This window comes from Yersinia sp. 2541 StPb PI, from assembly GCF_052217145.1.
In the GTDB taxonomy this organism is placed as follows: domain Bacteria; phylum Pseudomonadota; class Gammaproteobacteria; order Enterobacterales; family Enterobacteriaceae; genus Yersinia; species Yersinia enterocolitica_E.
Map to the genome: position 1 here is coordinate 1,383,001 of NZ_JAZGQB010000001.1, position 57,671 is coordinate 1,440,671.

Consider the following 57,671-nt stretch of genomic DNA (forward strand, 5'->3'; position numbering starts at 1 on the left):
ATCTTTATGATCTTAAGAAAAGTCTTAATAAAGCAACGGCTGTTTTTACCGCTATTCTTTATCACCATAACGGCAATGGTTGGTGGTATTAACCCTAACTAAATAATGGCTAAAATGACATGCTGATCTATTTATCCAGATAAGAGGAGATCTGCATCACGATTCTTATCTCTTCCAGCTTGCAGTCGTGCATTAACATGGTAGTTTACTGAATAGTTGGATTGTTACCGTCAATGGCGGGCAAAACCTGATTGAGTAGCATGATGAATGCTGCTGAGTCGGGTTTTTTTGTTTTCAGGGCTAAAGCATGCAAATCGCTAAAATACTTAACAACAATGTAGTTATTGTTCTCGATCAGCATGGTCAGGAACAAGTCATTATGGGACGTGGTCTTGGCTTTCAAAAACACCCAGGTGAATCGCTAGATAACACATTGATCGAAAAAGTGTTTGCTCTAAAAGACAATGAATTGGTTTCGCGGCTGAGTGAGTTGCTAAGCTGTATTCCATTAGAAGTAATGATTGCTTGTGACTGTATCATCACGCAGGCAACGGCAAAACTGGGTAAGTTGCAGGATAACCTCTACATTTCGCTGACTGACCACTGTTTCTATGCGATTGAGCGGCATAAACAAGGTTTGGATATAACGAATGGATTGCAGTGGGAGATTCGTCGGTTGTATCCCAAAGAGTTTGCCTTGGGTCGTGAAGCCTTGCAGATTATTAAACAACGCCTTGGGGTGCAATTGCGTGAGGATGAAGCTGGATTTATCGCGCTCCATCTGGTGAATGCTCAGTTGAAGGGTGAAATGCCTGAAGTAATGCAAGTGACGAAGGTAATGCAGGAGATACTGCATATCGTGAAGTACCAATTTAAGCTGGAATATGATGAGGACGGGCTGAGTTATCACCGTTTTGTTACCCATCTGAAATTTTTCTCACAGCGAATGTTGGGCCGTAATGGGGTCACCAGTGATGATGATTCCTTACACGATGCAGTGAAAGATAATTATGCCGAGGCTTACCGCTGTGCGGGTAAGATTCAGCAGCATATGAAATTGCAGTATCAACAAGATTTGAGCAAAGAAGAGCGGATGTTTTTGACTATCCATATTGAACGCGTTCGCCGGGAAAGTTTTAATCTGCCAGATTAAATGATTTAAAAGGGAAGGGTTCTAAGTAGTAAGAGAATTTAGCCAAACTGGATTGTTACTGCTTCGGCAGGCAAAACCTGAATGTACTTGTGTCGCTGGGTCGCGGTGCGGAGTGCGTTTAGGTTTTTTTTTGCCCGAATTTTTACCTGTATAAACAAGAGTGTTACCGAAGGAAAACACGATGCAATACACAACGGTCGCCAGCGAGATCCTCGCCGGAGTAGGGGGGCAGAGTAATATTAATAGCGTAGTACATTGCGCTACCCGTTTACGCTTTAAACTCAAGGATATGGCGCGGGCTGATGCCCAAGCGCTGAAAGATAATCCTGGCGTTATTATGGTAGTGGAAAGTGGTGGCCAGTTTCAGGTGGTTATCGGAAACCATGTTAGTGAGGTCTACCAGGCGTTAGTGAACCAAGCGGGGTTGGCTGATGCTGAAGAGCATGATAACAAGTCAGGTAATCAAAAAGAGAGTTTGTTCAGTCACTGTATCGATATCATTTCGGGTATTTTCACCCCCTTGCTCGGTGTATTGGCCGCCTCCGGTATTCTTAAAGGTTTTTTGGCACTGAGTGTTGTTTGCGGCTGGTTACAACCCGACAGCGGCAGCTATACAATTTTATTTGCTGCCAGTGACTCACTGTTTTATTTCTTCCCACTGGTATTGGGTTATACCGCAGGTAAGAAGTTTGGTGGCAGTCCATTTATTACCATGGCGATTGGTGGTGCATTAGTACACCCCTTGATGCTCGCTGCATTTAACGCAGCCGGGCAACCTGGGGCTTCTGAGGTCTATTTCCTTGGTATTCCGGTCACATTTATCAATTACAGCTCGTCGGTTATCCCTATCATATTAGCGGCTTGGGTTAGTAGTCGGTTAGAAAAAGGGTTTAACCGGGTGTTACACAGCAATATTAAGAACTTTTTCACGCCATTACTGTGTCTGGTAATAACCGTTCCAGCCACCTTTTTACTGATTGGCCCGCTGGCAACCTGGCTTAGCCATTTATTGGCGTCGGGGTTCCAAATTATCTATTCGGCTGCTCCTCCTGTTGCCGGTGGTGTATTGGCCGGGCTATGGCAGATTTGCGTTATCTTTGGGCTGCACTGGGGTTTGGTCCCTTTGATGATAAACAACCTGAGTGTACTGGGCTATGACGCCATGTTGCCGCTGTTGTTACCCGCAGTTATGGGGCAAGTGGGGGCCACGCTCGGTGTCTTTTTACGTACTCGCGATGCAAAAATGAAGGGGCTGGCTGGTTCGGCATTTACTGCGGGGATATTCGGTATTACTGAACCCGCTGTTTATGGGGTGACCTTACCGTCGAAAAAACCGTTTGTTTTTGGCTGCGTAGGCGGGGCGATAGGGGGTGTCATCGTCGGTTTCTGCCAGACCCATGTTTATTCATTCGGCCTTGCCAGTATCTTCTCTTTTGCCCAGATAATTCCCGCTACAGGTGTCGATGCCAGCGTATGGGGCGCCATTATTGGCACCCTGATTGCGTTGATCTTTGCTGCCATCAGCACCTTCTTTTTTGGCCTGCCAGCGCCTGTTGCCACCGCAGAAACAGAGGATTTGTCTCACACCTCATCCATCACCGATAACCACAGTGGTATGGGCGAAGTGATATTCAGCCCGATCAGTGGTGAATTGTTAGCGCTAGCGGATGTCAGTGACAGTATTTTCGCCAGTGGTTTATTGGGGGCGGGAATTGCGATTATTCCACAACAAGGGCGGGTCGTGTCACCGGTTAATGGCGTTGTAGCGTCACTGTTTAAAACCCGCCATGCGATTGGCATTGAATCTGATTCTGGTGCTGAGGTCCTTATCCACGTTGGTATTGATACCGTCAAACTCGATGGCAAATATTTTACCGCTCATGTTAAAGCCGGTGACCGGGTCAGCGCAGGTGATTTACTGCTGGAGTTTGATTGTGCGGCGATTACCGGAGCAGGTTATGACCTGACGACGCCGATAATTATCAGCAACAGTGAAAATTATCAGGATGTCCTGTGTGCTAAAGGCACCTCTATTACTGAGCAAGCCCCGTTATTAACCGTAATTCGTTAATACTGATTTAGGAGAAAACCGATGAAACATGCATTTCCAGATAATTTCCTTTGGGGCGGTGCGATTGCCGCTAATCAGGTAGAAGGGGCTTATCTTGCTGAGGGGAAAGGGCTATCTACCTCTGATTTACAACCCCATGGTATTTTTGGCGATATCATTCCCAGGGTGAGTGGTGACAGTTATGTCAAAGATCTAGCTATCGATTTTTATCATCGCTACCCAGAGGATATCGCACTATTTGCTGAGATGGGGTTTAAATGTTTGCGGATATCCATTGCCTGGACACGTATTTTCCCACAGGGCGATGAGCAGCAGCCTAATGAGGCAGGTCTGGCATTCTATGACCGTGTATTTGATGAAATGGCGAAATATAACATTACGCCATTGGTGACATTATCCCACTATGAGATGCCTTACGGGCTGGTTAAGAATTATGGTGGCTGGGGTAATCGTAAAACAATTGGTTTCTTTGAACATTATGCCCGCACCGTGTTTCAGCGTTATCAGCATAAGGTTAAATTGTGGCTGACATTTAATGAGATCAATATGTCGCTGCATGCGCCATTCACCGGAGTAGGATTAGAGCAAGCAAGCAGTAAGAGTGCCGTGTATCAGGCTATCCATCACCAGTTGGTTGCCAGTGCCAAAGCGGTTGCTGCATTGCATGAAATTATCCCTGATGGCCGAATCGGAAATATGCTGTTGGGTGGGCTGATGTATCCACTAACTTGCAAGCCTGCCGATGTATTGGAAACATTACAGCAGAATCGTGAATGGCTATTCTTTGGCGATGTGCAGGTTCGCGGTTATTACCCCTCTTATATGGCTCGTTATTTTAAACAGCACGGCATTAGTGTTGAAATTACTGCTGAAGATAAACTGGCATTAAAACAGACTGTCGATTTTATCTCCTTCAGTTATTACATGAGCGGCTGCGTGACCGCCGATGAAGAGTTAAACCGTAAAGCCCGAGGTAATATTCTTAGCATGGTGCAGAACCCGCATCTGGCCAGCTCGGAATGGGGGTGGCAGATCGATCCTGACGGGCTGCGTATCTTGCTCAATGAATTATGGGATCGTTATCAAAAACCCCTGTTTATTGTTGAGAATGGGCTGGGAGCGAAAGATAAGCCGGATGTTAATGGCCATATTGAAGATGACTATCGCATTGAATATCTCAATGACCATCTGGTCCAGGTCGGTGAGGCTATCGAAGATGGCGTTGAGGTGATGGGATATACCAGTTGGGGGCCGATTGATTTGGTTAGCGCCTCAAAAGCTGAATTATCCAAACGTTATGGTTTTATTTATGTCGATCGCGATGACAGTGGTAATGGCACATTGGAACGCCGTCGTAAGAAGAGCTTCTATTGGTATCGCGATGTGATTCAGAGTAATGGCGAGGCATTGAAACGCTAATAGCGACGTTTGTATGTTGCAGTGATATAAGCAGCTCTCAACTGTTTTGCCTCACTGCAACACGACTTATTTTTGGGGAAGTACCGAGTATTTATTATTAGATGTGCGGGTTATTCTAAAAATGGAAAATAATGAAACCAACGGGATCTTTATAACGGGGTCTCTGGTGCTCCCGGAGCGACTGATCCAGGTGGCTATCGTTACCATAATAATACTTGGTTCTTTTACAGTGGATTCAATCAGCAGGTAACAAAACATCAGGATGACGCCAACCGTGGTTTAAGTGTGTTTTACAGCATGTCGTTGGCGGACCAACGGACCAATTGCATGCATTACGCTACCTCCGCAGGCATCCGTTATCGCGGCTTATTTGATAGCCGCCCACAAGATTGGTTGGGATTCGGCGTATCAATGGTTAAACTGAGTGATTATTATAAAGATAATCAACGCTATCTGAATCAAATCAATAATGTTTCTGATTATAATAATCCACGTTACTCTCCAATAGCTGGGTATTCGGTTGCTGCCGAACTGTATTATCGTTTCCGTGTCACTTCATGGCTGGAATTACAACCCGATCTACAATATTGGCACTCACCAGCAGGGGTAAGCCAAACGCAAGATGTATGGGGAACCGAATTAAAAACAGTTATTACATTCTAAATTTCGCCTGTATTGCAGATAATACGGCTATGACGTGGTGCTTTAACTGGCACCACGTAAACTGTTACGCTATTCTCCATCGAGTATTATATTGTAGAGAATCAGCGTGATGTTGAATATGAAAAACAGATTCGATGGTAACAACATCTTAGGTGAAAGGAATATTCACGCAGTTTTTGAACTGAGCTTATTACTGAAAGCAATCTTAGCCGTGATGGAGATTATCAGCGGTATTTTAACCTATTTTGTGACGCCGCAGTTTTTGCTAAATATTCTGCATCGCATCACGCAAGTTGAATTTATTGAAGACCGTGGCGATGTGGTAGCCCATTATTTACTGCATGCGGCACAAAATCTCTCAATCAGCAGTCTGCATTTTGCCGCATTTTATCTGCTCATCCACGGCGTGGTTAAGTTGTGGGTCATTATTGGATTATGGCGCAAAAAACTGGGTTATTATCCGGCGGCAATAGTCATATTCAGCTTATTCATTATCTATCAACTCTATCGTTATACCTTCACTCACTCGGTGTTATTGATCGTAATAACTGCGCTGGATGTGGTGGTTATTGTGTTGACGTTGCTGGAGTATCGAAGATTACGCCAGCAGCATAAAACCCCTTAGCCAGATGAAGGCCATACTGAGCAATGCGAACCAAAAACCAAGGTTGTAATGCCCTGTGAGGTTACTCAGTTAGCAAAAATATGCGCTTGGCCAATAATTGTCAGGTCAACCATTAAACCGATACTTATACCTTCGCGGCTGATGGTTTTAACCTCTACCGTTTCATTACTTTCAACCAGATATAGGGTGAGTGTTGAGATAAAACCCGCAAAATCAATATTGATAACCTTAGCCAGACAATGAGTGGTGTAGTGATGATCTGCGGGCAAAGGGGTGATAGTAATCTGTTCTGGCCGTAACATAATCCGGCTCAATCCATGGCGTTGCTCATCATCAACCCTGACGCTGCCCAGTGCACAATCAGCCCATCCGGTATCAATATTGGCGGAAAGAATCAATGTTTCGCCAAGGAAAGTCGCTGTCGGTTCATCAATCGGTCGCAAATAGAGTTCTTGCGGCGGGCCAACATGCGCCAGTTTACCCGCCCGCATTACCGCGACTTGCGAGGCAAATGATAATGCTTCGGTTTGATCATGTGTCACTAAAATGGAGGCAATATTTGCCTGTGCCAACAGTTCAGCCACCGCTTTGCGCGTTGAGGCGCGTAAGGCGGTATCCAGAGCTGAAAAAGGTTCATCCAACAGCATCAGTACCGGCCGCTGTGCTAACGCTCTGGCGAGAGCGACCCGCTGCTGTTGCCCACCCGAAATCTCATGGGGCCAAAGTTGTGATAACCGCCGATCCAGTGCGACCATCTCCATCAGTTCATCAATTCGGCGGGCTTTGTCCTGCTTGGTCCCTGTTAGTCCATAACCAATATTGCCCGCGACGGTAAAGTGGGGGAACAGCGCACCATCTTGCGGTACAAAACCAATCCCTCTTTTGTGCGCTGGCACGTGGGTTGAATTGTCGAATACCGGATGACCTTGCAGAATAACTTTACCGTGATCGGGGGTTTCGAACCCGGCAATAATCCGCAACAACGTGGTTTTGCCTGAGCCGGATGGCCCAACAATTGCGGTGCGACTGCCGGCGGAAACCTGCAAGTCAATTCGGTCTAATACGGTAACAGACTGGAAAGACTTACCGATTTGCTGAAGTTCAAGCGTGCTCATAATCCTGCCGTACGTTGCGATTGAGAATAAAGAAGCCAGGTTAGCGGCAGAGATAGTGCCACCATCAGCAGTGCATAGGGTGATGCCGCGACATAATCAATTTCACTGGTCAACGCCCAAAAACCAGTCGCCAGTGTTCGGGTGCCGTTCGGGGCCAGTAATAGTGTGGCGGTCAGCTCATTGGAGATAGCGAGGAACACCAGTGCCGCCCCGGCAGCGGCGCCAGGAGCAGCAAGGCGCATGGTGGTGCTCCATACGGCTTGAGTGGGTGTTTTGCCCAAGCTGCGGGCCACGTTTTCCAATTCGACCGGGGCGGTCGCAATCCCGGCCCGTAAACTGATTAAAGCGCGTGGGGTAAACATCAATAAATAAGCCAGCAAAATAGTGAATTCTGTTTGATACAGCGGGCGAGCAACACGGATAGTGATGGTCACCAGCGCCAGCGCGACCACGATACCGGGCAGCGAGCTGGTGACATAATTACAGCCTTCCATCACACGGTGCAAGCGCCCCGGATAGCGCACCGATAGCCATGCCATGGGGACGGCACACAATGTAATAATAACCGCACCGCTCAGTGCTAATGCCAGTGTTTGCTTCAAGGCTGGTAGCAGTTCAGGATTCAGCCACACATCAATTCCACCAATATAGAGCCAGCGGGCCAGCGTGATAAAGGGCACGCCCAGCGAGAGTGCAGTGAGTACCAATGGCAATAACAGACACAGTAGTGTGATGGTTGTACCCATTGAATATGCAGTTTGGCGCCTGGCGCTACCGGAGCCGACCCGAGCATAGCGGTTGTAGCCACGGCTGGTGGCTTCGATTAACAATAGCCCCAGGCAACATAACGCCAGAACCCCTGCCAACATATTGGCCGCCGGACCATTAAACGTGGATTGAAATTGGTCAAAAATAGCGGTGGTAAAAGTATCGAAACGGATCATGGCATACAAGCCATATTCCGCTAATAGATGCAGCGCAATCAGTATCGAACCGCCCCATACGGCTAATTTTAGTTGCGGCAGAACCACGCGAAAGAAGACCACTGTTGGGGGACTACCCAATGATGATGCTGCGTCTTCAAGGCTGGGATCAAGGCGGCGTAATACAGCGGATGCGGGCAGATAAATAAAGGGGAAATAGGCAATTACTGAGATAAACACGCCAGCGGCAAGGCCATGCATTGATGGCACCAGACTAATCCATGCATAACTTTGTACAAAAGCCGGTACGGCTAGCGGTGCAATAGCCAATAGTGACCAAATCCGCCTGCCGGGCAGGGCCGTACGCTCGGTCAGCCATGCCAGTGCAACGCCAATAATGGCACAAAGCGGTAAGGTAAAGAGCACCAGGAGCGCGGTGTTAATCAGTAGTTCGCCCACGCGGGGGCGAAAAACCAGGGCTTTGACTGTTGGCCAACCGGTATCAATAGCGATACCAATAACAAACCCTAATGGCAGCAGGGATAGCAGTGACAACAGAATCGCAATAGCCACAATCCCAAACCCCGGGCGATGGTTATACTGCCGTTGGGCTGCCTTATGCAGTGGAACCGATACAATATCGGTGCTTATATTAGCCATAATAGTCAAGGCGCTCGGCTTGTTAAATACCCGTCGCCATAGTGATGTGACGGGCTAAAAATGCATTCTATCAGTCGGTTGTCCTTATTACAGCAGACCGGCTTCAGTCATTAACTCAACCACTTTTTTACTGTTGAGTTTAGACGGCTCAACGTTCGGTGCTTGCAGGTCTTTCAGTGGCACCAATTTAGGGTTTGAAGCGGCATCGACACCAACGACATACTCAAATGCGGTGTTGGTACGCAAGATATCCTGGCCTGATTTGCTGGTGATCCATTTGACGAATTCCTGCGCTTGTTTCTGGTGCTTACTGGATGCCAGAACACCGCCGCCGGAGATACTCACAAATGCGCCAGGGTCTTGATGTTTGAAATAATGCAGTTTGGTTTTACCGCTGTTCTCACCTGTTTTGGCTTGATCGACGAAACGGTAATAGTGATAGATAACTCCGCCATCGATTTGGCCCGCATTCACCGCTTTCATCACGGTGCTATTACCTTTGTAAGCAGTGAAGTTGGTTTTCATGGCTTTTAGCCATTCCAACGTGGCTTTTTCGCCTTTCAATTCCAGCATGGCACTGACAATGGCCTGGAAGTCGGCACCCGATGGTGAGGCAGCCCAACGGCCTTTCCATTCAGGTTTTGCCAAATCCATAATGGATTTAGGTAATTCGGCTTCGCTGATTTTATCCGGGTTATAGACAAACACGGTGCTACGAGCCGCAATACCGGTCCAACGACCATGTTCAGGGCGATACTCTTTCGCAACCTGTGCTTGTGTGGCGGCATCCAGTGGTGCGAACAATTTGGCGTTATCGACCAGCACCATTGCCGGCGAGTTTTCAGTCAGGAAAACGTCGGCGGGAGATGAGTTGCCTTCCTGAACCAGTTGATTACCTAACTCGCTGTCGCCGCCATTACGCAGAGTCACTTTGATGCCGGTATCTTTGGTAAAACCGTCAACCCAGGATTTCACCAGATTTTCGTGTTGAGCATTATAAATCACGATACCTTCATCATTTGATGCGGCATTGACGGAGAACGCCAGCATCATTGAGGAAGCCAGTAGGGCGACAGGGCCGAAAGAGGGGAAACGTAACTTCATAAACTGAGATCCTTTTAAAAGCTCAAAGAAGAAAACGAGATTGTCAGGCAACCGCAAAACAGAGCAATTGTATAGAAAGAAATTAACAATGATAGTGAAAATCATTCGCGTTATTTGCTACCAAATGTTTCATTTTCAGTACTATTTTTTGTATGGGTAACTCGGTTCATAATAAAAAATCCCAGACAAATGCAAGCCGGGATTTTTTTACCTGCCAGTCAACTCATCAAGTCCACTTCCTGCCAGGCGGTTTCTTAGCCAGCATCATCTCAATAAAATCAGTGGACTGCTGCTTACGGTTCGGTAACTTACAGGTTTTGCGCAGTGTCTGTATAATTTCCGCCACTGGTAGTGTGGGCAGCCAACATCTATATGGATGAGGTGCATCCAGGCAAGAAAATCGCTGATTTGTCCGAACCTGATAAGAGAATTATTAGTGCGATTAGTACCTTAACTGCCGGTATCCTGGGTGGCTTAAGTACTGATAGCAGCACCGGCCTTCTCATCGGCGCGCAGGCTGGGAAGAACGCGGTGGAGAATAACTCGCTGAGTGGTGATGCGGCGCGTGAAACAGTTAAACAGGTGACGGCCAACCTGAAAGATCAGGTCAGGGATAAACTTGGTGAAGGGACATTGTCTGCTATTGTTAACAGCATTATCGGTGCGGCGGCAGATAGCGGTGATGCGTTATTAGGTGGAGCGGATTACGGTGCTGATGCGGCGATGGCGCTCACCTCATGCGCCATGGGAGACAGTTACTGCACTCAGGCATTGAACGATCTGGCGGGTAAAAATCAGGCAGCGGCAGATACGCTGAAAGCCCTGATGAAGAGTGAAACCTGGTCAGCGGTTGCAGGACAGGTGAAAGAAGCGGCTCAAGGTAACCAGCTTGCTCTGGAAGCCACAGGTGGAATGCTGGCAGGTATTCTTCTACCAGGCAAGAAACTACCTGATGGTGTTGCTGGTAAGGCCGAGTCTATTGCTGCTGATATAGGCAAAACTGGTACTGTATTTGATTCTATAAAAGGGACCCAGCCTGTTTACCCTGGTTCTGTTATACCGAAATCTTTTGAAATGACACTACCTAACGGTCAAAAAGTGTGGGTACATGGCAATGCTACAGAACACATGGCAGAATATGCGGCATCTAAAGCCGTAACTAATACGCCAGAGGCGGTCAGACTTGCCAGCCAGACAGAACTCAGAAGTTTTCAAGCTGCGTTAGATACCGCGACAAAGAACGGTATGTCATATGGGCGTATAACAGTCGATGGTTGGCAACTGGAAATCAAACCTCCGCGTGCTGCTGGTGAGTTGCCAACAGTCATTCATGCTCGTTATCTAGGGGCAAATTAAATGGATATAGAAATTACAAGTCCGATCAATATCACATTGGACGTAATAGAACTTGATGAACATATTCCATCATTGAAGTTTAATCTGGCGATTCAAGTAGATAAATTTAGTTATAGTTTGAATGTCAGTTCCCAGGTATGGCTTGAATGCCAATGCTTTGATGAATTTATCGACAATATACGGAATGATGATATAGCCCATCTTAAAGATATGAATGGATGTTTTGAGTTGATTGTAAATCCAGTTTTAGGATGGCTTGAATGGTCATGTGCTAAAGAAGATCTGCATGGATATACCACAGTATCAAAAGGCAGAGAAAAGTTAACGGACGATGCGAAATCTGCAATATATGCAGCGTTTAATGATTATCCTAAATGGTGGTGACTGTTAGATCAGGTCTAAGCTACTACAACTAAAAGTAGCAACTCCAGCCTTGGCTGGGGGTTACTACTTCTAAGCCCTAAATCCCCACACTTCCCGCCGCCACAACCGAATAACACCGGGCGCGGCGGTCACCTCCAGTTGTTCCGCGTCAGTGATCCCAGAATCGGTGATCCAATCCCTACCGATAATCACCTCGCCGTTCTCCCGCACCCAATCCGCCCCCAAATCTTGCCGGTCTTGGCTGGCTTCGCACAGCGCGTCCCAGGTGGCGTCGTCGGTGACGACAGTGATCCAGAGCTGGTGATGTTGGAGCGTCAGTTGCAGCGGTAAAACCGAGCTTGGCCAACGTCACGCTTTCGATCGTCAGTTCAGGGATCGGCTCAGGGGTAAAAGTGATGTTCATACATTCCCCTCCGTGGCGGGCGCGGTGCGGATAATCAACTGGCCGTGTTCGGGGGTAACAGTAACGTGCTAGCCGGTAGTAAATCCCAAGGCTTCCTGCCACTTACCGCTTAGGATAAGTTTAGGCTGAGGGTGCTTTTTACCGCCACTAGGTAAATAATACACTGTATAATCATTGGCTTATGTTATTTTTCTTCAGTTGCTGCCTGTTCTGACTTACAATCACGCTTAGCCATAGTACCTGTTGTATGATCAACTGACCCAGTTCTGTGATCACTTCGATCTTCTGCCTGGTGGTAAATCTGAGCGGCTCCAGTCATCTTTCCTTAATCGCCAGTTGTGGCCGTGGGTTCTGATTTATAAATGCATCGTACCTCCTTTATTGTTCGAATTTTCCTGTTTGTTCGTGGCAGACAATGACTTAACATAGCTATCACTTTTTTGTATGGTTTATGGGTATTCGATGCGCTACTTGGCTATTATTGTTCCCTTACTTACGTTGCTCTCTGCCTGTAGTAGCAAACCGACACCTCCTGTTGCTGCCGAGCCATCGGCGGGCCTGATACAGAGCGGTTTCTTGCTTGAGCCGCAACATGTGGGGCATTTGCAAAACGGTGATTTTGCTTATAACGCCGACACAGCCCGATTTGTTGACAAAATGGTGCGTGAACACGGTTTTGAGCCTCAACAACTGCATGATGTATTAGCCCAAACTAAAAAACTGGATTTTGTTATCCGCTTGATGGATAAACAAGCGCCATCGGCAGGCCGTCCTTCCGGCCCTAATGGTGCGTGGAACCGCTATCGCAAACAGTTTATTACCCCGGATAATGTGCAAAACGGTGTTAACTTCTGGAACCAACATCAAGAGGCGTTGCAACGCGCCTATGAGGTTTACGGCGTGCCACCAGAGATTATCGTCGGAATCATTGGGGTTGAGACTCGCTGGGGCCGGGTGATGGGTAAAACGCGCATCATTGATGCCCTGGCAACACTCTCCTTTGCTTATCCACGCCGTGCTGAGTACTTTTCTGGCGAGCTGGAAACCTTCCTGTTGATGGCTCGTGCGGAGGGTAATGATCCGCTCAGCTTGCGGGGGTCTTATGCGGGCGCGATGGGGTACGGCCAATTTATGCCATCGTCATTTAAAAGCTATGCTGTTGATTTTAATGGTAACGGCCACATCAATTTATGGGATCCGGAAGATGCCATCGGCAGTGTCGCTAACTACTTCAAATCCCATGGCTGGACCAAAGGTGCGATGGTCGCGGTGCCCGCTAATGGGCAAGCGCCGTACCTTGATAATGGCTTTAAGACGAAATACCCTATCTCGATGTTATCTGCCGCAGGGCTAAGCCCGTCTGGTTCGCTAGAGGGTTATCAAGAGGCCAGCTTACTGCGTCTGGATGTCGGCACCGGTTATCAGTATTGGTACGGGTTACCCAATTTCTACACGATTACCCGCTACAACCACAGCACCCATTACGCGATGGCGGTATGGCAGCTAGGTGAGGCAGTAGGCAGGGCACGTTCAATACAGTAAATGGTGAGTGAAAGGCGTTGCCGACGGTTAGCGTCGTTATGGCAAGTAGTAAAAGGGCCACATGTTACGATGTGGCCCTTTTCTATTAGTGGTTGGTGCTTCTTACAACAGGTGTGAAATATCATCTGGATTAACGGATGGCGGCGATTTACGCCAGCCGCGAGTCAGCCACAGCAAGTAGATAAAGCCTGCCAATAGCCACAATAAGCCGACTTCAAGCGCCCGTTGCTCAAGGTGAACCCACAGCCACACCGACATGACGAATCCCATCATGGGTAATAGCCCGTACTTAAACATAGCCGCAGTACCGCGGCGTTTCTCATTGATAATAAAATGTTTTATCACACTCAAATTAACAAAGGTGAAGGCACCGAGGGCACCAAAGCTTATCATCGATACCACTAAGTTCAGGTCAAGGAACAGGGCCAGCAGCGAGATGGTGGCAACGAATAAAATGGCCCGCCACGGTGTGTGGAATTTGCGATGCAGATGAAAGAACACTTTGCGTGGCAGTACACCTTCACGCCCCATGGCATAGAAAATACGTGACACACTGGTCTGCGCGGTCATTGCGGAGGCATAAACGCCGGTCAAATAGGTGGCCATAAAGAAGTTATACATCCACTTACCACCGACATGCTCGGAGATAATCAGGCTGGCGGTATCCTGATGTGGAATCAACAATTTCCAATCGGGATAGGCCAAATGGGCAGCATAGGAAACGGCGATAAAAATAGCACCGGCGCTGATCACCGTAAAGAGAATGGCCCGTGGCAGAGTGCGTTTGGCGTCGTGCGCCTCTTCGGCCATAGTCGCGATGGCATCAAAACCGAGGAAGGCCAAACAGAGCACTGCCGCACCAGAGAGTAACCCGGATAGGTCACCGGCATTCACCAGAAGTGGCTTCATTAACGCTTCCGGGCTTAAATCGGCCTGACTGAAAGAGAGCGCAATAAATAATATGATAAAGACCATCTGTGCTGCGATCAGCGAGAAATTAACTGAGGTGAGTAAACGCACACCCAGAATATTAAGCAGACTGACACTGATGATAGACGCAATAATAAATACCGGAGCGGGAATAGCCGGAAATGCCTCATGCAAGAAAATGCCTAAAACTAAATAATTAAGGATTGGCAGGAACAGATAATCCAAAATTTGCGCCCAACCCACCAGAAAACCGGTTTTCCCGCCAAAACTACGCTGAACATAGGAATAGGCGGAGCCAGACAGCGGCATGGCGCTGGTCATCCGGCAATAACTGAGGGCGGTAAACAGAATGGTGGCAACAGTCACCAGATAGGCAACGGGCAAATGCCCCTGACTTAATACGGTCACCTGTCCATAGGTAGTGAATACGCCTAAAGGCACCATATAGGCAAGCCCGAAAGCGACCAGCGCGGGGGTTTTAAGCACTCTGCGCAACTGAATATTTTGTGGCATTACCGTATCATCTCCTGGTGAGAAAAAGCACCGTTACGCTGCATTTTTATGCAGCTATAGAACATAAAGGAGCGGATTTTGACATAAGGGTCGCTGTAACGCCAATGACTTCCTTCTTAGTCTATGTTGTCGTGCTCAACTCTGCTCCTGACAGATTTGCCCCCCGCATCACCGACGTGAATCAATGATGCGGGGCATTCACTAGGCTTGATAAACCACATTACCGCCGATCAGCGTAGAGTCCACCTGTGTCTGGTAAATAGCGTTTGGCGACTGCTCAAACAGGTTATTTTTCAGAATGATAATATCGGCGAACTTCCCTGCTTCCAGTGAGCCGATATATTGCTCTTTGGCAATCATATAAGCGGCATCAATAGTGGCAGAACGTAATGTTTCAATCAGCGTCAGGTCACGATCATTATCCAGCCGTGGGCCAGCCGGATGACCGTCGAGATCCCATGCACGACGGGTCATACCCACTTGCAGGTTGTACCATTCATCTAGCCGGTCAATGGGCCAGTCACTGCCATACGCAATACGTGCGCCAGCATCAAGGAAGCGTGCTGCTGGCTCCATATGCAGGAAACGGGCCTCGCCCAACATCTCACGCTCTTCATCAATTAGTACCCCCGGTAAGCCGGCCCACTGGAAGGAAAGCACTGCTGTTGCTCCCAGTTTGGCAAAACGATCATATTGATGGGGGGCAACCAGCTCGTTATGTGCTAATCCTGGGCGGATATCTTTGCCCGGCAAGGCGGCGCGCATCTGTTCCACTGCATCCAGCACCATCTCGATGGCCCCATCACCCACGGTATGAGTGTGTGGATGAAGACCTGCGCGGGCGCACTCCAGAATCACGGCATTGACTACTGGCGCGCTAAAATAGAGGTCGCCATAGCGCTCGGTATCTTGCCAGTCAGGTTGTTGTGCTGAACCCTGGTTGGCACGATACGCCTCCAGTAATGCAGCGGTCATGGTTGGGGGTTGCAATACCCCGTCGATAAACAATTTCAGGTGATCGACGGCGAAACCCGGTGCGGGTGTCCATGCTTGGCTTCCCCATTGGTGGGCGAACTCTAGCACCTCTTGTACCACGCGAGCGGCGTCCTGTGGGCCTTGCAGGCTATCAGGGGTCACTTCTTTAGCACCCAGTACCCGTAAGGTTAATGCGTCACGTTCATGCAAGCGACGGAAAGCCAGTAACTGTTCGGCAAAAACACGAGTATCCATCACGGTAGTGACACCTTGCGCATTAAGTACTTGCTGCACATGGGCCGCAATTTGCACATTCTTTTCCGCTGTGGCGGAGGGGATACTGTCAAAGGCGCGCATGGCGGGCGCATCTTCCAAAATACCGGTCAATTTACCGTGGGTATCGCGGGCAATTTTGCCATCTGGCGGTACTGGGGTGTATTCATCAATACCCAGCAATTCCAGCGCGCGGCTGTTGGCCGCCAGCGTGTGGCAGTCATTGGAGAACAATGCGATTGGACGGCAGGTATTGAGCGAATCCAAGGCCTTTCGGCTCATATCAGCGCCGACGGGTGTCATCGCCTGACGCTGCCAGGCGCGCACGGTCAGCCAGTCATTTTCACCGTTAAAAGGATCGCTATCGAGGTGTTGCTGGATAATATCCAGTGTCTGTTCAACACTTAGCGCAGCGTAATTGAGGTTACAACCAATCAGTTGTTTCCCGCCCCAAAACGGGTGCATATGGCTGTCAATCAGGCCGGGCATCATAAACTTACCCGCCAGATCGATAAGTTGAGTATGCGCGCTAGCGAATTGCTGTTTGATCTCCTCACCGCCCGTGGCCAGAATATAGCCCTGGCCGATGGCGATGGCACTGCAAACCGTATTATCAGCATCTGCCGTATAAATTGTGCCGTTGTAATAAATACTGTCGGCGACAGGAGTCTGTTTAGTCATGTTATGTACTTTATAATATGTCCCTTCTTCCTTGACGTTAGCTGCTCCCGGCATGTTTATCACCTGAATTGCTAACCTCTGTCAGCTCATCGGGATTGGTTGCTGTGCTGCCACGCCAATGACGTTGGGGATTTGAGGAATCAGATAATCATTATAGCCTGTCCTATCAGGGAAAACTCTCTGAGTTAAGTACCGGCCAAGGTGAGAATCTATTAATGGTTTTTCAATAACTCGCTTCTCATCATTGCGGCCAGATGGCGCAAGATTTCTGCTTCTGAAAAACCTAACTCGGTAAACTGGGTTAGACCATCCAGACCGCACACCAGCCCGATCAGCCGCCAGGCAACATCACTGGCATTGATATCTGAGCGAAATTCATCGCAGGTAATGCCGGTATGGATCACCGCCACGGTAGCCGCATGCCAGTCTGACATCGACGCCGCATAGGCTTCCTTAATAAGTTCATCGCGCTCGGCTAGCATTGAAATTTCATTCCACAACCGGGTTTCTCTTCGGCCGGCTTCATCTTGTGGATAGCCCAACACTTGCTGTATCCGTTCAACGGCAGGTAAGTTTTGACTGTTTAGCGCAAAAGCAGATAACGACTGTTTAACTAAGAGTAGAAAAGCATCTGCGCGTAGTCGTGAGACTGATGTGAAATGGTGATGAACTTGCCCAACAGCCACGCCGGCTTCGCTGGCAACACGACGTACAGTGGTTGCCGCCATCCCTTCACTTATCGCGACACGCATCGCAGCCTGCAAAAGGGTGTCGTGGCGTTCCTCACGGTTCAAATAGGCCAAAGAGACTCCTTATCTGACTTATTAGTGTTTCAGCCATTATGTGATGAATTGGACGCTAGTTCAACTTTCCGCTATTATTGACATATTGAACAGGTGTTCAACATTAATATATGCCTTATTTGAGCGTTTTGTATGTCTAAAAAGTGGATGATTTTCTACGTTATTATTCTGATGTATCTCCCAGTTTCTATTGATGCAACTGTATTACATGTGGCCGCCCCACGGCTGGGTATTGCACTGTCAGCCACGGGCAGTGAATTGCTGTGGATTATTGATATTTACTCACTGGTTATGGCCTGTTTGCTGCTGCCAATGGGGGCGCTGGGGGATCGCATCGGTTTCAAACGGTTGGCGTTGTTGGGGTCGGTACTGTTCGGGCTTGCTTCACTGGCGGCGGCTTTTGCACCATCGGTTGCCGCGCTCATTGCGGCACGCGCTTTCTTGGCGATAGGTGCGGCGATGATCCTGCCGGCAACCTTGTCGGCGGTGCGCCATATCTTTACCGATGAACGAGAAAGGGCATTGGCGCTGGGGATATGGGTTGCCATCGGAACGACGGGTGCCGCGATGGGGCCACTGGTTGGTGGATTATTGATGGAATATTTCTACTGGGGTTCAGTCTTCCTGATCAATATCCCTATTATTATTGCAGTGGTTATTGCCACGCTGCTGGTTATACCGAGCCAGCCAGTGCGGGTGGAACAGTCATGGAGATTGGCTCCGGCACTGGTATTGATTACTGCGATCCTATTGCTGGTCTATGCGGCGAAAACCGGGCTGCGCGGTGGGGGAGATATAAGGGTAACTTTCCTAACCGCGTGTATCGGGGGCGCGATGCTGTTTGCTTTTGTTCGTCACCAGTTATCAACGACAGCTCCAATGATCGATTTTCGCCTGATAAGCCAGCGGGTGATCGCTGTTGGTATGGCAATGGCCATGACGGCAATGATAACGCTGGTTGGTTTTGAATTGCTGCTGACACAGGAATTGCAGTTTGTGTTAGGTAAAAGCCCACTCGAAGCGGGTATATTTCTAATGCCATTGATGATTGCCAGTGGTGTTAGCGGGCCGATATCCGGTTGGCTGGTGGCTAAATTGGGGTTACGTACCGTCGCAAGCGCGGGTATTGCATTTAGCTCATTGAGTTTTCTCGGCCTGGCCTGGACCGATTTTGCCACGCAAGTTTATCTGGCATGGGGATGGATGATAGTGCTGGGGTTCAGTATTGAAGCCTCGTTATTAGCTTCTACTGCGGCGATTATGAGTGCGGCTCCCCCGGAAAAAGCCAGTGCGGCAGGGGCGGTTGAGGGTATGGCTTATGAGCTGGGGGCGGGATTCGGGGTGGCAATATTTGGTTTGATGTTATCGCGGGCCTATACCGCGTCTATTGAATTACCAGCAGATTTACCTGCTGATCTGGTTGAGCAGGCCAGTGCTTCTATCAGTGAAACTATTCAGGTGGTCAATAGCCTTGGTGGGAATGAGCATCTACTGACCAGCGCCAAACTTGCCTTTTCTGCCTCGCATAGTTTGGTATTAGGTACTGCCAGCGCACTGTTAATTCTGCTGGCGGTGGTGGTGTGGTTTACCCTGCCGGGGAAGAAAATACGGCAATTGGGCAAACAGAGTGCCACACCTCACTGATTAGCGGGTGGTTAACACTTCATTAATTAAACAGTCATTACTCTTACTTAACTGTGTGATATACCTATTTAGGGTTTGAAACATTAGGGTTTGAAATAGGTAAGGTCTGAGCAATGACTGAGCAAACGTCCTCCGTACAACTTGATCTCGATAGCGCGGCTCAGCCTCCCATAGTGTATATCAGGGGGGATTGGGTACTGGCGCATTATCGCTTTTTGGAACCCCAAGTGGCGCAGTTGCGCGCGAATATGCCCAGTGGCGTAGTATTTGACCTCAACCAACTCGGGGCGTTAGATACCGCCGGTGCAACGTTGCTAGCTCTACTTATGGGTGAGAATCGTGTGGCAAATTTACGCGAACTTGCGCCTAAATTGCCAGAAGAACGGCGAACCTTACTTGAAACGGTAAGCCATGTATTGCCTGACTTAGCGCCTGAGTCGTCAGAAAAACCCGCACGATTTTGGCTGGAGATGCTGGCTAACACCGGCCGTTCGGTAGATAACTTATGGCAAGATATTAAGTCACTATTGGGCTTTATTGGCCTGACGCTGGAAACCTTGCTGGGAACACTCTTTCGGCCCTCACGCTGGCGCATTACCTCATTAATTGCCAATATTCAACAGATTGGCCTCAATGCTGTACCGATCATTATGTTGCTCACCTTTTTGGTGGGGGCAGTTATCGCTTTTCTCGGTGCCACCGTACTCACTACCTTCGGCGCGGGCATTTTTACCGTCGATTTGGTGGTATTTTCTTTTTTACGTGAATTTGCGGTACTGCTTACCGCTATCCTGATGGCAGGGCGGACAGCCAGTGCTTTTACCGCTGAAATTGGCTTGATGAAAGCCAATGAAGAGATTGATGCTATCCAGACGCTGGGCTTGAATCCGGTCGAATTGCTGGTGCTACCGCGCGTCTTGGCACTATTAATTTCTCTGCCGATGCTGACCTTTATTGGTATGGTTTGTGGTATTTTTGGTGGCATGGTGGTGTGCGCCTTAACACTGGATATCTCTCCAACCATGTTTTTGTCGATTATGCAAAACAGTAATGGGTTGCAGCATTTTCTGGTGGGTATAAGCAAAGCCCCTATTTTTGCTTTCCTGATTGCTATTATTGGCTGTCTGGAGGGGTTCAAAGTGACGGGTAGTGCTGAATCTGTCGGGGTCCATACCACCACCAGTGTGGTGCATTCGATCTTTGTGGTGATTTTGCTTGATGCCGTGGCAGCGCTATTTTTCATGGAAATGGGGTGGTGAGCCAAATGACGCAAGATGCAATTATTCAAATTCGCTCTCTGGTTAACTGCTTTGGCGCACAGTGCGTGCATCAAGGGTTAAATCTTGATGTTAAGCGCGGCGAGGTTTTGGGCGTGGTTGGCGGCTCGGGTACCGGTAAATCGGTTCTGTTACGCAGTATTGTTGGGCTACGTCGTCCGACTGACGGGCAAATTCATGTTTTTGGTGAAGATTTAATGACACTGTCAGGTCAATCCCGCTCCATGGTCGAGCGCCGATTTGGCGTATTATTTCAACGAGGCGCACTGTTCAGCTCTCTAACCGTGACCGAAAACGTGGCGTTGCCATTAATAGAAAACGCCGGGTTACCCCGGGCTGAGGCTGAGCGTCTGGCTCAGGTTAAACTGGCACTGGCCGGGTTACCGCCAGGCACTGGCAGTAAGTATCCGGCATCACTGTCGGGTGGCATGGTCAAACGTGTTGCGTTAGCCCGTGCCTTGGCGCTCGACCCAGATATTCTGTTTCTTGATGAACCGACAGCGGGCCTTGATCCCATCGGTGCGGCGGCGTTCGACAGTTTGATCCGCACCCTGCGGGATGCCCTCAATCTGACGGTATTTTTGGTAACTCACGATCTGGATACGCTGTATACGTTGTGTGATCGTGTGGCGGTGCTTTCGCAGAAAAAAGTGCTGGTGGTTGATACTCTGGATAAAGTTGCGGCGACTGATGATGCCTGGATTCAGGCGTATTTTCATGGCCCACGAGGCCGGGCTGCTTATCAGGCAGCGGCAATTAACAGTGGAGAGAGGTGGTAATATGGAAACCCGTGCTCATCATGTTGTTATTGGTTTGTTCACTCTTATTGTGGTGAGTGCCGCGCTGCTGTTTTGCCTATGGCTGACAAATTCCGGTTCTGACCGCCAGTTCAGATTGTACGATATCGTTTTCAATGAACCGGTGAGTGGCCTGTCACAGGGCAGCACCGTTCAGTACAGCGGGATTCGAGTCGGTGAGGTGACACAATTGCGGTTGGACCGAGAGAATCCTAATAAGGTTTGGGCACGTATCCGCGTCTCTGCATCTACTCCGATACGCGAGGATACTCAAGCCCGCCTGACAGTTGCGGGTATTACCGGCACTTCAAATATTCAATTCAGCAGTGGCAGCCAGGACAGCCCGTTGTTGGAAGGCAAAGATGGCGATGTTCCTATCATTATTGCCACCCCTTCGCCGATGAGTCAGTTACTGGCTAACGGTGAGAATTTCATGACCAATGCTAATGAAGTGTTGGTGCGCTTGAACCAGTTGCTGGCACCGGATAACCAGCAGCGCCTGATAACGACACTGGATAATCTCGCGCTGGTCACTCAAACCGTGGCTGATCAACGTGGCGATCTTCGTACCCTGTTGCAGCAGTTGGCGCAGGCCAGTAAACAGGCTAATGAGACACTGGCCCAAACTAATCGCCTGCTGCGTAATGCTAACGGCTTAATGGATGGGCAGGGGAAACAACTGGTCAATGATGCCGCCAAGACCATGGCATCGTTGCAAAATACCAGTACCATCCTCAATAAATTGGTGAATGAAAATAAAACCTCACTCAATAACGGGATGCAAGGGATGAATGAGCTGGGGCCGGCTGTGGATGAGCTGCGCAGAACATTAGCGACATTACGTGCCGCCGTTTCTCGTTTGGAAGAAAACCCAGCGGCCTTGTTGCGCGGCTGGGAAAGAACACAGGAGTTTACGCCTTAATGCTCTCTCTTAATCTAATGCGCTATGCAGGCCGCCGTGTGTGGCTATTGATGATATCTGGCGGGGCGATACTGCTCTCTGCCTGTACCATTTTACCCTCGGCCCCCGTATCACAAGTTTATCTTCTGCCGGTGCCACCAGCAGTGAGTGCGCCGCGCGCGCAGACAGTAAACTGGTCATTACGGGTTTCACAACCGGCGACGAACCAGTTTCTTAATAGCTCACGCATAGCGGTGCAGCCTCAGGGCCAGGAGATTGCAGTTTATAAAAACTCTCGTTGGAGTGATTCAGCGCCGATTCTGGTGCGCAATCGTCTTATTCAGGCGTTCCGTAGTGATGGACGAATCCGCGCAGTCAGTAGCGATGATGACAGCCTACAGGCTGATGTGGAGTTGAGTGGTGATTTGTCTGCGTTCCAAGGGGTATATCATGTTGGTAGCAGCGAAGTGCTGATCCGCTTTGATGCCCGGCTGGTAAGAATTTCGGACCGTAGGATTATTGCGACCCGCCAGTTTGAAATTCGCCAACCGATAACAGGTAGCGAGATGAATGAGGTGATTCAGGCCTTTGGCCTGGCCAGTGACCAGTTAGCCACCCAAGTGCTCAACTGGACCATGCAGCAGTCTCCTCAGTAGCACGGGTTATCAAACTAGGACAGGTTGAAGCGAGAATATCGTGATAGCTTAGGTTTTATTTTAGGCGAGTTGGCAGTAGCTAACTCGCCTTTTTAATCGGCGGTTTATGGATTCAGAGAAAGAATCTCGCCCAAGGGGGAAAATATTCTCTTTATTGTTTTGTGACTAGTATCTCATTGGGTGTAGTACTTATGGTAAGTAAATTATTTAACTTGTTGTATTTCATGTATTTTTAATTAAATTTATCTGTATTTGAATTTTTCATTAAAGAGAATAATATTCTCCAGCTATTAAAAACAACAGGAAAATATGAAAAGTATTTCTCCCATTAAAACCATAAGATAAAAATAAATAAAATCACTGATTAATTATTTCAAATGCAAAAAATTACGCATCAACAGTTGCTCGATTGGTTAAGAAAAGAAGTAAAACTTTCATTAGGTTGTACTGAACCTATTGCTATTGCGTATGCTGCTGCGGTGGCTGCCAAATATCTCAACGCACCGATATTAAAAATAACGGGGGAGATATCGGAGAATCTGTATAAAAATGCGATGGGGGTCACTATCCCGGGAACAACTTATTGCGGAGTGACTCTTGCGGCGGCGATAGGGGCTATTGGCGGTAACGCGGATGCCGATTTAGAAGTATTGAAAGACATTACTGCGGCACAAATTACCCAAGCTTATATGTTCAATGAATCAGGTAAAGTGTGTTTAAACGCAGTAGATGCTGCGGACTTTATTTTTATTGATATTACGTTATATAGCCTTGATGAACACTGCCGGGTTGTGATTCAAGGTGGCCATACCAATGTCACGCAAGTATATATTAATAATATAAAACAAATATTAGCCCGAGACTTAATCACCGACAATGAAAAGGGCGCACTACCCGAATTTTCACTTAACGACGCATTTAAATTTGTGACCGATGTTGGTGCTAAAGATATTATGTTTATGTTGAAAAGTGCTGAGATTAATACTGCGCTTTCTGATGAGGGGCAAAGGAAGAGCTATGGTTTGAACGTGAGTGGGGCGCTGTCGCAGGCCAGGAAAAACGGCTTTATCAGCACTGACTTACTGAGCCAAATGTTGATCAACACCACTGCGGCGTCAGATGCCCGTATGGGAGGCGCACCCTTACCCGCGATGTCAAATTATGGCTCAGGTAATCAAGGGATTACCGTGACAATGCCGGTAGTGACACTTGCCAGACATCTAAATACCGATGATGAAACCCTGGCCAGGGCATTAGCATTGGCTCATTTGGCTGCAATTTCAATTCATATGCGTTATACCCGATTGTCTGCATTGTGTGCGGCTTCAACGGCAGCAATGGGCGCAGCGGCAGGTATGAGTTGGTTATTGACCCAAGATTTTCAGACTATCTCCTACGCGGTCAGTAATATGATCAGTGATATCAGTGGGATTATTTGTGATGGTGCATCAAATAGTTGTGCGATGAAAGTGTCTACTGCCACCGCCTGCGCATTTAAGTCGGTGTTGATGGCGCAACAAAATAGCGTTGCAGGGGAGCGTGATGGCATTGTTTCTTGTAATGTTGAAGGTTCTATCAACAATTTATGTAAATTAGTGTTATCGCCGATGAGGCAAACAGATAAAGAAATTATCAGTATAATGACACGTAAATAAATATTACGGTTTAACTGCGTGGCCTAACGTCATTATTAATAATGATCGGTGGGTTATCGTAAAAATTTAAAGGGACAAATAATGAATAAGTCAAAATCGATCGCGACTCTGGTTATCCATGCCGGAGATCAAGTTGACCGGGGCAATAATGCTATTTTTCCACCAATTACTACTGCCAGTTCTTTCATTCAACCCAATTTAGGCGAAGAAGGGGAGTTTTGTTATTCCCGTTGCAGTAACCCGACAAGATATGCGTATGAAACCGCCTTGGCTGAGTTAGAAGGTGGTATCTATGCCACAGCGACCGCTTCCGGTATGGCAGCAACTGCACTTATATTGGAGTTGCTACCTAAAGATTCCCATGTATTAGTAATGAAAGGGGTCTATGGCGGTACTTATCGGTTGTTTGAACGTCTGCGTAAACACACTTCAGGCACCACATTCAGTTATGTCGATCTTAACGATCTGGCGTCAGTAAATAGCCATATTCAGAAGAATACAGCTTTAATCTGGATTGAAACGCCCACTAACCCACTGTTGGAATTAGTTGATATTGAAGCGGTATGCCAGGTTGCCAAAAGCAGGGGAATAATGAGCTGCGTGGATAATACCTTTGCCAGTGCCTGGAACCAACGGCCGCTCACTTTAGGTGCTGATATTGTTATGCTCTCTACCAGTAAATATATTGGTGGGCATTCAGATTTAATTGGCGGTGCAGTTATTACCAATGTGCAGAATATTGCCGACCAACTGGATTTTTGTAAAACCACCGTTGGGGCTATTGCTTCGCCGTTTGATGCCTATTTGGCATTGCGCGGCATGAAAACACTTGATGTTCGTATGGAACGTCAATGCAGTAATGCTTTAAAAATTGCTCAGTTTTTAGAGCAACATCCTAAGGTGCTGGATGTGCATTACCCTGGTCTGGAATCTCATCCTCAATATCAATTATGTAAAAAACAGATGCGTTCTGGCGGGGCGGTAGTCAGTATCCGATTAAAAGGCGATATAACAGCGGTGAAAACCTTTATTGCCAAGTTAAATTATTTTGTTTTAGCCGAATCACTGGGGGGTGTTGAAAGTATGGTTAACCATTCTGCTTCAATGTCGCATGGTTCAATGTCTCAAGAAGAGAGGGAAAATATAGGCATATACGATACAACACTACGGCTTTCAATCGGTATCGAAGATATTAATGATTTAATAGCAGACACAGAGCAAGCCCTTTCCTTTATACAATAATTAATAGGGTAGTCATATGCATGATTATGGCGTGTGGACAATTATAACTCCACTGGTAACTATTTGTTTGGCGATTTTTACTCGGCAGGTAATATTGTCGTTATTAATGGGGATAGTTGTTGGATTTACGGTTATTAATGATCACGATCTACTTCAGGGGATCAGTGGCACTTTAAATGGAATTATTGATACATTCTCTTCTCCAGGTAATACTCGTACCGTTATTTTTATGGTGATGATTGGCGGGATCATGCGCTTAATTGTCGTGACCGGGGGCGTTCGAAGTTTAGTTCGCGCCTTAACAGAAAAAACTCAGTTTGTTACCAATAAAAAAGCAGTGCAGTTGTTGGCGATGGTGATTACGTCAATTATTTTCATTGAAAGTTCGATCAACCAACTTATTGCCGGTGCATCGACCAAAGATCTGGCAAAAAGATACGGTCTATCACCAGAGAAAATGTCTTATATTGTCCAAACCTCCTGTGTATCGGTCTGTTCTTCAGCAATGATTAATGGTTGGGGGGCGGCAATGATGGGGGTTATCGGTGTCCAGATCGCCAAAGGGTACATCGATGGACAGCCTTTTGAGATTCTGGCCAGATCGATGGTGTGGAATCTGATGGCATGGTTCTCGTTGGCGTCCGTACTGTTCTATATTTTCTCTGGGGCATCCTGGGGGCCGATGAAGAAGGCTGAAGTGAATTACATCAGCAAACAGGATCTGCACGTTGAGAAAGAACCCGATGAAGTCATTGATCATCCGGCGTGTAATTCATTGCTAAATTTCCTTATCCCTATTCTGTCGACTGTTATTGCGGTGCCGGTTGCACTTTATGTCACTGGCGATGGTGATTTCACTAAAGGTAGCGGCTCTATGTCGGTATATAGCGCCGTGATGTTTGGGACAACGGTTTCTTTTGTTTGGTTCTGTGGGCGACGGATCCTGAATATAGAATCCTTTTTTAAAGAGTTGTATATCGGTTACGCCAGTATGGTGAAAATCAGCTCAATAATGGTATTGGCATTTTTGATGGGGAATGTCTCTGCTGATCTCAATACCGGGCAATATATTGCCACTATCACCTCCGGTGTTATTTCTCCTGGATTCTCAATTGGCTTTATTTTTATTATCAGTGCAATTATGTCGCTAGCTACGGGGACGTCATGGGGCACGTTTGCCATTATGATCCCCATAGGTGTTCAGCTTGGGGTTTCTTTGGGGATGCCAGTGGAATATATGATTGGTGCGGCCATTGCAGGTTCTATTTTTGGTGACATGACATCGCCTATCTCTGGTGATGCCATTGTGGCGTCTATGGCGACGGATTGTGACCATATTGAGCATATTCGAACACAAATGCCCTATGCCATTGCAACTGCAAGTATTGTTTTGGCAATCTATCTCTATCTCGGTTTTACGGTATAACCTGATGGCCTTCTATCTTACTGTTAGATAAGAATGGTCAACGGATACCACTCCAAATAATGCCATTATAAATATTTGTAATGGCATTATTTCTGCTTTTAACTCCTGCTATTTCCCGCTGGAAATGCTTAATTTAATGAATTCACCGCTTTTATTTCTGCTGTATTTACCTGCTTGCTTACTGTGCTTATGTCAGGTTAAGTAAAGTCCAACAATTAAACTGACCGAGTAATTATCGACTCCCGCAAAATAACTGACGGCGGTTGGAAAAATATATCTTATATAAAATAAGTGTTGATTTTATGTTTCGAAATGTTTGACTATTGTTCTGTAAATTGAGCAAAAGGGAATCATTATGCTTTGGAAAAATACCAGGGAGCAGTTCGGGCGCATGACTATTGCTATCCACTGGTTAGTGGCATTTACGGTGTATGCGTTGTTTGCCCTGGGTTTATGGATGGTAACTCTGGGCTACTACGATGGCTGGTATCATCAGGCACCTGAAATACATAAAAGCATCGGATGCATACTGTTTGCGGTGATGTTATTTCGGGTGATTTGGCGCTTTATTTCGCCGCCCCCCAAACCCTTATTGAGTTATAGCCGTTTAACTCGGGTAAGCGCGATATTGGCGCATTTGATTTTATATATTGTCCTATTTTGTATCATGTTCAGCGGTTATTTGATCTCAACAGCAGATGGGCAACCAATCAATATATTTGGTTGGTTCAATGTCCCTGCAACACTGACCAATCTACCTGACCAGGCAGATACTGCCGGAACTGTACATCTCTATTTGGCTTGGGCAGTCGTCGTGCTTTCACTGTTGCATGGACTGGCCGCGATTAAGCACCACTTTATTGATGGTGATGTAACCCTTAAGCGGATGCTGGGACGTAGCACCGATTAACCAACTGTATTATGGAGAATTAAATATGTTTAATAAGACCCTGTTGGGCCTGGCTGTAGGTGCACTGATGTTTACCGCAGGCAGTGCCGTAGCCGCCGAATATAAAATCGATAAAGAAGGGCAGCATGCCTTTATTGAATTCAGGATTAAACATTTAGGATATAGCTGGTTATACGGCAGTTTTAATGATTTTGACGGTTCTTTCACTTTTGATGAGAAAAATCCGGCCGCTGATAAAGTTAATGTGGTGATCAATACCAATAGTGTTGATACCAACCATGCAGAGCGTGACAAACATCTGCGTAGTAAAGATTTCCTGAATGTCGGTAAATTCCCACAGGCAACGTTTGAGTCGACCGACGTTAAGAAAAATGCAGAAGGCTATTCGGTCGTGGGTAACCTGACATTAAATGGTGTCACTAAGCCGGTGACATTGGAAAGCAAGTTGACTGGTCAAGGTAGTGATCCTTGGGGCGGTTATCGTGCTGGCTTTGAAGCAAATGGTACTATCAAGCTGAAAGACTTTAATATCACCACTGATTTAGGCCCGGCATCACAGGAAGTCGAACTGATTTTGTCAGTCGAAGGTGTTCGCGCCAAATAGTCAGAGCGATACCAATACCGTCGTTGTTTGACCTAAAGGAGCCTTGTGCTCCTTTTCTTTGGGTGCTACTCCGCGCTGACTTCTGGCGTTAAATGCTAAACTAATTAATCAGATATCTTTCCAATGACTATACTTAAAAAAACGAGCCGTAGCGTGCAAGCATCATTAAAAGATTGATCTGACTCACTAGTCGTATTTAATTGTTTGTGGGGTATATATGGCCAATGTTCCCAAAAAAACGCGCACTATCAAGCCTCCCTCCTATTTAGATGCCATTATTCCGATGTTGTCGTTGGTGTTACTCGTCGGCGCATCTGTCGCTCTGTTTGGCCTAAATGCCGTCAATGGACCATTACAGGTCGCGCTTATTCTTTGCACCATGATTACCGCTGTAATCATTATGAAGAATGGTCATGTATGGGAGGATATTGCCCAATCCACGCGTAAGGGAATATCAACAGTGGTTGGCGCGATATTTATCTTACTTGCTGTTGGTGCATTAATTGGGACCTGGAACATGTCGGGGACGATACCGACTTTAGTTTATTACGGCATTATTCTGATTACACCAAATTGGTTTTTCCCCATTACATTTCTTGTTTGTGTCGGGGTTTCTCTAAGTATTGGCAGCTCCTGGACAACGGCGGGAACCATTGGGGTAGGGTTGGTTGGGTTATCCAATATGATTGGTGTCTCACCAGAGATAACCGCAGGTGCCGTGATTTCTGGTGCCTATGTGGGTGACAAAATCTCGCCATTATCCGAAAGTACTGTGTTGGCCGCACAGTTGAATGGTGTTGAATTGTATCGCCATATACAGGCACAACTTTGGACCACAATTCCTGCCGCATTGGTTGCTTTGGTAGCATTCATCATATTGGGTATCAATCAACAAGCCAGCTTTGATGCCACAATTACGCACGCCGAATTAGCCCGATTTGATGAGTTATTCAACATTACGCCGTGGAATTTACTGCCACTGGTATTCTTGCTTGGATTATCCGTCGGTAAAGTCCCGGCACCGTTGGCCATTATTAGCGCGGCGTTATTGGCTGGTGTGATGGCAGCATTTATTCAGCCGCAGGCCATTGCGCGCTTTATTGCTGAACCTGATACCGCGTTACCCATTGCTGCGGTGAAGGGCGTTTGGTTGGCGATGGCTAATGGTTTTCAGGAGAACTCCGGTATTCCACAGATGGATGCATTGTTGTCGCGTGGGGGAATGGACAGCATGCTGCTGACTATCTGGTTGATTATCGGTGCAGTGACATTCGGTATTATGGTGGATGACTTTGGCCTGCTTAATAAACTGGTAACCCCGATTTTGTTGCGGGCTAAAACTGTTGGGCAACTTTTTGCTTCGGCGGTTGCTACGGCCATTGGGCTTAATATCGTCGCGGGTGATCAATATATTGCTTTATTGCTGCCAACACGGTTATTCCACGGTGAATTTGCCAAACGCGGGTTAGCACCTGAAAATCTCTCACGCCTGGTGGGGGATGCCGGTATCGTCACCTCTCCGTTGATTCCCTGGAATTCTTGCGGTGCTTATATGGCGGCGGTATTGGGTGTATCCACCATGGGCTATCTGCCATTTGCGGTATTTAATATTGCCGCGCCGATAGTCACGCTAATACTGGGTATCACCGGCTATAAGGTCCGCCGTATTGTGGTTGAGAGAGCATCATCGGTGCCACCAATAGCCAGTGATCGCCGAGAGGATGGGCTATAAACACCAGCTGTTCCTTGCTATGCCCAATATACGCCCAGTGAACTGGGCGCTTTATTGATGGTTGAGCGCTAATTGGCTTAAATATGGCCCGTCACTGATTGAATCCCTGATAATCAGTTCGGACTGAAATATATTTTCAGTTGATAAATATCCTCCGTCCAGCATTGAAATTAGCCGATTAATGACGTCATTTATCATACCGCTGACGGGGTCTTTAATACTGGATAACGATGGACTTAGAAAAGGTGCAATGGGGATATTGTCGAAGCCAATAAGAGAGACCGCTTCAGGTACGCTGATCCCTGCCTGATTTAATCTTTTCATGGCACCAATTGCCATATCATCATTGCTGGCGATAATCGCACTAAATGGTTGTTGGCTGGCTAATAACGATTCTACCGCAGTTGCACCACTGAGCGGGGTCCATTTTCCTTGAATAATAAGGTTATCGCGCAGCGGAAGAGAAAATGCATTTAATGCTTCTTTATATCCAGAAAGGCGCTCAATCGCTGTTGGTGAATCCAGTGAGCCGGTGATAAATGCAATATCCTGATGGCCCCGCTCAATGAGATATTTTGTCGCATTATAACTGGACCCTTTATGATCGCAGAAAGTACAGTGGCTGTGGTTTTTTCTTAATTTTCTGTTGACCACCATAATGGGCTGCTTATATTTATCAATAATAAGATCCATATCATCCACAGTTAAAAATCGGGGATAAATTATTATTGCGTCGCAACGTAAGTCGAGCAGGAATTGGATTGCTTCTTGTTCCTCTTCCGCGCTGTGTTTCCCGTCAACCAGCACCAGTTGACGGCCATTATTCTCTAATTTTTTGGCCGCTTGAGACAGTATTTCATTAAAGTAGTTACCATTATAAAGAGTATTGGTCACCACCAAACCAATGCATTGTGATTTATTGGTCGCCAGATTTCTTGCCAGCAAGTTTGGTCGATATCCGCTCTCTTCAATCGCTTTATATACCTGCGCTTTAGTCACTTCACTGACATAGCCTTTGCCTGACAGAACACGCGAAACAGTGGCTTTCGAGACACCTGCTTTTTTTGCCACTTCTAGCATTGTAGACATAGGTCTTTCCTACCCGTTGAAAATTATTGTCATTCTATACCTTTCGCCCTCGAAACTGCACGGCTGTTAGCAATATTCACTTACCCTATGGGCGGGTAGACATGCTGTTCCAATTGGGTTCTGGCCCATGCGCTATAGACTGGCGGCTGACTGGCAATACTCAGTTCTTTAGGCTCACAACTACTGTCGTGCACAATAACACGCCTAATTAATGCTGATCGTTATCACAAAATAAGAATTTAATTACTCCATCTATTGAATTGCAGTCAGTAATTTAAGATTCTCGTGTGGAACCGGTTACCTAGTTGCCTGATAATAACTAAAAGCAAGGGTGTATCGGCAGGTAATATTTAAATAACACTATGAATATAATAGCTAATTACCATTTATGCTGGTGAGGATAGTCCCTCTTCGATGGCAAATGGTTTGCTTAGCTCGGCGTGCGTCATTACGGGGAGTTGCTACTCATGTCAAAGAATTATGCCGCAGTATCTGCATCGATAGTCGATGCCATTGGTGGGGCGAATAACATCGCGGCGGTGACCCACTGTATGACGCGTTTACGCTTTGTGCTTAACGATGATAGTGCGGTTGATCTGGCGAAGTTGAAGTCCATCACCGGTGTGCTGGGTGTGGTGCGCAATGAAAACCAGTGTCAGGTCATTATTGGTAATAACGTTTCATATGCCTATGCTGAAGTGCTAAAACTGCTGCCGGAAGGCCTGGTAGCTGAAAATACGCTGCCGCAAAAAAATAAAATAACCTTGAAACGCATCGGCGCGGGGATCCTTGATGCGCTGATTGGCACCATGTCACCTCTGATTCCTGCCATTATCGGTGGTTCAATGGTCAAACTGTTGGCCATGATTCTGGATATGACCGGTGTTTTTGGCAAAGGCTCATCGACACTGATTATTCTCAATGTCATTGGTGACGGGGCGTTCTTCTTCCTTCCGGTTATGGTTGCTGCTTCTGCCGCACTCAAATTTAAAACCAATATGTCACTGGCTATCGCCATTGCCGGGGTGTTGGTTCATCCCGCCTTTATTGATTTAATGGCCAAAGCTGCACAAGGCCAACAAGTTGAGTTTATGGGCATTTCGGTCACGGCGGTGAAGTATACCTATACCGTTATTCCGGCATTATGTATGACCTGGCTGCTATCTTATATTGAAAGATGGGTGGATCGCATTACACCGGCGGTGACCAAAAACTTCCTTAAACCAATGTTAATTGTGCTGATTTCCGCGCCTATTGCCATCATGTTTATTGGCCCTCTGGGAATTTGGATCGGCAGCGGTATTTCTTCGTTAGTGTACACCGTTCATGACTATCTGGGCTGGCTCTCGGTAGCGATTATGGGGGCACTCTGGCCTTTATTGGTTATGACCGGCATGCACCGTGTCTTTACCCCAACCATTATTCAGACCATTGCGGAGACCGGCAAAGAGGGCATGGTTATGCCATCAGAGATTGGCGCTAATCTTTCACTGGGTGGCTCATCGTTGGCTGTCGCATGGCGAACCAAAAACCCGGAATTGCGCCAAACGGCGCTGGCTGCTGCCGCATCAGCGATTGTCGCGGGTATCTCTGAACCGGCACTTTATGGGGTGGCATTGCGTCTTAAACGCCCGCTGATCGCCAGTCTTATTAGTGGTTTTATTTGTGGTGCAGTCGCCGGAATCGGTGGGCTGGCAAGTCATTCGATGGCGTCCCCTGGATTATTTACCAGTGTCCAGTTCTTCGATCCGGCCAATCCAATGAGTATCGTATGGGTGTTTGGTGTGATGATTCTGGCCATCGTGATTTCGTTTATTACCACGCTGTTGCTGGGTTTTGAAGATATCCCGGTTGAAAATAGCGAAAGTGATACCGCCCATTCTGCTGTTGCGCCAAGCGCAGTAAAAATTAACTAAATACGAGGTATGTAATGCCAGTATCAACATTTCCCGACGGTTTCTTATGGGGCGGCGCATTAGCCGCAAACCAGGCCGAAGGTGCTTGCTTTGAAGGTGGAAAAGGGCTGACGACGGTTGATATGATCCCTCATGGACCACACCGTTTGGCAGTAAAACTGGGGCAGGAGAAGCGTTTTACCCTAAGAGATGATGAGTTTTATCCCAGTCATCAAGCGATCGATTTCTATCATCGTTATAAAGATGATATCGCGTTAATGGCTGAAATGGGGTTCACCGTATTTCGTACCTCAATCGCATGGAGTCGGATTTACCCTAACGGTGATGAGTTAACCCCGAATGCGCAGGGCATTGCATTTTACCGCGACCTTTTTGCCGAGTGTAAAAAGTACAATATTGAGCCACTGGTGACGCTGTGCCACTTTGATGTTCCCATGCATCTGGTCACAGAATACGGCTCGTGGCGTAACCGGAAGATGGTTGATTTCTTCGCTCGTTATGCGCGCACATGTTTTACGGCGTTTGATGGATTAGTTAAGTACTGGCTCACTTTTAACGAAATTAATATCCTGCTGCACAGTCCGTTCTCTGGCGCCGGGCTGGTGTTTGAGCAACAGGAAAATCAGGAGCAAGTAAAGTATCAGGCTGCTCATCATGAGTTGCTTGCCAGTGCCTTGGCGACAAAAATTGCCCATGAGGTTAATCCGAATAATCAGGTGGGGTGCATGCTGGCGGGGGGGAACTTTTATCCGCGCACTTGTAAACCCGAGGATGTGTGGGCCGCGCTGGAGAAAGACCGTGAAAATCTGTTTTTCATTGATGTACAGGCCCGAGGTGCTTATCCGGCTTATACCAAACGGCTTTTCAGGGAGAAAGGGATTTCAATTGTTACTGAAACGGGTGACGACGAGATACTCAAGCATACAGTGGATTTTGTCTCCTTTAGTTATTATGCCTCCCGCTGTGCGTCGGCCGATATGAACGACCATAACAGCAGTGCGGCGAATATCGTAAAATCGCTGAAAAATCCTCACATTGAGGCCAGTGAATGGGGGTGGGGTATTGATCCTTTAGGTTTACGCATCACCATGAATATGATGTACGACCGCTATCAGAAACCACTATTTTTGGTTGAGAATGGGTTAGGTGCCAAGGATGAAATTAACCCGCAAGGCGAGATTGAAGATGATTATCGCATCAGTTATTTGCGTGAGCATATCAAAGCTATGGGGGAGGCCATTGTTGATGGCATTCCGGTAATGGGTTATACCTCATGGGGTTGTATTGATCTGGTTTCTGCTTCTACCGGTGAAATGAGCAAGCGCTATGGTTTTGTTTATGTTGACCGTGATGATCAGGGCAAGGGCTCTTTAGCCCGTAAGAGAAAGAAATCCTTTTATTGGTACAAAAAAGTTATTGCCAGTAACGGTGCCGATTTGGATTAAGTCATCTGCCGGGATATCGTCTATAGCCGATATCCCCAGTGGATAAATATAGTCGGGAGCGGGTCCATTTTCTCCTTATGACGTATTACCCGGCACTATCATTACTATCGTGCGGGCCTTTCTTCAGATGAATCATGAAATCGGTAAATGCGGTGCGCAGCGGTGCAAACAGCGGGTGTTTACGGTTCTCCAGCATCGTTTCTGAAAACAGTTTCAGCCCGAGAGCAAATGCTGCGGTTTTCTCTTTGCCGAAGTCTATATCTTCCCGCATTTGTAACCGTTCGATGATGCCGAGGATCTCGTCATGATTCTCGGCTTCGAACGTTAGCGGGGCTTTCTCAATAGCGTCACCTTTGCGGTCGGTCAGCGGCTCAATGGTGATGCGATAACGATATCCCGGCATCAGCTTTTCTCCTGATCTTTTTCATCAGTTGTAGCCGAAGGCGGTGCTAACTCTTTTTCAATCACTTCTACCGCCGCCAGTAGTGCGGCGTTAATGCGTAAAACCTGCTCTGGTGCGACATCAGAACGCATCATACTGCTACGTAGAATGTGGCGTAAGCGATGCATAGCATCAGAAATACCTTCTGCCAGATTCCCTTCTGGCCGGCGATTTACCTGTGCCAAGCGGGAGAAAATCACATCCACCATCTGTTGATTTTGTTGTAATTCAACTTTACCGGCATCAGTGATCTGGTAGCTTTTACGGCCATTACCGGTTGCCACTGGCGTGACAAAATCTTGCTCTTCTAGCAGGGTTAGCGTTGGGTAGATAACCCCAGGGCTTGGAACATAGAGCCCGGAGGACGCCTCTTCAATTGCCTTAATCAGCTCGTAACCGTGGCTCGGTTTTTTATCAACCAGCGCTAAGAGGACGATGCGCAAATCCCCATGTTCGAACAAGCGATGCATTTTATCACCGCGACCACGCCTGCTGCCCCTTACTGCTTCAGCGCCTTCAGCGGTTATATGATGACGACCTCCGCGATGCATCCTTTCGCCACAGTGGCGCTGCCCTTCATGGTGTTCGCCGCCCTGATGATGACCACGTTTTGAAAAACCAAACATAATGACTCTCCTTTAGATATATCTAAACAATTTAGATATATCTAATTTAGATCGATATATCTAAATTGACAAGCAGAGAGTGATAAATAGTGAGTTTTATGGGTAAAAATAGAGGAGATTTGTACTCTATTTATTGATATATATGATAAATATTTATTATATGCCAGCGAGGAATAAAGTGAAGATAAAGTCCATATAGTGAGGGGAATGGGTTGGCTGGTGATGTTTTATCTGGAGTAAATGAGCTAAAAACTCTGTGTGTTTCCACTGCTGGTAGTCGTTAGGCAATTTTTGTTTTAGTGTTTCAACCTTGATTGTTCATTCTTTGTACTGAGCTTCAAAGTAGGGAGCGTAAGCAGTCTACCCAGTTCGATTCTCTGGAAAATCCATATTGTTTAGTCTTTGTCGATATCGTTGTTTTAACAGGGTTTTATAGACTTGGTGGGATGTGCTGAGAAGTGCTAATGGTGTCCCCGACTGGAATCGAACCAGTAACTAGCCCTTAGGAGGGGCTTGTTATATCCGTTTAACTACGGGGACCCGGACATTGGCAGAGTGACTGCCGCTGAAGTGTACTGCCGAGCATTATACGCATTTTTATCCAGATAATAAGCGGTTAGCTGGCTGTTTGGTTACTCTGTCACCAACTTAGAGTGATTAAGTGATAGTAATAACCGAAAAACGATGTTTATCGGCACAGTTGTAGCTATCTAGCCTTATAACTGTTTTTTTGCCGTAAGCCATTAACAACATCGAGTATCAGGCTGACGTGAGAAGTGAATAAGTTAATTTGAATAGGTTAATTAAGGACACGAGGCTGTCGCCACTCGTGTCCAGTAAACTCAGCAACCAACGGCAATCCCCCCAGAGGCTACATTTCTATTTGGGGGTAACTCATTGATTAAAATATCAACTCTTCTTAACGAACTCTGATTTCAACTTCATTGGACCAAACCCATCAATTTTACAATCGATATTGTGATCCCCTTCAACCAGGCGGATGCCTTTCACTTTGGTGCCAATTTTCAGCGTTGAAGAACTGCCTTTTACTTTTAGGTCTTTAACAACAGTTACTGAGTCACCGTCAGCCAACAAATTACCGTTGGCATCGCGCACCACCAGGTCGTCTTGGCCGGTGGCTGAAGGGCTATTTTCCGACCACTCATGACCACATTCCGGGCAATTCAGTTGTTCACCTTCTTGCCATGTAAATTCAGAACTACATTTTGGACAGTTTGGTAAATCCGGCACGTTAACCTCTTGAAATTAAATTGAATAAATATAAAAAAGTGACAAATAAAAGTCTGCTATATTGATGTTCACATATTTTACACTTTTTACCGCATTAAAGAATAGCCAAGTGGCCAGTAACCCAGGTAAATAATTACGGGTGTATCGGTGTAGCTATCTTTGAATCCTGCCACGTCATGGCATTTTTTATGGTTTAGATGATATAAGGATGATTGGCTGAACTAAGGGGATTTTATTAAAAATTGTCGGTATACCCTGTTACCACCTGTTAGTGGAACAGTGATAACTGAATCCCGCTTACTTTTGCCCTAAGCGCCGATGTTGTTCAAGTTCATAGTCGATAAAAGCATTGATCATCGTCCGGTAAACTTTCTCTATGATCTCTTCTGCTAATCCCGCTTTGCTGGCTTCTGCTGTGACACGATCTATTACCATCTGCACCCGATCTGGCGCCCGTACTGCGTTCTGATCCTGCTTAAATGCGGCGGCCGCTTTTACACATTGGCTCCGTTGCGCGATTAACGCGACAATTTGCGAATCTATGCCATCAATAGCCGCTCTGATATCCTCGATCGAAGAGAAATGCATTAGTTGTACCTCTTTGCTAGTACGAAATTATCACGTTAACACAGTGGTTAAGTTGGTGCTATTCAGAGGGGGGCGGAGTGTCTTTGGCTGCCTTATCACCATTTTTCGGTTGATGGGTCATATCACTGCGGATCTGCGCATGGCTTATCAGGGCAAAAATAAAAGTACCGCCGATAATGTTGCCTGCCAATGTTGGAATCGCGAATGGATAAATAAATTGCTGCCAGGGTAATGAGCCATTAAATACCAGATAGAAGATTTCGACCGAACCAACCACAATATGGGTAAGGTCGCATAGCGCCACTAAATAGGTCATCAGGAAAATGACCCAGATCTTAGCGCCTCCTGCTGATGGCATCATCCATACCATAGTGGCAATGATCCAACCGGAAAATATGCCGTTAGCAAACATCTCAGATGGCGAATTCTCCATCACCCCTTGTGCCAGAGTGACAAATGATGCGCGGGTCGACTCATCAAACACCGGCATATGGATAAAGGAATAGGCCGCAATTCCTGTACCGATAAGGTTGCCCAGTAGTACCAACCCCCATAGGCGAAATAACAGAAGAAAGTTTTGCCCACTCGGTTTTTGCATGATGGGCAGTACCGCGGTCACGGTATTTTCGGTAAATAGCTGTTGGCGGGCCATAATGACAATAATAAAACCAAAGGTATAACCGACATTCTCCAGCAGGAAACTTGCCGGTGAGTCAGGTAGTTTTGCGTGAAAAATGCCTTTGGCAATAAGCGATGCCCCCATTGAAAGGCCGGCAGCAATGGCAGACCACAGCAGTGCAAAGCTGTCGCGCTCTAACTCTTTTTGCCCCTCGAGGCGGATCAATTCATGGATTGCGGCTGCTTTTGAGGGAAGTTCCTTCTCATTTATTTCTATCTCTTTTCCCTGCTTTTGTTCCTCACTTTCCACTTTCAATTCACCCTTATTCTGCGACAGTTTTTCATCATTCATAGGGATTTCCCAGTTGGTAGATAAATAATTGTGGTGGTTGGAACACAAAAAATAAGGGAAGGTCGACATAATAAGCGTAGTCGCTATTTATTATTCGCGGGCTAATGGTGAGTTGTTAGTGTGTCTTTGTTGGGCGGAGTAAAATAGCCATCAGAAGAGGGAGAAAAGTAACCCAACGTTAATGTTGTTGGTTTTTTCTACAGAAATTTGATCTTATACCGAATAATACCTCTATAAGGGTAGGGTCAGGGTTAGGCCCACGCTACGTAAGGATTAAGCCTTATGTTATCATTCAGTTTTCCTGAAACAACAATCCTACGGTGGAAACCAATCCTTCATGTTGGAAGCTAAAAACCTGACCTGCATCCGAGATGAGCGAAGCTTGTTCCAACAGTTAAGCTTTTGTGTGGCTGCTGGGGAGATAGTGCAGGTCGAGGGGCAAAATGGTGCAGGTAAAACCAGTCTGTTGCGGATTTTAGCCGGACTGGCCGATGCAGATGAAGGGCAGGTGAGCTGGTTGGGGGCGAATATTCGCCGAGATCGCGCTAAGTATCATCAGGATTTATTGTTTTTAGGCCATCAACCGGGGGTTAAGTCGGTACTGACGCCTTTTGAAAATCTGGCGTTTTATCAGTCGGTGTTACAAAAGGTCGATAGCGCCGCAATCTGGCAGGCTTTGTCTCAGGTCGGGTTGGTGGGTTATGAGGATTTACCGGTATCTCAATTATCGGCTGGGCAGCAACGGCGCGTGGCCTTGGCCCGTTTGTGGTTGAGCAAGGCTCCACTATGGATTCTGGATGAACCGTTGACCGCGATTGATAAGCAGGGGGTTGCTACCCTGTTAGATCTGTTTGTTGAACATGCAGCTAACGGTGGCATGGTACTGCTTACCACACATCAGGATCTGAACGGTGTTGGTCAGAGTGTGCGTAAAATCCGTTTAACCAACACGCAGGAGAATTAATGTTTATCAGCGTGTTGCGTCGTGAATTAAAAATAGCCTTTAGAAAAGGGGCAGAGATAGTTAACCCGCTCTGGTTTTTTCTGATTGTCATCACGCTGTTTCCGTTAGGGATAGGCCCAGAACCGCAATTATTGGCGCGTATTGCTCCGGGGATTGTCTGGGTGGCGGCATTGCTTGCATCGTTACTCTCTTTGGAGCGGCTATTTCGCGATGATTTCTACGATGGTTCCCTTGAACAGTTGTTGTTGTTACCCGCGCCACTGGCACTCACGGTGTTAGGCAAAGTGTGTGCTCACTGGGTCGTTACCGGATTACCCTTGCTTATTTTATCTCCGCTGGTCGCTCTCTTGCTGTCTCTTGATAGTAATACCGCGATTGCCATGGCGCTCACGCTGCTGTTGGGGACGCCAACCTTAAGTTTTATCGGGGCTATTGGTGTGGCACTGACGGTGGGGTTACGCAAGGGAGGGGTGCTGCTGAGTTTATTGGTGTTGCCGCTGTATATCCCGGTGCTGATATTTGCTACTGCGGCCATTGATGCGGCTTCTATGTCACTGCCGATTGATGGGTATCTGGCGATTTTGGGGGCAATGCTCGCGGGGAGTGTAACACTTGCGCCTTTTGCCACCGCCGCTGCATTGAGAGTGAGTGTGCACTAGCAGTTGAATGCCACTCAGAAGGTAACAATTTCTTAAAAGAAATCTGTAGTTAAAATATAATAATTTTCAGAAGCTTAAGCACGGTAGCCAACGCAGTCAGAGCAGATTGTGCGCCGTACCCTGCGCCGGCATTGCCACTGAGTGATGCCTGTCCAATTTTACTGTGAGCAATGAAAAATGTGGAAATGGTTTCATCAATTCGCTAAACCCGAGCGGCTCTATACGCTGTGTGGTCGGTTTGTCCCGTGGCTGGGTATTGCCGCTGTGGTCTGTTTGATGGTGGGCTGGGTGTGGGGATTTGGTTTCGCCCCCTCTGATTATCAGCAAGGCAACAGTTTCCGTATCATTTACTTGCATGTCCCGGCGGCGATCTGGTCGATGGGGATCTATATGTCGATGGCGATTGCGGCACTTGTCGGCCTGGTCTGGCAAATGAAAATGTCTGATAACGTCGTCGCCGCCATGGCGCCGGTCGGCGCGGTGTTTACCTTTATTGCCTTGGTCACCGGTTCTACTTGGGGTAAACCGATGTGGGGAACCTGGTGGATTTGGGATGCGCGATTGACCTCTGAGTTAGTGTTGCTATTCCTCTATCTTGGCGTGATTGCGCTGTATAACGCATTTGACGACCGCAAGTTGGCTGGGCGGGCTGCGGGTATTTTGGTGCTGGTCGGTGTGGTCAATATTCCAATCATTCATTTCTCCGTGGTGTGGTGGAACACCTTGCATCAAGGTTCCACCAACATGCAGCAAAGCATTGATCCAAGTATGCGTTCACCGTTGCGTTGGGCGATTTTTGGCTATTTGTTGTGCTTTATTACTCTGACATTAATGCGCCTGCGCAACTTGATTTTGCAGCAAGAGCGCCATCGCCCTTGGGTAAGCGCCCTATTGCGTAAGGAGCCACGTCTATGAGTCCGGCCTTTAACTCTTGGGCGGCATTTTTCGCCATGGGCGGCTATGCCTTTTATGTCTGGCTGGCGGCGGCGGTTACTTTGCTGTCTCTGCTTAGTTTGTGGGGACATACGCTGTGGCAGCACAAACAATTATTAGCGGATATTCAGCGTCGTCAGGCGCGGGAGCTGCGCATTCGGCAGGCAAATCAGACTCAGCATTCCGCCCGTTCGCAGGAGAAACAGCAGTGAACCCACGTAGAAAAAGTCGGCTCTATCTGGCGATGGTGGTTTTGATCGGTATCGGTCTGACCACCACTCTGGTGTTGTACGCACTGCGTGCCAATATCGATCTGTTCTATACCCCTGGCGAAATCTTGCAGGGTAAAGGGGAGCGCCACGAGAAGCCGGAAATAGGTCAGCGTTTACGTATCGGCGGCATGGTGATGCCGGGGTCGGTGAAACGTGATGATAAGACGCTGGAAATGAGTTTCAAGGTTTATGATGCGCGCGGCGCAATCACCGTCACTTATACCGGTATTTTACCGGACCTGTTCCGCGAGGGGCAGGGGGTGGTAGCGCAAGGTGTATTCGCTGAGGGCAATACGGTAAATGCGAAAGAAGTGCTGGCAAAGCATGATGAAAAATACACACCACCAGAAGTGAAAGAGGCGATGAAGGAAAACCACACCCGCCCAGCGGAGGCTTACAGTAGCACTAAGCGTGAGGGTAATGCCTCATGATGCCTGAAATGGGGAGTTTTCTGTTATGCCTGGCACTGGCTATCTCGCTATTGCTGAGTTTGTATCCGCAATGGGGCGCTGCGCGTCAAGATGCCCGTATGATGGCGGTTGGCAGACCCTTGACGTACGGTATGTTCGCTACCATCGCGCTGTCATTTATATGTCTGGTGTATGCGTTTGTGGTGAATGATTTCACTGTCTCCTATGTGGCGGCGAACTCAAATTCACACCTGCCAGTTTATTATCGTATTGCGGCGACCTGGGGCGCACATGAGGGATCGCTGCTGCTGTGGGTGTTGCTGCTAAGTTGCTGGTCGCTGGCCGTTGCGCTCTTTAGCCGTTCAATGCCGGATGATGCGGTAGCCCGAGTGCTGTCGGTGCTGGGGATGATTACCGGCGGTTTCCTGCTGTTTATTATTCTGACGTCAAATCCGTTTACCCGCACCTTGCCGGACTTCCCAATTGACGGTAATGATTTAAATCCGTTGTTGCAGGATGTCGGGTTGATTTTCCATCCGCCACTGCTTTATATGGGTTATGTGGGGTTCTCGGTAGCTTTTGCTTTCGCGATAGCTTCCTTAATGGCTGGCCGACTTGATAGTGCTTGGGCGCGCTGGTCACGGCCGTGGACTCAAGCGGCATGGGTGTTCCTGACCATGGGGATCGTGCTCGGTTCGGCGTGGGCCTATTATGAATTAGGCTGGGGCGGCTGGTGGTTCTGGGATCCGGTTGAGAATGCCTCGTTTATGCCTTGGCTGGCAGGTACGGCGTTAATTCACTCACTGGCGGTGACCGAAAAACGTGGCACATTCAAAGCGTGGACGGTATTGCTGGCGATTACGGCATTCTCTCTATGCCTAATGGGCACCTTCCTGGTGCGTTCCGGCGTATTGGTTTCGGTACACTCTTTTGCCTCTGATCCGGCTCGTGGCATGTTTATTCTGGCTTATCTGGTGATTGTTATCGGTGGCTCATTGCTACTGTATGCAGTTAAAGGCGCACAAGTGCGCAGCCGTACTCAGCATGAGGTGTTCTCACGCGAGACTTTCCTGCTCGGTAATAATGTGCTGCTGATTGCCGCAATGTTGGTGGTGCTTCTGGGTACTTTGTTGCCATTGGTACACAAGCAACTGGGACTGGGCAGTATTTCAATCGGCGAACCGTTCTTTAATACCATGTTTACCTGGTTGATGGCCCCAATGGCACTGCTGATGGGGATTGGGCCGTTAGTGCGTTGGCGTCGTGATGAGCCGAGTAAACTCTGGAAACGCCTCAGTGTGGCTCTGGTCATCACCTTGCTGCTGTCGATATTGATACCCTGGCTGCTGCAAGACACTATTGCCGGTATGACCGTGGTCGGTTTGATGATGTCTATCTGGGTCATTATCCTGACATTGATGGAGTTGCATGAGCGAGCAACTCACCGCCATGGTTTTTGGCGTGGTTTAACGCACTTATCTCGCAGTCATTGGGGCATGGTGTTGGGGCATTTGGGTGTGGCGGTGACGGTGATCGGTATTGCCTTTAGCCAAAATTACAGTGTTGAGCGTGATGTGCGCATGAAGGCTGGTGATAGCATCGATATTCACGATTATCACTTCGTGTTCCGCGATGTTCACGATATCAAAGGATCGAACTATACCGGCGGTGTTGGCATTATTGATGTCACCCGTCATGGTAAACCTGAAGCCACCTTACATGCGGAGAAACGTTATTACAGTGTGGCCCGTTCTATGATGACTGAAGCCGCTATTGATGGTGGCTTCAGCCGTGATCTCTACGCCGCACTGGGTGAAGAACTGGATGACGGGTCATGGGCGGTGCGCTTGTATTACAAACCCTTTGTCCGCTGGATCTGGTTCGGTGGGGTATTTATGGCTATCGGCGGCATCTTCTGCATGCTTGATCCGCGCTATCGGATGAGCAAAAAGTTAAAGCGCAGTGCTGCATCGGAGGCTGAATAATGAAATCTCACTTTTCATTCAATAAGCTGATGTTTATTCCGCTGGTACTGTTTTTACTGCTAGTTGTGGCCTTTTTAGTGCAATTGACTCGCAATGCTAATGGCGAGGATCCGACGATGTTGGAGTCAGCGCTGATTGGTAAACCGGTGCCAACGTTCAAGCTTGAATCGCTTGAGCAACCGGGGAAAACCTTTGATCAGGCAGTATTACATGATGGTAAGCCGATGTTACTTAATGTCTGGGCAACCTGGTGTCCGACCTGCCGCGCTGAGCATCAATATCTGAATAAGCTGGCGGCACAAGGCATCCGTGTGGTGGGTTTGAACTATAAAGATGATCGTGTCAAAGCGGTGCAGTGGCTCAATGCGCTGGGTAATCCTTACGCGCTGAGTTTGTATGATGGTGATGGCATGTTAGGGCTGGATCTGGGGGTTTATGGTGCGCCGGAAACTTTTCTGATCGACGGGCAGGGAATTATCCGTTATCGCCATGCCGGTGATCTGAACGATCGCGTCTGGCTGCAAGAAATTCTGCCGTTGTATAAGAAGTATCAGGGGGGCGCATGAGATTACTAAGCCTGATCTTCGGCCTTATGCTGAGTTGGAGTCTGTTTGCCGCCATCGATACCTACACCTTTAAATCTGAGGCACAAGAGCAGCAGTATCGTGAACTGACCGAACAACTGCGCTGCCCTAAATGTCAGAACAACAGCATTGCCGACTCCAATGCGATTATTGCTGCTGATATGCGCGCCAAAGTGTATGAACTGATGCAGCAGGGTAATTCCAAACAGCAAGTCATTGACTATATGGTGGCCCGCTACGGCAACTTCGTCACTTACGAGCCGCCGGTGACGGCTGCAACGCTGATTCTGTGGGTGGGGCCGGCTCTGTTTGTGCTATTTGGGGCCGTAGTGGTGATATTACGTGCACGGCGACGAGTGGAGAAAGAGACCCCACTGTCGGCGCAGGAACAGCAACGGTTACACCATCTGCTCGCCGAACATGCTCGCGGTGTGGAAAAATCGACGGTGGTGCAACACAGCATCCCGACTAAACACGCGAAGACAAACAGGAAACAACCATAATGGCTTTTTGGCTGATAGTGATCATTTTGCTGGCGGTCGCGGGTGCCTTGTTGGTTATACCTGCCATGCGGCAAGACACGGATTCACCGACGACCACCCGGGATGAATTGAACAAGGCTATTTATCAGGATCGGTTATCTGAACTGGCAGAAGATGAAGCGCAAGGCGTGGTAGAACAGCGACCTGAACTGATTCAGGAACTGCAACAAAACCTACTGACAGATATCCCCCAACAACCGGATGAGGAGATAAGCCCGATTAACCGCTGGGTGTTACTGCCCGGGGTGGTGATACTGGTGGTGGTCGCCGTGGGGTTATACCTAAAAACCGGTGGTTTGGCTCAGGTGCAGGCATGGCATCAGGTTGTTGCACAAATGCCTGAATTACGTGCCAGAGTTGCCAATGAGCGGGCGGAGCCTTTGAGTATGGAAGAGGTCGCACGTTTAGGGCTGGGCTTGCGTACTTCTTTGCAGCAAGATATTGCTAACGTCAATGATTGGATGATGCTTGGCCGGGTGGGGATGGCACTGAATAATGCCACTACCGCAACCCAAGCTTTTGCTAAAGCTTATCAGCTTGCGCCCGATAATGAAGATGTCAGACTCGGTTATGCTGAGGTGCTGACACGTTCCAACGATCCACAAGATAATCAGCTGGCAACTCAGATGTTGCGAACGATGGTTGGACAGGATCATACCAATCTGCGCGCCATGAGTTTATTAGCTTTTAATGCTTTTGAGCAGGGTGACTTTAAACAAGCCATTGGTGCATGGGAAGTTATGCTAAAATTGCTGCCTGCTGGCGATTCCCGCATAGAAGTGATAAAACGCAGTATCCAGCAAGCCAAATCACAGGCTGGGCAGGAAACAGCTACACTGGGAATAGAGGTTTCACTCTCCTCTGATGCCGCTCAGAAATTACCTCAGCAGGGAACCCTGATTATATCGGTAACCGATGGAGCAAACCCGGTACCGGTTGCCGTCAAACAACTGCCTGTGAGCCGATTCCCGTTATTAGTAACGTTGGATGACAGTAATGCAATGATGCCAGAGCGTTTGCTCTCTTCGTTGTCTCAGGTGAAAGTGCGGGCACGTCTCTCGCAAGATGGTACGGCCAATCCGCAATCGGGTGACTGGTTTGGTGAGAGCAGCGTGCAGAGTTTCGGTGGGACAGCAAAGCCACAAACAATTAATGTACAGATAAACAAACAGATCCCTTAAGCGTAAGGGGCTGGACAGAATTTCATGGAGAAGATTATGAACTACCGCCTGACTGTGCTGGCTTTTGCCACCGTGCTATTAGTAGGGTGTGCCAGTAGCTCGCCGGATCATATGGAGCAGGGCCGCTCAGATCCGCTGGAAGGTTTTAACCGGGCAATGTTCAATTTTAACTATGAGGTTCTTGATCCTTACGTGGTGCGCCCGGTAGCCGTAGTTTGGCGTGATTACGTGCCACAACCTGCACGTAACGGCACAAGTAACTTCCTGAGTAACCTTGAAGAGCCAGCCAGTATGGTCAACAGCTTCTTGGTGGGTGACCCGTATAATGGCATGAAGCACTTTAACCGCTTCTTCCTGAATACTATTTTGGGCATGGGTGGCTTGATAGATGTGGCGAGTATGGCTAACCCTAAGCTGGCTAAACAAGTCCCTCACCGCTTTGGCAGTACACTGGGCCATTATAATGTTGGTTACGGCCCGTATGTAGTGTTACCGGGCTATGGCAGCTTCACCATTCGTGAGGATGGGGGGAATGCGGCTGATTACGTTTATCCGGTGTTGAGCTATCTCACGTTCTGGATGTCGGCAGGTAAATGGATGGTAGAAGGGATTGAAACCCGTGCTCAGCTATTGGATTCCGATGGGTTGCTGCGTAACTCGTCAGATCCTTATCTGATGGTGCGCGATGCCTACTTCCAACGTCATGATTTCCTGGCGAACGGCGGGCAGTTGAAACCGGAAGTCAATTCGAATGCACAAGCTATTCAGGGTGATTTGGACAGTATCGATTCAGCCAACTGATTCTGATACCTGATTCGAATAATAAAAAAGCGCCGAAAGGCGCTTTTTTATGGGCAAAGGAATTGCCAGTATCCGCTGATTAGAACGCGTAGTTAAAGTTCACGCCGTACAGCAGTGCCGTACCTTTAGAGTCGAACTGATAAGTAGTGCCGCCCACTGCCGCTGGTGTTTTTTCAGTAATATGCACGCTTTGGCCATGCATATAGGAAATACCAACATCCACTGAGGCATCTTTGTTGAAGGCGTAGGTAGTACCCGCACTGATCCAGAAACGGTCTTGGTCTGGAATTGAGATAGTGCGGTTATCTGCCGGAACCGGGCTGTCATCGAAGGCAATACCGGTACGGAAGGTCCAATTATCATCGTGATAATAAGTGGTACCCAGCGCGATACGGTAAGCATCATGGAAGCCTTCATGTTTTTCAAACAGTGTCTGGCCATTAGTGCCGGTTGCTTTCAGTTCTTGGAACTGACTCCAACTGGTGTAGGCCATGCTGTAGTGAATGGCCCACTGTGGTGCCACTTTGTTATAGCCGGACACTTCCCAGACTTCTGGTAGGTTCAGAGTTAAAGCACCCGGGATCGTATTACCGCCAGTGCCTCTTGGTGGTGGCAGTTGGTTGCTGAAATCGCCATCAAAGTCGATTTTCACTTTTGAGCGGTAAGTGAAGCTATAACGGTTTTCCTTATCAACTTCATACAGCACGCCCGCATTCCAACCATACCCCCACTCTTTACCTTCCATACGGGTAACTTCGGTATTAGCAGGGCGACCCGATAACGGACCAACTTCACCGAGATGGCGTACAATCTTCGCATCGGCGTACACTGCATTAAAGCCCAGGCCGAAACTGAAGTTTTCATTCAGGCGATACGCGGTACTCAGGTTCAGGTTGGCGGTTTTCAGATCAGTCTGACCGCCAAGGGAACCCGCAGGATAGTCGTCATTGAATTCAGTAGCCAAACCGTAGTTTGAGGTACCAGAGGCACCAATTGCCCATTGCTCATTCAGTGGCATAATAAAGTGGATATTTGGGATCCACTCTGAAGGCGCGATGTTATTGGCATCGGTACTTCTGCCTGAAATGGGGGATGTCCCACTAATATTGACGTCAGGATCAACATAAACAAAGCCGCCAGAGAAAGAAGGGCGGTCGAACAAAGTCATTGCTGCGGGGTTACGGCTACCAACTGATGCGTTGTCGGCAACGGCGCCTTCACCAGAGAAAGAACGCCCCAATGCAGCGGCTGAATATTCATTCAACTGGAAGCCAGCCGCAGAAACGTTCGACGATATGATTGCCACTGCAGCTGCCAGAGCTGATCGGGTAAACAGGTTTTTCTGGTTCATGACCAAAACCTCATTGTTTTAATTAATGTTACACACCGTAACAAGAGAATGCGGGATTGTAGGGTCCGTTATCGGTCAGACAAAGCAGACCAGTGGCTGAAGTATAGGTCCGACCTGTGTCAGTGTTGCAAGTATGTTTTGGGATTTGTTCAGTTTTGATTGCAAAAAATAGACGCAGTTAACAAAAAACTCACAATTTAGTATCAATTATTACATTATCAATGAATGAGCATACAATTTGACTGTGACCTTTATCACTTAATAAGCCTATAAACAGTAAGTCCTAGTGCCAAGTGACCGACGGTAGTAAAATAATGACAGAGAAAATATTTTTTTTGCGCCATGCCTTTTTGTGCTATTTGCACTAACGAATTGGCAATTTGCACCTATTTTGAAATGTCCGTTGAGGAGAATTGAAGATGTCAGATGCAATTAATCGCTGTAGTGCGGAAGAAACTGCTGCCTGCTGCTGTATAGATGTTGGTACTATAATGGATAATACTGATTGCACGGCCTCTTACAGTTGTGTGTTTGACAACCGTACTGAAGCTGAAGCGATGCTGAAATCGCTGACCGAAAAAGCGCGTGCTGTTGAGTCAGAACCTTGCTTGATTGAGCATAAATTGGAAGAGAAGGACGGCGGTGTTTGTTTAACCATCGACTTTACTTTTGCCTGCCAGGCAGAAACCATGATTTTCCAGCTGGGTCTGCGTTAATTCATGCCGGTAGTCACCGCAACTCAGGTAAGTTGAACCGATCTCTAACGCGAAGCCTTTTGCTTCGCGTTTATTTTTGTCTAATTTCCTCTGTAAATTTATTGCGTTAGATTCATCATTCTTCCCCATCCCCAATTCATCTTTCCCACGATTTTGTCGCTAAAAGTTGCTCCTGCTCTCACTTTCCTGTTCTGTAGGTTTACCAAATGTAAATTTTTGGTTAAAAATAATTAGATCAGGTCAGACCTGTTATTTGTTATGCTTAACTAAAAGCCACTCTATTTATCAGGAGCGTTTATGAGTAAGCCATTACCGCTAGTGACGCGCCAGGGCGATCGCATTGCAATCGTCAGCGGCCTGCGGACCCCTTTTGCCAAGCAAGCAACTGCTTATCATGGCGTACCGGCCGTCGACTTAGGCAAAATTGTGGTCAGTGAGTTGCTGGCCAGAAGTGGCGTTGCTCCTGAGTTAATTGATCAACTCGTATTCGGTCAAGTGGTGCAGATGCCTGAAGCGCCAAATATTGCCCGTGAAATCGTGTTGGGTACCGGCATGAGTGTGCATACCGATGCTTACAGTGTCTCACGCGCGTGCGCCACCAGTTTTCAGGCGGTAGCCAATGTGGCAGAAAGTATTATTGCAGGCTCAGTCACGGTGGCGATAGCCGGTGGTGCCGATTCCTCTTCCGTGCTGCCAATTGGTGTCAGTAAAGCACTGGCACGAACCTTGGTTGATGTTAATAAAGCGCGAACCCTCTCCCAGCGCCTGAAGTTGTTCAGCCGCTTAAAGTTACGCGATTTGCTTCCTGTTGCCCCGGCAGTGGCTGAATACTCTACCGGCTTGCGCATGGGGGATACCGCAGAGCAGATGGCAAAAACCTATGGTATCAGCCGTGAAGATCAGGATGCTCTGGCGCTACGATCGCACCAAATGGCAGCGATTGCCTGGCAGCAAGGGTTATTACACGATGAGGTGATGACGGCTTATATCCCGCCTTACCGTGATGCTATTACCGAAGATAACAATATCCGCAAAGATTCCACTATGGCGCAATATGCCAAGTTACGCCCCGCATTCGATCGCCAACATGGCAGTGTCACGGCGGCCAACAGCACCCCTTTGACGGACGGTGCCGCAGCCGTGATGATGATGAGTGAAGCGAAAGCAAAAGAGTTAGGTTTGCAACCGTTGGGTTATCTGCGCAGTTTCGCCTTTTCCGCCATCGATGTCTGGCAAGATATGCTGCTAGGCCCATCTTATGCCACGCCACTGGCACTAGACCGTGCCGGCATCACGCTGGCTGATTTGACCCTTATCGATATGCATGAAGCATTTGCGGCACAAACACTGGCTAACCTGAAAATGTTTGCCAGTGATACTTTCGCGCGTGAAAAATTGGGTCGTAGCCAGGCTATTGGTGAAGTTGATATGAGCAAATTCAACGTATTGGGTGGTTCGATTGCCTACGGTCACCCCTTTGCGGCCACAGGCGCCCGGATGATTACCCAAACATTAAATGAATTGCGTCGCCGTGGCGGAGGATTAGGGCTAACGACGGCATGTGCTGCCGGTGGGTTGGGTGCCGCGATGATTTTGGAGGTGGAGTAATGGGTCAGGAAAATTTACTTAACAGCGGTAGTGAAACAGCCTCAGGGGATAGCCGTACCCCAACCGACTCGGTCTTTACCCTCAATGTGCGGCCAGACAATATCGGTGTGATCACCATTGATGTTATTGGTGACAAAGTGAATACCTTAAAGGCTGAATTTGCAGAGCAAATTGCCGAGATACTACAACAAACGCAGGCTTTATCACAATTGCAGGGGCTGGTTATTATTTCTGGCAAGCCAGACTCTTTTATTGCAGGTGCTGATATCACCATGATTGCCGCTTGCCGTACCGCGCACGATGCGCGTGTATTGGCACAGAAAGGGCAATCTGTTCTAGCGCAGATCGCTGCATTCCCCATACCGGTGGTGGCTGCTATCCATGGTGCTTGCCTGGGCGGTGGTTTGGAGCTGGCGCTAGCGTGCCATAGTCGCATCTGTTCGCTAGATGACAAAACGGTACTCGGTTTGCCAGAGGTTCAACTGGGTCTGTTGCCCGGATCGGGTGGTACACAACGCTTGCCGCGGTTGATTGGTGTCAGCAAAGCACTGGATATGATTCTTACCGGCAGACAAGTCCGCGCGCGCCAGGCGCTTAAGATGGGGCTGGTGGACGATGCGGTGCCCCTCGATATCTTGTTAGATGTGGCGGTCAAACGGGCCAAAGCGGGTTGGCTCGATAGGCCAGTTTTACCTTGGCAGGAACGTCTACTTAGCGGCCCATTGGGTAAAGCATTACTGTTTAAGATTGTGCGTAAAAAAACGCTGGCGCAGACCAAGGGCCATTATCCGGCGGCGGAGCGCATTATTGATGTGGTGCGTAAAGGATTGGACTACGGTGGCCCCAGTGGTTATGAAGCGGAAGCCAGAGCCTTTGGTGATCTGGCCATGTCTCCCCAGTCATCTGCTTTGCGTAGCTTGTTCTTTGCCACAACATCACTGAAAAAGGAGACCGGTGGTACAGCGCAGCCTCGTGCTATTCATCGTGTTGGGGTCTTGGGTGGCGGTTTGATGGGGGGCGGAATTGCCAATGTAACGGCTACTCGCGCAGGCTTGCCGGTACGTATCAAAGATATTAATCCGCAAGGGATTAATCAGGCGCTAAAATACACTTGGGATGCCTTAGGCAAGCGGGTTCGCAGTAAGCGTATGCGCCCGGCTGAACGGCAGCGCCAGATGATGCTGATTTCCGGCAGCACAGATTATTGCGGTTTTGACTCGGTTGATATCGTAGTTGAAGCTGTATTTGAAGATTTATCATTGAAGCAGCAAATGGTTGCTGATATCGAACGTTTCGGCGCAGCACATACCATTTTTGCCTCCAATACCTCCTCATTGCCGATAAGCCAAATTGCTGCGCAGGCACAGCGACCAGAACAGGTGATCGGCCTGCACTACTTTAGCCCGGTAGATAAAATGCCGCTGGTTGAAGTGATTCCTCATGCAAAAACCAGCGAAGAAACTATCGCAACCACAGTAGCTTTGGCGCGTAAACAAGGTAAAACAGCTATTGTCGTGGCTGATTGCGCTGGGTTTTATGTAAACCGAATTCTGGCTCCATATATCAACGAAGCTGCTCGCTGTGTACTGGACGGTGAACCTATCGATTCTGTTGACAAAGCGTTGGTGAATTTTGGCTTCCCGGTTGGGCCGATCACACTGTTGGATGAAGTTGGTATTGATGTAGGTACCAAAATCATGCCGATTCTGGTTGAGCAACTAGGGCCGCGTTTTGCTGCACCTCCATCATTTGATGTCATCTTGAAGGATGGACGGAAAGGGCGTAAAAATGGCCGTGGCTTTTATCTCTATCCGGCAGCAACCAAAGGTATTAACTGGAAGAAAAAACAGGATAAACAAGTCGATACCAGTGTTTATGTCTTGCTGGGTGTGACGCCGAAAGCCCATATCGAGTCCTCGGTGATAGCACAGCGTTGTACCATGATGATGTTGAATGAAGCAGCACGCTGTCTGGATGAATCGATAATTCGTAACCCACGCGATGGTGATATTGGTGCTGTGTTTGGCATCGGCTTCCCGCCATTCCTCGGGGGGCCTTTCCGCTATCTGGATAGTCTGGGGGTGGAGAAGGTCGTGAAAACACTCAGATTGTTGGCACAACAATACGGCGAACGTTTTGAACCTTGCCAACTGCTGGTGAGCATGGCCGAACAGCAACAGACGTTTTACCCGCAGGAACGTAATCCAGATGAGGTGCCTGGCGAAGAGCGCTGAGTTTGCAAAAGGGTATTGCTCACGGGGCTTGGTCGCATTTTTCCACTAAACAGGCGGCCGACTAACACCTATTCTTAAGAGTGTGAGCAGGATCACCACCTGCAATTCTAAGGGATTAGGTGGCTGTACACCGGGGGCAACCCGCGCTACCTTAACCAGAATCACGTTAAGTGACTATTCGTGCCAAAATGTATTAATAGGCACTTATTGCGCAGGTGATAAAGTTTAGATTAAGCTGTTGATATGGTTATTATGTAACCATTCAAGGTTGGCTGCCGGTATGCTCGGTGTAAAAAGCAGCCATTTTCTTTACCTTAAGTTTCAGGCAAAATGCCCGGCCGCCATAGAGAGACGGCGCGTTATCGTTATGAAGTTTCTTTGCCCATGGCAAAGGTTTCGGCGGTACAGCACGCAAAGCGTTTCTGTATAGCGTTATTTTGTTAACAAAAACGGTGCAATATGCAAGTTTTCATTATGCGTCACGGTGACGCGGCCCTTGATGCAGCAAGTGATGCACAACGGCCTCTTACTCTGTGTGGTCAGGATGAGTCACGTCAGATAGCAAGCTGGCTAAGCGAGCAGTCTGTTGATATCGATCAGATTTTGGTTAGCCCTTATCTACGCGCAGCGCAAACATTAGACGTCGCGCGTGAGGTGATTACGCTACCGGCAGAGCAGGAAGTGATGCCAGAATTAACGCCGGGTGGGGATGCCGCTTTTGTCTGCTGCTATTTGCAGGCATTGGCAAAAGAAGATTGTGCCGCAGTGCTGGTCATTTCGCACTTGCCGCTGGTCGGGTATCTGGTTTCTGAGCTCTGTCCAGGGCAATGCCCACCAATGTTTGCCACCTCGGCAATCGCCTGTGTTGATCTTAATGGTGATACCGGGAAGGGGACATTTGATTGGCAGGTCAGCCCGTCACAACTGTTGGCAAAGGCTTGCCACGGTTAAAACAGTGTTAGTGAATATTCAATCGGCGCGGCATCTCTGTCGCGCCTTTGTTTTTCTGTCAAACCGCATTTCGCGTCTATTCTTCTAACTCAATTAAGACCAGTAATGCCGCAGTCCCACCCCAATCTTTAGGGGCTTGATGGAATGCCAGCACATCAGGGTGCTGCGCCAGCCACAAAGGGGTTTGCTGCTTCAGAACATGTTTGCCGTGGCCATGCATCACGCAGGCACAATGCACATGCTCCCGCTTACAGGCAGCAATCAGTGCGCCCAACTCCTGTTTGGCCTGTTTCTGGGTTAATCCGTGTAAATCCAAAAACATATCGGGCGAGTAATCACCGCGCCGCAGCTTTTTAACTTCAAAATGATCAACGCCAGGCCGCACATAGCGGGTGGGACCGTCGTAATCCAACTGCGGTTGGAATTCATCGGAAAAATAATAACTGGCATCAACCTGCTCTTGCAGTAATTTTTCCGGTGCGATTCTTTTGCCCAACTTGGGCGGTGTATGCAGAACAATCGTATCTTGTTTCAGCTTCTTCGCCCCAACTATTGACTCCTTAAATAGCTGTAAATCATCAGTCGTGAGGTGATATTTATTTTTCATCATCAGTTCGTTGTACTTATTTGATTACCTCCAGTTTACCTGTTGAACGTCATCTGTCTAAATAAATGTCTATACCCGTCATATTTCAAGGTGTAGGTGTGTTGGCTGCCCTCGCTTACCCGAATCACTTACTTGTGTAAGCTCATCGGGATTATCTCGGTTGCCGCCTTCCTACGCCTTGAAATCTATTGGGTATAGGTATGTCGTCATATTTCAAGGTATAGGTGTGTTGGCTGCCCTCGCTTACCCGAATCACTTACTTGTGTAAGCTCATCGGGATTATCTCGGTTGCCGCCTTCCTACGCCTCGAAATCTATTGGGTATAGGTATGTCGTCATATTTCAAGGTATAGGTGTGTTGGCTGCCCTCGCTTACCCGAATCACTTACTTGTGTAAGCTCATCGGGATTATCTCGGTTGCCGCCTTCCTACGCCTTGAAATCTATTGGGTATAGGTATGTCGTCATATTTCAAGGTATAGGTGTGTTGGCTGCCCTCGCTTACCCGAATCACTTACTTGTGTAAGCTCATCGGGATTATCTCGGTTGCCGCCTTCCTACGCCTCGAAATCTATTGGGTATAGGTATGTCGTCATATTTCCAGGTGTAGGTGTATTGGTTGTTCTCGCAATCAAGCGGTTATCCATATAATTTTCAATGTTAATGTGCTTTTCATTATTCGGTTATCATTCAACTGATGTATTGCTGCTGATTTGTCGCGGGCTTCATGGCAAACTAGGGGATAGATAATGATTTTTCGCACCGTTGTTGGAGAATACCTTGGACAAGATTTTCGTCGATGAAGCAGTAAATGAGCTGCACACCATTCAGGATATGCTGCGCTGGGCAGTTAGCCGGTTTAATGCGGCCAATATTTTTTATGGTCACGGTACTGATAATCCGTGGGACGAAGCAGTACAACTGGTTTTCCCGAGCCTATTTTTACCGATAGATATCCCTGAGGATATGCGCAGTGCGCGCCTGACGTCGAGCGAGCGGCACCGTATTGTCGAACGGGTGATCCGCCGGGTTAACGAGCGAATTCCGGTTGCTTATCTGACCAATAAAGCTTGGTTCTGCGGCATGGAATATTATGTTGATGAGCGTGTATTGGTGCCACGTTCACCGATAGCTGAATTGATTAATAACAGCTTTGATGGTCTGATCAGACACCAGCCTAAGCATATTCTGGATATGTGTACCGGTAGTGGTTGTATTGCTATTGCTTGTGCCTATGCCTTCCCAGACGCTGAAGTGGATGCTGTTGATATCTCTAATGATGTTCTGGCAGTAACTGAACATAATATTCAACAGCATGAGATGGAACATCAGGTCACACCGATTCGCTCTGACCTGTTCCGTGATTTACCGCCAATCAAATATGACTTGATTGTCACTAATCCACCGTATGTTGATGCCGAAGATATGGCCGACTTACCGCAGGAGTTCCGCTTCGAGCCTGAACTTGGGTTGGCTGCTGGCAGCGATGGCTTGAAACTGGCTCGCCGTATTCTGGCTTGCGCCCCGGACTTCTTGCAAGATGATGGCGTGTTGATTTGCGAAGTGGGCAACAGCATGGTGCATTTGATGGACATATATCCTGATGTGCCTTTCACCTGGCTGGAGTTCGACAACGGCGGTGATGGCGTATTTATGCTGACCAAACAGCAACTGATTGACTGCGCTCCGCATTTTAGTATGTACCGCGATTAATCGATCTCTGCTTATAAAGTCTGTCAGTGTGATAAATATCATGCTGGCAGATTGTTTATGACTAAATGGTAAGGAGCCGTGATGGCTGGCAACAGTATTGGGCAGTTTTTCCGCGTCACCACTTTTGGTGAATCTCACGGCATCGCCTTGGGGTGTATTATTGATGGCGTCCCGCCGGGCATTCCAATCACTGAAGCTGACATTCAGTTGGATCTCGACCGGCGTCGCCCGGGTACCTCACGCTATACCACTCAACGCCGCGAGCCGGATCAGGTGCGTATTTTATCTGGCGTGTTTGAGGGAGTAACCACCGGTACCAGCATCGGGTTGATGATTGAGAATACTGACCAGCGGTCACAGGATTACAGCACGATTAAAGATGTCTTCCGCCCAGGCCATGCTGACTATACCTACGAACAAAAATACGGCGTGCGTGACTATCGGGGAGGGGGCCGTTCTTCAGCCCGTGAAACCGCGATGCGTGTTGCCGCCGGTGCCATTGCTAAAAAGTATCTGGCGCAGAAATTCGGGGTGCAGGTGCGTGGCTATCTGGCACAAATTGGCGATATTAGTTGTGATTTGATTGATTGGGATTTGGTTGAACAAAATCCGTTCTTCTGTCCAGATGCCAGTAAGTTGGAGCCGCTGGATGCGCTGATGCGTGAACTGAAAAAAGCCGGTGACTCTATTGGAGCCAAAATTACCGTGGTCGCTGAACACGTGCCGGTTGGTTTGGGTGAGCCAGTATTTGACCGTTTAGATGCAGATTTGGCCCATGCGCTGATGAGTATCAATGCGGTGAAAGGGGTGGAAATCGGTGATGGTTTTGCTGTTGTTACTAAGCGTGGTAGTGAAAACCGTGATGAGATTACCCCACAAGGTTTCCAGAGCAATCATGCCGGGGGCATTTTAGGCGGCATCAGCAGCGGGCAACCGGTTGTGGCCCATATCGCCTTGAAACCGACATCCAGCATTATGGTACCAGGGCAAACCATTAACCGGCAGGGTGAGGCGGTTGAGATGGTTACCCGTGGTCGCCATGACCCTTGTGTCGGTATTCGCGCCGTCCCTATTGCTGAGGCCATGATGGCTATTGTGTTAATGGATCACTTGCTGCGCCAGCGTGCACAGTGCGGTGATGTGGTTTCCGACGTTCCGCGCTGGTAGGCACAATGAACAAATGGATTGTGGGTGCAGTGGCACTTGCCGCTACCGTAGCACTCACCGCTATAGCCCCGGTCATGGCGGCGACGCCATGGCAACAGATAGCCAACCCGGTTGCAGGTTCTCCACAGTCGATTGGTGGTTTTGCCAACGGCTGCGTTATTGGTGCAATGCCTTTGCCGCTCCAATCGGCAGATTATCAGGTGATGCGCCCGGATCAGCGCCGTTATTTCG

Annotated in this window: 51 protein-coding genes, 1 tRNA gene and 3 pseudogenes (1 of these 55 running past the window's edge); 38 read left to right on the plus strand and 17 right to left on the minus strand. The window is 48.0% G+C overall.

The window, feature by feature from the left end; translation table 11 throughout:
* Window positions 1–307: 307 nt before the first annotated feature.
* From licT to V1953_RS06145, 5 genes and pseudogenes are all read left to right on the plus strand, one after another.
* Window positions 308–1,153, plus strand: a complete 846-nt coding sequence (licT, locus tag V1953_RS06125) for a BglG family transcription antiterminator LicT (RefSeq protein ID WP_083163501.1) — start codon at window positions 308–310, stop codon at window positions 1,151–1,153.
* Between the two features lie 181 nt (window positions 1,154–1,334).
* Window positions 1,335–3,224, plus strand: a complete 1,890-nt coding sequence (bglF, locus tag V1953_RS06130) for a PTS beta-glucoside transporter subunit IIABC (RefSeq protein WP_442850756.1) — start codon at window positions 1,335–1,337, stop codon at window positions 3,222–3,224.
* A 21-nt stretch (window positions 3,225–3,245) separates the two neighbouring features.
* Window positions 3,246–4,643 carry a glycoside hydrolase family 1 protein gene (locus V1953_RS06135; RefSeq protein WP_372569417.1) on the plus strand — a complete coding sequence of 466 codons (1,398 nt, stop codon included), beginning with the start codon at window positions 3,246–3,248 and terminating at the stop codon, window positions 4,641–4,643.
* A 138-nt stretch (window positions 4,644–4,781) separates the two neighbouring features.
* Window positions 4,782–5,306, plus strand: a pseudogene (locus V1953_RS06140) (carbohydrate porin); the annotation flags it as partial.
* A 109-nt stretch (window positions 5,307–5,415) separates the two neighbouring features.
* Window positions 5,416–5,931 carry a DUF2127 domain-containing protein gene (locus V1953_RS06145; protein ID WP_083163509.1) on the plus strand — a complete coding sequence of 172 codons (516 nt, stop codon included), beginning with the start codon at window positions 5,416–5,418 and terminating at the stop codon, window positions 5,929–5,931.
* 65 nt (window positions 5,932–5,996) lie between these two features.
* On the opposite strand, the gene V1953_RS06150 is transcribed toward V1953_RS06145, so the two are convergent.
* The 3 genes from V1953_RS06150 to V1953_RS06160 all read right to left on the minus strand — a co-directional run bounded on the left by V1953_RS06150 (window position 5,997) and on the right by V1953_RS06160 (window position 9,733).
* A complete protein-coding gene (locus V1953_RS06150; RefSeq protein ID WP_083163511.1) occupies window positions 5,997–7,046 on the minus strand; it encodes an ABC transporter ATP-binding protein in 1,050 nt (349 codons plus the stop codon).
* Window positions 7,043–8,629 (minus strand): ABC transporter permease, encoded by a 1,587-nt coding sequence (locus V1953_RS06155; protein ID WP_442850757.1) that lies wholly within the window; start codon window positions 8,627–8,629, stop codon window positions 7,043–7,045. Before V1953_RS06155 ends, V1953_RS06150 begins: the two co-directional genes overlap by 4 nt.
* Before the next feature lie 87 nt (window positions 8,630–8,716).
* Window positions 8,717–9,733, minus strand: a complete 1,017-nt coding sequence (locus V1953_RS06160; protein ID WP_442850758.1) for an iron ABC transporter substrate-binding protein — start codon at window positions 9,731–9,733, stop codon at window positions 8,717–8,719.
* A 447-nt stretch (window positions 9,734–10,180) separates the two neighbouring features.
* On the opposite strand from V1953_RS06160, the pseudogene V1953_RS06165 reads away from it, so the two are divergent.
* A pseudogene (locus tag V1953_RS06165) lies at window positions 10,181–11,089 on the plus strand (VENN motif pre-toxin domain-containing protein); the annotation flags it as partial.
* On the plus strand, window positions 11,090–11,473 hold the full coding sequence (locus V1953_RS06170) for a hypothetical protein (RefSeq protein ID WP_372569416.1): 384 nt from the start codon (window positions 11,090–11,092) through the stop codon (window positions 11,471–11,473). It begins immediately after the preceding pseudogene.
* Window positions 11,474–11,542: 69 nt separating this feature from the next.
* Here V1953_RS06170 and V1953_RS06175 read toward each other — a convergent pair.
* Both V1953_RS06175 and V1953_RS06180 read right to left on the minus strand, forming a co-directional pair.
* Window positions 11,543–11,876, minus strand: a pseudogene (locus V1953_RS06175) (hypothetical protein).
* A 68-nt stretch (window positions 11,877–11,944) separates the two neighbouring features.
* Window positions 11,945–12,040 carry a hypothetical protein gene (locus V1953_RS06180; protein ID WP_420073283.1) on the minus strand — a complete coding sequence of 32 codons (96 nt, stop codon included), beginning with the start codon at window positions 12,038–12,040 and terminating at the stop codon, window positions 11,945–11,947.
* 298 nt (window positions 12,041–12,338) lie between these two features.
* Here V1953_RS06180 and mltB point away from each other — a divergent pair, with 298 nt between their 5' ends.
* On the plus strand, window positions 12,339–13,418 hold the full coding sequence (mltB, locus tag V1953_RS06185; protein WP_193784804.1) for a lytic murein transglycosylase B: 1,080 nt from the start codon (window positions 12,339–12,341) through the stop codon (window positions 13,416–13,418).
* A 102-nt stretch (window positions 13,419–13,520) separates the two neighbouring features.
* On the opposite strand, the gene V1953_RS06190 is transcribed toward mltB, so the two are convergent.
* The 3 genes from V1953_RS06190 to V1953_RS06200 all read right to left on the minus strand — a co-directional run bounded on the left by V1953_RS06190 (window position 13,521) and on the right by V1953_RS06200 (window position 17,593).
* Window positions 13,521–14,861 (minus strand): APC family permease, encoded by a 1,341-nt coding sequence (locus V1953_RS06190; protein ID WP_083163522.1) that lies wholly within the window; start codon window positions 14,859–14,861, stop codon window positions 13,521–13,523.
* Between the two features lie 201 nt (window positions 14,862–15,062).
* The gene (locus tag V1953_RS06195; protein WP_442850759.1) at window positions 15,063–16,790 is read right to left on the minus strand and encodes an amidohydrolase; all 1,728 of its coding nucleotides are present in this window, start codon (window positions 16,788–16,790) and stop codon (window positions 15,063–15,065) included.
* Window positions 16,791–17,002: 212 nt separating this feature from the next.
* Window positions 17,003–17,593 carry a TetR family transcriptional regulator gene (locus tag V1953_RS06200; RefSeq protein ID WP_083158179.1) on the minus strand — a complete coding sequence of 197 codons (591 nt, stop codon included), beginning with the start codon at window positions 17,591–17,593 and terminating at the stop codon, window positions 17,003–17,005.
* Between the two features lie 132 nt (window positions 17,594–17,725).
* Here V1953_RS06200 and V1953_RS06205 point away from each other — a divergent pair, with 132 nt between their 5' ends.
* The 11 genes from V1953_RS06205 to V1953_RS06255 all read left to right on the plus strand — a co-directional run bounded on the left by V1953_RS06205 (window position 17,726) and on the right by V1953_RS06255 (window position 30,437).
* Entirely contained in the window at window positions 17,726–19,237 is a 1,512-nt protein-coding gene (locus V1953_RS06205) for a SmvA family efflux MFS transporter (RefSeq protein WP_442850760.1), read from the plus strand.
* 113 nt (window positions 19,238–19,350) lie between these two features.
* Window positions 19,351–20,496 carry an MlaE family ABC transporter permease gene (locus V1953_RS06210; RefSeq protein WP_442850761.1) on the plus strand — a complete coding sequence of 382 codons (1,146 nt, stop codon included), beginning with the start codon at window positions 19,351–19,353 and terminating at the stop codon, window positions 20,494–20,496.
* 5 nt (window positions 20,497–20,501) lie between these two features.
* The gene (locus tag V1953_RS06215) at window positions 20,502–21,293 is read left to right on the plus strand and encodes an ABC transporter ATP-binding protein (RefSeq protein WP_193784620.1); all 792 of its coding nucleotides are present in this window, start codon (window positions 20,502–20,504) and stop codon (window positions 21,291–21,293) included.
* A 1-nt stretch (window position 21,294) separates the two neighbouring features.
* Window positions 21,295–22,233: an MlaD family protein gene (locus V1953_RS06220; protein WP_442850762.1), complete on the plus strand. Its 939-nt coding sequence runs from the start codon at window positions 21,295–21,297 to the stop codon at window positions 22,231–22,233.
* Window positions 22,234–22,250: 17 nt separating this feature from the next.
* The gene (locus tag V1953_RS06225; RefSeq protein ID WP_442821424.1) at window positions 22,251–22,868 is read left to right on the plus strand and encodes an ABC-type transport auxiliary lipoprotein family protein; all 618 of its coding nucleotides are present in this window, start codon (window positions 22,251–22,253) and stop codon (window positions 22,866–22,868) included.
* A gap of 377 nt (window positions 22,869–23,245) precedes the next feature.
* Window positions 23,246–24,523 (plus strand): L-cysteine desulfidase family protein, encoded by a 1,278-nt coding sequence (locus tag V1953_RS06230; RefSeq protein WP_083158184.1) that lies wholly within the window; start codon window positions 23,246–23,248, stop codon window positions 24,521–24,523.
* An 81-nt stretch (window positions 24,524–24,604) separates the two neighbouring features.
* Window positions 24,605–25,765, plus strand: a complete 1,161-nt coding sequence (locus V1953_RS06235; protein WP_442850763.1) for a trans-sulfuration enzyme family protein — start codon at window positions 24,605–24,607, stop codon at window positions 25,763–25,765.
* Between the two features lie 16 nt (window positions 25,766–25,781).
* On the plus strand, window positions 25,782–27,191 hold the full coding sequence (locus V1953_RS06240; RefSeq protein WP_442850764.1) for a Na+/H+ antiporter NhaC family protein: 1,410 nt from the start codon (window positions 25,782–25,784) through the stop codon (window positions 27,189–27,191).
* Between the two features lie 355 nt (window positions 27,192–27,546).
* Window positions 27,547–28,101, plus strand: coding sequence for a cytochrome b (locus V1953_RS06245; RefSeq protein ID WP_442847663.1), 555 nt, complete (start codon window positions 27,547–27,549; stop codon window positions 28,099–28,101).
* A gap of 25 nt (window positions 28,102–28,126) precedes the next feature.
* A complete protein-coding gene (locus V1953_RS06250) occupies window positions 28,127–28,705 on the plus strand; it encodes a YceI family protein (RefSeq protein ID WP_083158188.1) in 579 nt (192 codons plus the stop codon).
* A 217-nt stretch (window positions 28,706–28,922) separates the two neighbouring features.
* Complete coding sequence (locus V1953_RS06255; protein WP_083158189.1) at window positions 28,923–30,437, plus strand: Na+/H+ antiporter NhaC family protein; 1,515 nt, start codon at window positions 28,923–28,925, stop codon at window positions 30,435–30,437.
* 51 nt (window positions 30,438–30,488) lie between these two features.
* On the opposite strand, the gene V1953_RS06260 is transcribed toward V1953_RS06255, so the two are convergent.
* Window positions 30,489–31,526 carry a LacI family DNA-binding transcriptional regulator gene (locus V1953_RS06260; RefSeq protein ID WP_083158190.1) on the minus strand — a complete coding sequence of 346 codons (1,038 nt, stop codon included), beginning with the start codon at window positions 31,524–31,526 and terminating at the stop codon, window positions 30,489–30,491.
* A 467-nt stretch (window positions 31,527–31,993) separates the two neighbouring features.
* Here V1953_RS06260 and ascF point away from each other — a divergent pair, with 467 nt between their 5' ends.
* A complete protein-coding gene (ascF, locus tag V1953_RS06265) occupies window positions 31,994–33,442 on the plus strand; it encodes a PTS cellobiose/arbutin/salicin transporter subunit IIBC (RefSeq protein ID WP_193784621.1) in 1,449 nt (482 codons plus the stop codon).
* Window positions 33,443–33,456: 14 nt separating this feature from the next.
* Window positions 33,457–34,887 (plus strand): 6-phospho-beta-glucosidase, encoded by a 1,431-nt coding sequence (locus V1953_RS06270; RefSeq protein ID WP_083158192.1) that lies wholly within the window; start codon window positions 33,457–33,459, stop codon window positions 34,885–34,887.
* Between the two features lie 85 nt (window positions 34,888–34,972).
* On the opposite strand, the gene V1953_RS06275 is transcribed toward V1953_RS06270, so the two are convergent.
* The 6 genes from V1953_RS06275 to V1953_RS06300 form a co-directional block, all read right to left on the minus strand.
* The gene (locus V1953_RS06275; RefSeq protein ID WP_372559531.1) at window positions 34,973–35,290 is read right to left on the minus strand and encodes a DUF3861 domain-containing protein; all 318 of its coding nucleotides are present in this window, start codon (window positions 35,288–35,290) and stop codon (window positions 34,973–34,975) included.
* On the minus strand, window positions 35,290–35,955 hold the full coding sequence (locus V1953_RS06280; protein ID WP_083158194.1) for a PadR family transcriptional regulator: 666 nt from the start codon (window positions 35,953–35,955) through the stop codon (window positions 35,290–35,292). The genes V1953_RS06275 and V1953_RS06280 overlap by 1 nt, the downstream gene beginning before the upstream one ends.
* A 465-nt stretch (window positions 35,956–36,420) precedes the next feature.
* Window positions 36,421–36,495, minus strand: a tRNA-Arg gene (locus V1953_RS06285).
* Between the two features lie 369 nt (window positions 36,496–36,864).
* On the minus strand, window positions 36,865–37,206 hold the full coding sequence (locus V1953_RS06290; protein ID WP_442850765.1) for a zinc ribbon domain-containing protein YjdM: 342 nt from the start codon (window positions 37,204–37,206) through the stop codon (window positions 36,865–36,867).
* Between the two features lie 297 nt (window positions 37,207–37,503).
* The gene (locus tag V1953_RS06295; RefSeq protein ID WP_083158196.1) at window positions 37,504–37,794 is read right to left on the minus strand and encodes a chorismate mutase; all 291 of its coding nucleotides are present in this window, start codon (window positions 37,792–37,794) and stop codon (window positions 37,504–37,506) included.
* 58 nt (window positions 37,795–37,852) lie between these two features.
* Complete coding sequence (locus V1953_RS06300; protein ID WP_083158197.1) at window positions 37,853–38,764, minus strand: formate/nitrite transporter family protein; 912 nt, start codon at window positions 38,762–38,764, stop codon at window positions 37,853–37,855.
* A gap of 337 nt (window positions 38,765–39,101) precedes the next feature.
* Between V1953_RS06300 and ccmA the strand changes: the two genes are divergently transcribed.
* The 10 genes from ccmA to mlaA all read left to right on the plus strand — a co-directional run bounded on the left by ccmA (window position 39,102) and on the right by mlaA (window position 47,095).
* Window positions 39,102–39,728, plus strand: a complete 627-nt coding sequence (gene ccmA / locus V1953_RS06305; protein WP_083158198.1) for a cytochrome c biogenesis heme-transporting ATPase CcmA — start codon at window positions 39,102–39,104, stop codon at window positions 39,726–39,728.
* A complete protein-coding gene (gene ccmB, locus V1953_RS06310; RefSeq protein WP_083158199.1) occupies window positions 39,728–40,387 on the plus strand; it encodes a heme exporter protein CcmB in 660 nt (219 codons plus the stop codon). The genes ccmA and ccmB overlap by 1 nt, the downstream gene beginning before the upstream one ends.
* A 177-nt stretch (window positions 40,388–40,564) precedes the next feature.
* Window positions 40,565–41,302: a heme ABC transporter permease gene (locus tag V1953_RS06315; protein WP_083158200.1), complete on the plus strand. Its 738-nt coding sequence runs from the start codon at window positions 40,565–40,567 to the stop codon at window positions 41,300–41,302.
* A complete protein-coding gene (gene ccmD, locus V1953_RS06320; protein ID WP_442820649.1) occupies window positions 41,299–41,532 on the plus strand; it encodes a heme exporter protein CcmD in 234 nt (77 codons plus the stop codon). The genes V1953_RS06315 and ccmD overlap by 4 nt, the downstream gene beginning before the upstream one ends.
* A complete protein-coding gene (gene ccmE / locus V1953_RS06325; RefSeq protein WP_032905922.1) occupies window positions 41,529–42,023 on the plus strand; it encodes a cytochrome c maturation protein CcmE in 495 nt (164 codons plus the stop codon). The genes ccmD and ccmE overlap by 4 nt, the downstream gene beginning before the upstream one ends.
* The gene (locus V1953_RS06330; protein ID WP_083158203.1) at window positions 42,020–43,987 is read left to right on the plus strand and encodes a heme lyase CcmF/NrfE family subunit; all 1,968 of its coding nucleotides are present in this window, start codon (window positions 42,020–42,022) and stop codon (window positions 43,985–43,987) included. The genes ccmE and V1953_RS06330 overlap by 4 nt, the downstream gene beginning before the upstream one ends.
* A complete protein-coding gene (locus V1953_RS06335) occupies window positions 43,987–44,553 on the plus strand; it encodes a DsbE family thiol:disulfide interchange protein (protein WP_083158204.1) in 567 nt (188 codons plus the stop codon). Before V1953_RS06330 ends, V1953_RS06335 begins: the two co-directional genes overlap by 1 nt.
* Entirely contained in the window at window positions 44,550–45,074 is a 525-nt protein-coding gene (locus tag V1953_RS06340) for a cytochrome c-type biogenesis protein (RefSeq protein ID WP_372569404.1), read from the plus strand. Before V1953_RS06335 ends, V1953_RS06340 begins: the two co-directional genes overlap by 4 nt.
* Window positions 45,074–46,294 carry a c-type cytochrome biogenesis protein CcmI gene (ccmI, locus tag V1953_RS06345; RefSeq protein WP_372569403.1) on the plus strand — a complete coding sequence of 407 codons (1,221 nt, stop codon included), beginning with the start codon at window positions 45,074–45,076 and terminating at the stop codon, window positions 46,292–46,294. Before V1953_RS06340 ends, ccmI begins: the two co-directional genes overlap by 1 nt.
* Window positions 46,295–46,330: 36 nt before the next feature.
* Window positions 46,331–47,095 (plus strand): phospholipid-binding lipoprotein MlaA, encoded by a 765-nt coding sequence (mlaA, locus tag V1953_RS06350; protein ID WP_083158207.1) that lies wholly within the window; start codon window positions 46,331–46,333, stop codon window positions 47,093–47,095.
* Window positions 47,096–47,174: 79 nt separating this feature from the next.
* On the opposite strand, the gene fadL is transcribed toward mlaA, so the two are convergent.
* Entirely contained in the window at window positions 47,175–48,446 is a 1,272-nt protein-coding gene (gene fadL, locus V1953_RS06355; RefSeq protein ID WP_193784622.1) for a long-chain fatty acid transporter FadL, read from the minus strand.
* A 419-nt stretch (window positions 48,447–48,865) separates the two neighbouring features.
* On the opposite strand from fadL, the gene V1953_RS06360 reads away from it, so the two are divergent.
* From V1953_RS06360 to sixA, 4 genes are all read left to right on the plus strand, one after another.
* On the plus strand, window positions 48,866–49,162 hold the full coding sequence (locus V1953_RS06360) for a YfcZ/YiiS family protein (protein ID WP_083158209.1): 297 nt from the start codon (window positions 48,866–48,868) through the stop codon (window positions 49,160–49,162).
* Between the two features lie 297 nt (window positions 49,163–49,459).
* Window positions 49,460–50,770: an acetyl-CoA C-acyltransferase FadI gene (gene fadI / locus V1953_RS06365; RefSeq protein ID WP_083158210.1), complete on the plus strand. Its 1,311-nt coding sequence runs from the start codon at window positions 49,460–49,462 to the stop codon at window positions 50,768–50,770.
* Entirely contained in the window at window positions 50,770–53,004 is a 2,235-nt protein-coding gene (gene fadJ / locus V1953_RS06370; RefSeq protein ID WP_442850766.1) for a fatty acid oxidation complex subunit alpha FadJ, read from the plus strand. Before fadI ends, fadJ begins: the two co-directional genes overlap by 1 nt.
* A gap of 459 nt (window positions 53,005–53,463) precedes the next feature.
* Window positions 53,464–53,955, plus strand: coding sequence for a phosphohistidine phosphatase SixA (sixA, locus tag V1953_RS06375; RefSeq protein WP_372569399.1), 492 nt, complete (start codon window positions 53,464–53,466; stop codon window positions 53,953–53,955).
* Window positions 53,956–54,031: 76 nt separating this feature from the next.
* Here the strand turns inward: sixA and smrB are convergent, their stop codons facing one another.
* On the minus strand, window positions 54,032–54,562 hold the full coding sequence (gene smrB, locus V1953_RS06380) for an endonuclease SmrB (RefSeq protein ID WP_083163530.1): 531 nt from the start codon (window positions 54,560–54,562) through the stop codon (window positions 54,032–54,034).
* Window positions 54,563–55,340: 778 nt separating this feature from the next.
* Here smrB and prmB point away from each other — a divergent pair.
* The 3 genes from prmB to mepA all read left to right on the plus strand — a co-directional run.
* Window positions 55,341–56,273 (plus strand): 50S ribosomal protein L3 N(5)-glutamine methyltransferase, encoded by a 933-nt coding sequence (prmB, locus tag V1953_RS06385; protein WP_050084895.1) that lies wholly within the window; start codon window positions 55,341–55,343, stop codon window positions 56,271–56,273.
* Between the two features lie 81 nt (window positions 56,274–56,354).
* Complete coding sequence (gene aroC / locus V1953_RS06390) at window positions 56,355–57,440, plus strand: chorismate synthase (RefSeq protein WP_005183428.1); 1,086 nt, start codon at window positions 56,355–56,357, stop codon at window positions 57,438–57,440.
* 5 nt (window positions 57,441–57,445) lie between these two features.
* Window positions 57,446–57,671, plus strand: partial view of a penicillin-insensitive murein endopeptidase gene (gene mepA, locus V1953_RS06395; protein WP_420072863.1) — the 5' end (the start) only. It continues 620 nt past the right edge of the window; 226 of the gene's 846 nt are visible here — the first part of the coding sequence; it begins with the start codon at window positions 57,446–57,448; its stop codon lies off the right edge, out of view.

What these genes read in the sequence shown, in the direction of transcription:
- fadL (WP_193784622.1), bottom strand. Translation starts at nt 48,446, where the DNA reads ATGAACCAGAAAAACCTGTTTACCCGATCAGCTCTGGCAGCTGCAGTG.
- V1953_RS06210 (WP_442850761.1), top strand. Translation starts at nt 19,351, where the DNA reads ATGACTGAGCAAACGTCCTCCGTACAACTTGATCTCGATAGCGCGGCT.
- licT (WP_083163501.1), top strand. Translation starts at nt 308, where the DNA reads ATGCAAATCGCTAAAATACTTAACAACAATGTAGTTATTGTTCTCGAT.
- V1953_RS06215 (WP_193784620.1), top strand. Translation starts at nt 20,502, where the DNA reads ATGACGCAAGATGCAATTATTCAAATTCGCTCTCTGGTTAACTGCTTT.
- V1953_RS06280 (WP_083158194.1), bottom strand. Translation starts at nt 35,955, where the DNA reads ATGTTTGGTTTTTCAAAACGTGGTCATCATCAGGGCGGCGAACACCAT.
- V1953_RS06250 (WP_083158188.1), top strand. Translation starts at nt 28,127, where the DNA reads ATGTTTAATAAGACCCTGTTGGGCCTGGCTGTAGGTGCACTGATGTTT.
- ccmD (WP_442820649.1), top strand. Translation starts at nt 41,299, where the DNA reads ATGAGTCCGGCCTTTAACTCTTGGGCGGCATTTTTCGCCATGGGCGGC.
- ccmB (WP_083158199.1), top strand. Translation starts at nt 39,728, where the DNA reads ATGTTTATCAGCGTGTTGCGTCGTGAATTAAAAATAGCCTTTAGAAAA.
- V1953_RS06270 (WP_083158192.1), top strand. Translation starts at nt 33,457, where the DNA reads ATGCCAGTATCAACATTTCCCGACGGTTTCTTATGGGGCGGCGCATTA.
- V1953_RS06155 (WP_442850757.1), bottom strand. Translation starts at nt 8,629, where the DNA reads ATGGCTAATATAAGCACCGATATTGTATCGGTTCCACTGCATAAGGCA.
- V1953_RS06255 (WP_083158189.1), top strand. Translation starts at nt 28,923, where the DNA reads ATGGCCAATGTTCCCAAAAAAACGCGCACTATCAAGCCTCCCTCCTAT.
- V1953_RS06220 (WP_442850762.1), top strand. Translation starts at nt 21,295, where the DNA reads ATGGAAACCCGTGCTCATCATGTTGTTATTGGTTTGTTCACTCTTATT.
- aroC (WP_005183428.1), top strand. Translation starts at nt 56,355, where the DNA reads ATGGCTGGCAACAGTATTGGGCAGTTTTTCCGCGTCACCACTTTTGGT.
- V1953_RS06150 (WP_083163511.1), bottom strand. Translation starts at nt 7,046, where the DNA reads ATGAGCACGCTTGAACTTCAGCAAATCGGTAAGTCTTTCCAGTCTGTT.
- V1953_RS06360 (WP_083158209.1), top strand. Translation starts at nt 48,866, where the DNA reads ATGTCAGATGCAATTAATCGCTGTAGTGCGGAAGAAACTGCTGCCTGC.
- smrB (WP_083163530.1), bottom strand. Translation starts at nt 54,562, where the DNA reads ATGAAAAATAAATATCACCTCACGACTGATGATTTACAGCTATTTAAG.
- V1953_RS06235 (WP_442850763.1), top strand. Translation starts at nt 24,605, where the DNA reads ATGAATAAGTCAAAATCGATCGCGACTCTGGTTATCCATGCCGGAGAT.
- mlaA (WP_083158207.1), top strand. Translation starts at nt 46,331, where the DNA reads ATGAACTACCGCCTGACTGTGCTGGCTTTTGCCACCGTGCTATTAGTA.
- bglF (WP_442850756.1), top strand. Translation starts at nt 1,335, where the DNA reads ATGCAATACACAACGGTCGCCAGCGAGATCCTCGCCGGAGTAGGGGGG.
- V1953_RS06225 (WP_442821424.1), top strand. Translation starts at nt 22,251, where the DNA reads ATGCGCTATGCAGGCCGCCGTGTGTGGCTATTGATGATATCTGGCGGG.
- V1953_RS06190 (WP_083163522.1), bottom strand. Translation starts at nt 14,861, where the DNA reads ATGCCACAAAATATTCAGTTGCGCAGAGTGCTTAAAACCCCCGCGCTG.
- ccmA (WP_083158198.1), top strand. Translation starts at nt 39,102, where the DNA reads ATGTTGGAAGCTAAAAACCTGACCTGCATCCGAGATGAGCGAAGCTTG.
- mltB (WP_193784804.1), top strand. Translation starts at nt 12,339, where the DNA reads ATGCGCTACTTGGCTATTATTGTTCCCTTACTTACGTTGCTCTCTGCC.
- sixA (WP_372569399.1), top strand. Translation starts at nt 53,464, where the DNA reads ATGCAAGTTTTCATTATGCGTCACGGTGACGCGGCCCTTGATGCAGCA.
- fadI (WP_083158210.1), top strand. Translation starts at nt 49,460, where the DNA reads ATGAGTAAGCCATTACCGCTAGTGACGCGCCAGGGCGATCGCATTGCA.
- fadJ (WP_442850766.1), top strand. Translation starts at nt 50,770, where the DNA reads ATGGGTCAGGAAAATTTACTTAACAGCGGTAGTGAAACAGCCTCAGGG.
- V1953_RS06275 (WP_372559531.1), bottom strand. Translation starts at nt 35,290, where the DNA reads ATGCCGGGATATCGTTATCGCATCACCATTGAGCCGCTGACCGACCGC.
- V1953_RS06145 (WP_083163509.1), top strand. Translation starts at nt 5,416, where the DNA reads ATGTTGAATATGAAAAACAGATTCGATGGTAACAACATCTTAGGTGAA.
- V1953_RS06260 (WP_083158190.1), bottom strand. Translation starts at nt 31,526, where the DNA reads ATGTCTACAATGCTAGAAGTGGCAAAAAAAGCAGGTGTCTCGAAAGCC.
- V1953_RS06135 (WP_372569417.1), top strand. Translation starts at nt 3,246, where the DNA reads ATGAAACATGCATTTCCAGATAATTTCCTTTGGGGCGGTGCGATTGCC.
- V1953_RS06245 (WP_442847663.1), top strand. Translation starts at nt 27,547, where the DNA reads ATGCTTTGGAAAAATACCAGGGAGCAGTTCGGGCGCATGACTATTGCT.
- V1953_RS06330 (WP_083158203.1), top strand. Translation starts at nt 42,020, where the DNA reads ATGATGCCTGAAATGGGGAGTTTTCTGTTATGCCTGGCACTGGCTATC.
- V1953_RS06295 (WP_083158196.1), bottom strand. Translation starts at nt 37,794, where the DNA reads ATGCATTTCTCTTCGATCGAGGATATCAGAGCGGCTATTGATGGCATA.
- V1953_RS06230 (WP_083158184.1), top strand. Translation starts at nt 23,246, where the DNA reads ATGCAAAAAATTACGCATCAACAGTTGCTCGATTGGTTAAGAAAAGAA.
- V1953_RS06205 (WP_442850760.1), top strand. Translation starts at nt 17,726, where the DNA reads ATGTCTAAAAAGTGGATGATTTTCTACGTTATTATTCTGATGTATCTC.
- V1953_RS06240 (WP_442850764.1), top strand. Translation starts at nt 25,782, where the DNA reads ATGCATGATTATGGCGTGTGGACAATTATAACTCCACTGGTAACTATT.
- V1953_RS06160 (WP_442850758.1), bottom strand. Translation starts at nt 9,733, where the DNA reads ATGAAGTTACGTTTCCCCTCTTTCGGCCCTGTCGCCCTACTGGCTTCC.
- V1953_RS06195 (WP_442850759.1), bottom strand. Translation starts at nt 16,790, where the DNA reads ATGACTAAACAGACTCCTGTCGCCGACAGTATTTATTACAACGGCACA.
- ascF (WP_193784621.1), top strand. Translation starts at nt 31,994, where the DNA reads ATGTCAAAGAATTATGCCGCAGTATCTGCATCGATAGTCGATGCCATT.
- V1953_RS06335 (WP_083158204.1), top strand. Translation starts at nt 43,987, where the DNA reads ATGAAATCTCACTTTTCATTCAATAAGCTGATGTTTATTCCGCTGGTA.
- ccmI (WP_372569403.1), top strand. Translation starts at nt 45,074, where the DNA reads ATGGCTTTTTGGCTGATAGTGATCATTTTGCTGGCGGTCGCGGGTGCC.
- V1953_RS06300 (WP_083158197.1), bottom strand. Translation starts at nt 38,764, where the DNA reads ATGAATGATGAAAAACTGTCGCAGAATAAGGGTGAATTGAAAGTGGAA.
- V1953_RS06340 (WP_372569404.1), top strand. Translation starts at nt 44,550, where the DNA reads ATGAGATTACTAAGCCTGATCTTCGGCCTTATGCTGAGTTGGAGTCTG.
- V1953_RS06315 (WP_083158200.1), top strand. Translation starts at nt 40,565, where the DNA reads ATGTGGAAATGGTTTCATCAATTCGCTAAACCCGAGCGGCTCTATACG.
- V1953_RS06170 (WP_372569416.1), top strand. Translation starts at nt 11,090, where the DNA reads ATGGATATAGAAATTACAAGTCCGATCAATATCACATTGGACGTAATA.